The sequence below is a fragment of the Catellatospora sp. NPDC049609 genome (assembly GCF_040675365.1).
In the GTDB taxonomy this organism is placed as follows: Bacteria; Actinomycetota; Actinomycetes; order Mycobacteriales; family Micromonosporaceae; genus Catellatospora.
Genome location: NZ_JBFAOU010000048.1, coordinates 1 through 47,631, shown reverse-complemented (window position 1 = coordinate 47,631; position 47,631 = coordinate 1). Strand labels below are relative to the sequence as shown.

The following is a 47,631-nucleotide window of genomic DNA, read 5'->3' as shown; positions in this document are numbered from 1 at the left end:
GCCGATGGTACTGCAACGGGGACGTTGTGGGAGAGTAGGACGCCGCCGGACAAACGTTCCACACGAGGGCCTCCCCGCCAGGGGTAGGCCCTCGTGTGCGTTGTGCCGCCATTTTCCGCGGCATCAGGAAGGATGTACCCGTGAACGCGAGTGATAACGACAAGTCCGGACGTGACACGTCCGGCCAGGCCGGCCAGGGAGGTGGCGGAGCACGCTCAGAGCGGGGCGGAGCCGACCGTTCCCACGGCAAGCGTGAGGGTTTCCGCCGAGACGGCGACCGGGCAAGGGGCTACGACGGCGGATACGACCGTTCGCGTGGCACGGGTGAGCGCGGCGGATTCCGCCGTGATGAGGGCGACCGCGGCGGTTTCCGCGGTGGCGAGCGCCGCGAGGGCGGGTTCCGCGGCGGCGAGCGTTCCGGCGGCTCCGGTGGCTATGGCGAGCGCCGTGAAGGCGGCTACTCGCGTGGCGGCGACCGTCCCGGCTACGGCGACCGCGGGGGTGCCGGCCGCGAGGGCGGGTTCCGCGGCGGTGGCAGCCGTGAGGGTGGCTTCCGTTCCGGCGGCGACCGGCCCGCGTACGGCGACCGTCGTGAGGGCGGCTTCCGCTCCGGCGGCGACCGCGCTGGTGGCGGCGACCGCCGTGAGGGCGGCTTCCGCTCGGGTGGCGACCGGCCGGGCTACGGCGACCGCGGGGGTGCCGGCCGTGAGGGCGGGTTCCGCAGCGGTGGCAGCCGTGAGGGTGGTTTCCGCTCCGGCGGCGACCGTGAGGGCTTCCGTTCGGGCGGCGACCGCGCAGGCGGTGGGTTCCGCTCCGGCGGCGACCGGCCTGCGTACGGCGACCGTCGTGAGGGCGGCTTCCGCTCCGGCGGTGACCGTGAGCGTTTCGGCGGCGGTGACCGTCGCGAAGGCGGCTTCCGTTCCGGCGGCGACCGTACCGGTGGCGACCGTACCGGTGGCGACCGTACCGGTGGCGGCGACCGCCGTGAGGGTGGCTTCCGCCGCCCGTCCGGCGACCGTACCGACTTCCGCGGCGGCAGCCGTGAGGGCGGGTTCCGTTCCGGCGGCGACCGGCCTGCGTACGGCGGCAGCCGTGAGGGCGGGTTCCGCTCCGGCGGCGACCGCTCCGGCGGCGGCGAGCGTCGTGAGGGCGGTTTCCGTTCGGGTGGCGACCGTCCGGGCTATGGCGACCGTCGTGAGGGTGGTTTCCGTGGCGGTGACCGGGATCGTGCCGGTGGCGGAGAGCGTCGTGAGGGCGGGTTCCGTTCGGGTGGGGACCGGCCTGCGTACGGCGACCGTCGTGAGGGTGGGTTCCGTTCGGGTGGGGACCGTCCGGGCTATGGCGACCGTCGTGAGGGTGGTTTCCGTGGCGGTGACCGGGATCGTGCCGGCGGCGGTGACCGTCGTGAGGGCGGGTTCCGTTCGGGTGGGGACCGGCCTGCGTACGGCGACCGTCGTGAGGGTGGCTTCCGCTCCGGTGGCGACCGTCCCGGCTACGGCGACCGTCGTGAGGGCGGCTTCCGCGGCGGTGACCGTGAAGGCGGCTTCCGTTCCGGCGGTGACCGTGCGGGTGGCTTCCGTTCGGGTGGCGACCGTCCCGGCTCCGGTGACCGTCGTGAGGGTGGCTTCCGCTCCGGTGGCGACCGTCCCGGCTACGGCGAGCGCCGTGAGGGTGGCTTCCGCCGCGACGACGAGCGCGGTGACCGTGCGGGTTTCCGCGGCGGTGACCGGGAGCGTACCGGCGGCGATCGTGCCGAGGGTGCCGAGACGCGCGAGGTCGAGAGCGCGGGCCGTCCCGGACCGCACCTGCCCGACGACATCACCGCGGCGGACCTCGACAGCGAGGTGCGCGCGGAGCTGCTGTCGCTGGCCAAGCCGGTGGCCGACACGGTCGCCCGGCACCTGGTCGCGACCGGTCAGCTGATCGACGACGAGCCGGAGCAGGCACTCGAGCACGCCCTGGCGGCGCGCCGGCTGGCCTCCCGCATCGCGGTGGTCCGCGAGGCGGTCGGCCTGGCCGCGTACCAGGCGGGCGACTGGGCCAGCGCGATTGCTGAGATCCGTACGTACCACCGGATGACCGGTCGGCAGACGCACCTGGCGGTGCTGGCCGACTGCGAGCGTGCGCTGGGACGTCCGGAGAAGGCGATCGACCTGTTCCGCGGGGCCGAGCGCGAGAAGCTGAGCCAGCCGGAGGCGCTGGAGCTGCTCATCGTCGCGGCCGGGGCCCGTGGTGACATGGGCCAGCACGACGCCGCTGCGGCGATGCTGCAGGTGCGTGAGCTGACGGTGGAGTCCGAGGAGGACTGGGCGCCGCGCCTGCGGTACGCGTACGCCGATGCGCTGCTGAAGTCGGGGCGCACCGAGGAGGCGCGCGAGTGGTTCGCCAAGGCCGCCGCCGCCGACACGGACGCGGTGACCGACGCGGCCGAGCGCCTGCTGGAGATGGACGGGGTCGAGATCGAGGACGAGTCCGAGATGGACGAGGCCGATGGTGCCCCGGCCGCCCGCCGCACCGGCGAGGACGAGTCCGGCGACGCCCGTGACGACGACCAGGACCGGGACGAGGACGGCGACGACGAGGACGACCTCGACGACGACGAGGACTACGACGACGAGGACGACGACCTCGACGAGGACGAGGACGACGAAGACGACCTCGACGACGACCGCGACGAGGACGAGGACGACGACCGCGACGAGGAAGACGACGACGCGGACGACGAGGACGACGACGACCTCGAGGATCTCGACGAGAAGCCGTCGACCGACACCGGGAAGCCGTCGGCCGATGCCGACGCGGAGAAGCCGTCGGCGGACGCCGACGCGCAGAAGGCGGACGCGGACAAGTGACCGAGCTCGTCGAGAACTATGACCTGGTCATTTTCGATCTCGACGGCGTGCTTTACCTCATCGACCGCCCCATTCCCGGGGCGGTCGATGCGTTGGCCCGCCTGAGGGATCAGGGCAAGCCGGTGCGTTTCGCCACCAACAACGCGTCGCGTCGCGCGGCCGAGGTCGCGGCTTTGCTGCGCGGTATGGGCATCGCGGCCCAGCCGCACGAGGTGCTCACCTCGGCGGGCGCCGCCGCGGCGCTGCTGGCGCAGCGGCTGGAGCCGGGCGCGCCGGTGCTGGTGCTGGGCGCCCCGGCGCTGCGCGGTGAGGTCGCCGACGTGGGGCTGCGGCCCGTCGACAGCGCCGACGACAACCCGCGCGCGGTGGTGCAGGGCTTCGGGCCGGACCTGGGCTGGAAGCAGCTGGCCGAGGCGTGCGTGGCGATCCGCGCGGGGGCGTGGTGGGTGGCCACGAACACCGACCGGACCCTGCCGACCCTGCGCGGGCCGTTGCCGGGCAACGGTTCGCTGGTCGCACTGCTGGCCACCGCGCTGGAGCGGGAGCCCGACGTGGTGGTGGGCAAGCCCGAGCCGGGGCTGTTCGCGACCGCGGCCGGTCAGGCGTCGGCGCGCCGCGTGCTGGTCGTCGGTGACCGCCTGGACACCGACATCGCCGGTGCGCATCGGGCCGGAATGGACAGCCTGCTCGTGCTGACCGGTGTCTCCACGGCGGTCGAGGCCGCCGCGGCGGGCGGGCAGCTGCGCCCGACGTACGTGTCGGCGGATCTCGGGGGCCTCTTCGCAGCTCCCACGGTCCCGGCCCTGTAGCGTTGGTCGGCGGAAAGGTACGCGCCGCGAGGACGTGGCCGGAACCGGGCATCAGTCGGCAGGAGAGGTGGTGACCGCCGTGGCGCAGAAGTCGGGCGAGCCGATGCAGGACGTGGTCAAGGCGTACCTCGAGCTGGCCTTCGGGCTGACCGAGGCGTCGAAGAAGAAGGCGGAGAAGACCGTCAAGAAGGCGGCCAGGGAACTGCTGGGCAAGAGCGGCGCGACCGCGTCGCAGCTGCAGGCGATGGCCGAGGAACTGGTCACCACCGGCATGCAGAACCGGGAGGCCGTGGCGCGGATCGTGCGGCTGGAGCTCGACCGTGCCCTGGGCCGGGTCGGCCTGGCCACCGCCGAGGAGGTCGCCACGCTGACCGCCCGGATCGAGGATCTGGAGGGCCAGCTCCGCGAGGCGAAGGCCACCGCACCGTCGGGCGCCGACGGCACCGCGACCGCGTCGGGGGTGAGCTCCGCCAACGGCTCCGCCGCGAGCACCGTCCCGGCGGCACAGCCCGTCGCGAAGAAGGCTGTGGCTAAGAAGGCCGTGGCCGGCAAGGTCGCGCCGCCCGCCGTGCGGGTGCCGCCGGCGGCCGGGATCGCCGAGCGTCCCGTGGTGATCGAGCGCGAGCGCGAGCTGCCGAAGCCGTCGGCCAAGGTGGCCGAGCCCGCCAAGGCCGCGCCGAAGCCGGCACCGCCCAAGAAGGCGCCGGCTCCGGTGGCGCAGAAGGTGTCGAAGGCCGTCGCGGCCAAGGCGGTGGGCGGCAAGGCCGCCGGCCAGAAGACGGCGGCGGGCCGCAAGGCCGCGGTCGACGCCGCGGTGGAGCAGCCGGCCGCGAAGGTGGCGCCGGTCGCGTTCAGCGCGGCCGAGGACGTGCCGGTGGCCGCGAAGAAGGCGACGGCGAAGAAGACCGCGAAGAAGACCGCAGGCCGGGCGTCCGCGTGAGCAAGCGTCGCGCCGCCGCACAGCGTTACGAGGAGAGGGCATGAGCTCGCCGCAGCTGCCGCTGTCGTTCTCACCGGCGGTCCCCGCACCGCGTCCGATACCGACCCCGGCGACCCTGATGCCCGGCCCGACCGGCCACCACGCCGTCGACGCGGCGGTGCGGTCCGTGGCCAACGCCGCCGACCTGCCGCTGGCCGAGCAGCTCGCGGCGTACGAGGCCGCGCACCGGACGCTGCGGGAAGTCCTCTCCGCGATCGAGGCGTAGCGCACATGGCACGTCGTACCCGCCTGGACGCGGAACTGGTCCGCCGCGGGCTGGCCCGCTCGCGCGAGCAGGCCGGTGAGCTGATCGCCGCCGGCCGGGTCGAGGTCAAGGGCACCGTGGCGCACAAGGCCGCGGCCATGGTCGACCCGGCCGACGCGGTACGCGTGACCGGCGAGGCCACCGGCGACGACTACGTGTCGCGGGGCGGGCACAAGCTGGCCGGGGCGCTGGCCGCGTTCACGCCGCGCGGGCTGACCGTGGCCGGCCGCCGCTGCCTGGACGCGGGCGCGTCCACCGGCGGCTTCACCGACGTGCTGCTGCGCAACGGTGCGGCCGAGGTGGTCGCCGTCGACGTCGGCTACGGCCAGCTCGCGTGGTCGCTGCGCACCGACGAGCGGGTGAAGGTGCACGAGCGCACCAACGTGCGCACCCTCACCCCGGAGCTCATCGGCGGGGTGGTCGGGCTCACCGTGGCCGACCTGTCGTTCATCTCGCTGCGCCTGGTGCTGCCCGCGCTGGCCGCCTGCACCGACGGCGACCTGGTGCTGATGGTCAAGCCGCAGTTCGAGGTCGGCAAGGAGCGGGTCGGCACGGGCGGCGTGGTGCGCGACCCCGCGCTGCGGGCCGAGGCGGTGCTGGACGTGGCCGCCGCGGCGACCGGGCTCGGCCTGGGTGTGGCCGGGGTGACGGCCAGCCCGCTGCCCGGCCCTTCCGGCAACGTCGAGTTCTTCGTATGGTTCCGGCGTGACGCACCCGCCCCCGAGGTGGCGGACATTCGCGCTGTGGTGGAGGCTGGGGTGCCGAACGCACCTGACGCGGAGGACTGAATTGACGGAGCGCGTGGCGCTGCTGGTCACCCATACCGGCCGGAAGGACTCCACCGACCATGCCCGCACGGTCGCGCAGGACCTGATCGCCGCGGGCTTCACCGTGCGCGTGGTGGCCGAGGAGGCCGAGGACCTGGACCTGTCCGGGGTGACGCCCATCTCGGGCGCCTGCGCGGCGCAGGGGGCCGAGATCGTGTTCGCGCTCGGGGGCGACGGCACCCTGCTGCGCGCCGCCGAGCTGGCCCGCCCCGAGGGCGCGCCGCTGCTCGGCATCAACCTGGGCCGGGTGGGTTTCCTCGCCGAGGCCGAGATCGCCGACCTGGACCTGGCCGTACGTGACGTGGTCGCGCGCGCCTACAGCGTCGAGGAGCGGATCACCATCGACGTCACGGCCGAGCTGGCCGGTGAGGTGATCGCGGAGTCGTGGGCGCTCAACGAGGTCACCGTCGAGAAGGGCAACCGCGAGCGCATGCTCGAGCTGCTGGTCGATGTGGACGGCCGCCCGCTGTCGCGCTACGGCTGCGACGGCGTGGTGTGCGCCACCCCGACCGGCTCGACGGCGTACGCCTTCTCGGCGGGCGGACCCGTGGTGTGGCCGCAGGTGGAGGCGATGCTGCTGGTGCCGATCAGCGCGCACGCGCTGTTCAGCCGGCCGCTGGTGACCGCGCCCGACTCGGTGATCCAGGTGACCATCGACCCGTACACCGAGCACGCCGTGATGAGCTGCGACGGCCGGCGGGTGTTCGGGCTGCCGCCCGGCGCGCAGGTCACCATGCGTCGCGGTGCGCTGCCGGTGCGCGTGGCACGGCTGCGGCCGCGGCCGTTCACGGACCGGCTGGTGGCGAAGTTCGGGCTGCCGGTGGAGGGCTGGCGCGGCCACGGTCCGCGACACCCCGGCCACTGACAGGCGCGGGAGAGTGGCCCGGCGTGACACTGTCGGAGGGGCGGGCTACTGTCATCTGCTGTGCTGGAAGAGTTGCGCATCACCGGTCTCGGCGTGATCGAGGACACCACCCTCCCGCTGACCCGTGGCATGAATGTCATCACCGGTGAGACCGGTGCCGGCAAGACCATGGTCGTCACCGGACTGGGGCTGCTCTTCGGCGGCCGCGCCGATGCCGGCCGCGTCCGGGCCGAGCCCGGACGGGCGACCGTGGAGGGCAGGCTGCGCCTGGCGGGCAACGCCGCCAGCGCGGTGGCCACCCGGGTCGCCGACGCGGGCGCCGAGCCCGACGTCGACGGCAGCCTGCTGATGAGCCGGACCGTCACCATCGAGGGCCGGTCCAAGGCGCACGTGGGCGGGCGGACCGTGCCGGTGTCGCTGCTGGGCGAGGTCGGCGAGCTGGTGCTGGCCGTGCACGGCCAGTCCGACCAGCTGCGGCTGCTGCGCCCGGCCGAGCAGCGCGGTTCGCTGGACCGCTTCGCCGGCCCCGAGCACGAGAAGCTGCTCGTCGAGTTCCGGGAGCTGTTCACCCGTTGGCGCGGCGTCGCCGACGACCTGGCCGACCGGCGCCGCAACGCGCGCACCCGGGCCCAGGAGGCCGACCTGCTGCGGCTCGGCCTCGACGAGATCACCCGGGTCGACCCGCAGCCCGGCGAGGACGACGAGCTGCGCGACGAGGCCCAGCGGCTGGAGCACGCCGAGGGCCTGCGCACCGCCGCGCACATCGCGCACCAGGCGGTCGCCGGCGGCGGTGAGACCGACAGCGAGGACGCGACCAGCCTGGTCGGCACCGCGCGGCGCACCCTGGAGTCGCAGTCCGGAGTGGACCCGAAGCTGGGCGAGTTCGCCGCCCGGCTCGAGGAGGCCGCGTCGCTGCTCGGCGACGTCTCCGTCGAGCTGTCGACATACCTGGCCAGCCTCGACGCCGACCCGGCCCGGCTGCAGTTCATCTACGAGCGGCGCGCCGCGCTGCGCTCGCTGACCCGCAAGTACGCCGACGACATCGACGGCGTCATCGCCTGGGCCGACAATGCCCGCAGCCGCCTCGGCGCGCTGGACAGCTCCGACGAGCTGCTCGAGGAGCTGGAGCGCGAGATGAACCGGCTCGCCGGCGAGGTCGCCGAGCTGGCCGCCAAGCTGCGCGAGGCGCGCACGGAGGCCGCGGGCCGCTTCGCCGACAAGGTCACCGTGGAGCTGGCGGGGCTGGCCATGCCGCACTCCCGCATCCAGGTGCTGGTGGTGCCGCGCGCGGCCGGTGACGTCAGCCTCACCGTCGGCGGGGTCGACTCCGGCGTGACCGCCGACGGCGCCGACGACATCGAGCTGCGCCTGCTCGCCCACCCCGGCGCGCCCGCCCTGCCGCTGCAGAAGGGCGCCTCCGGCGGTGAGCTGTCCCGGGTGATGCTCGCCATCGAGGTGGTCTTCGCCGGGGCCGGCGGCCCGCCCACGCTCGTCTTCGACGAGGTCGACTCCGGCGTCGGCGGCCGCGCGGCGGTCGAGATCGGGCGTCGCCTGGCCCGGCTCGCCCGCAACCACCAGGTGCTGGTGGTCACGCACCTGCCGCAGGTCGCCGCGTTCGCCGACCGCCACCTGGTGGTGGCCAAGGACACCGGCGGCGCGATCACGACCAGCGGCGTGCGCGTCGTCGAGGAGACCGAGCGGGCACGTGAGCTGGCCCGCATGCTGGCCGGCCTGCCGGACTCCGACCTGGGCATCGCGCACGCGGAGGAGCTGCTGGCGGTCGCCGCCCGCGAGCGCACCGCCACCGCCTGACCCGCCGAACCGGACGGAGGGCACCCGTCGCGACCTGCGGCCGGGTGCCCTTCGCGCTTCGGGTTCGGACCGCCCACCCCGTTCCGTCATAGACGTTGGCCTATCTGGATGAAGTCGATCACGATTTTGTCATCCAGATAGGCCAACGTCTATAAAAAAAGGGGGGCGGGGCGGGGCGGGGCAGCGTGGGGCACGTGGGTCAGTGTTGTTGGCCCAGTTCGAGGGCGGCTACGCCGGCGGCGACGAGGACGAGGCCGGCGACCTGGAGCCAGGTGAAGCGGTCGTTGAAGAACACGACGCCGGCCAGGGCGACCAGTGCCACGCCGATGCCGGCCCACACGCCGTACGCCAGGCCCAATGCCATGCCGCGCTTGAGGACCTGGCTGAGCAGGACGAACGCGGTGATGTAGCCGACCACGACCACGACGGACGGCACGAGCCTGGTGAACCCGGCGGAGGCGCGCAGGCAGACGGTGGCGACGACTTCGGCGAGAATGGCTCCGGCGAGCATGAGGTAGATCACGGGCACACTGTAAAGCGCGCCGAATCCTTCGGTTTTGCCCGATATCAGCAGCTAGCGCGGGCGTGCCGGTCGGCGGGTGAGGCGTACAGATGTCACGATGGGGTAGGCGAGGTTTCAGACATCACAATTCGGCCCGGATAGGTCGATCATGGGGTGTCGTACGCGCCAATACCGGACTGACATGCCAGGATGGCTGCGATGCGTCTTCCCACCTTGCGCCGGACCCGGCCCGCCGAACCCGGGATCCTCACCGGCACCGCACGGCTCGACCGCCGGACCAAGCGTCTGGTCGGCCGACTGCGCCCCGGCGAGATCGCCGTGATCGACCACGTCGACATCGACCGGGTCGCCGCCGACTCCCTGGTGGCCGTGGGGGTGGCGGCGGTGCTGAACGCCAAGCCCTCCATCTCCGGCCGCTACCCCAACCTCGGGCCGCAGGTGCTCGTCGAGGCGGGGATCACCCTGCTCGACGATCTGGGCGAGGGGGTGTTCCAGCAGATCCGCGAGGGTGACACGGTGCGGGTCGAGGGCAACACCGTGTTCGTGCGTGGCGAGCCGGTGGCGCACGGGGTGCGCCAGGACGGCGACTCCATCGCCAAGGCCATGCTCGACGCCCGCGAGGGCCTGTCGGTGCAGCTGGAGGCGTTCGCCGCGAACACCATGGAGTACCTGAAGCAGGAGCGCGAGCTGCTGCTCGACGGCGTCGGCGTGCCCGAGATCAAGACGCAGATCGCCGGACGGCACTGCCTGATCGTGGTGCGCGGCTACGACTACAAGGCCGATCTGGACGTGCTGCGCCCGTACATCCGCGAGTTCAAGCCGGTCCTGATCGGTGTGGACGGCGGTGCGGACGCGCTGGTCGAGGCCGGATACACCCCCGACATGATCATCGGCGACATGGACTCGGTCACCGACGACGTGCTGCGCTGCGGCGCCGAGGTGGTCGTGCACGCCTACCCGGACGGCCGCGCGCCCGGCCTGGACCGGGTGCACCAGCTCGGTGTCTCCGGGATCACCTTCCCCGCCGCGGCGACCAGCGAGGACATCGCGATGCTGCTGGCCGACGAGAAGGGCGCCACGCTGATCGTGGCGGTCGGCACACACGCCACGCTCGTGGAGTTCCTCGACAAGGGCCGCGGGGGCATGGCCTCGACGTTCCTCACCCGGCTGCGGGTGGGGGGCAAGCTGGTCGACGCCAAGGGCGTGAGCCGGCTGTACCGGCAGAGCATTTCAGGTTCTTCGCTGCTTTTGCTGGTATTGTCCGCCATCGCGGCGATGGCGGCGGCCGTCGCCGTGTCCACCGTGGGCAAGGCATACCTGTCACTGGCCGCGGAGTGGTGGGACGACGTGATGTTCCACCTGACGCGGCTGTTCTAGGGACCCGGACGATCAAGAGGCTCTGACGTGATCAACTTTAGGTACCACGTGGTGTCCATGACGGCGGTGTTCCTGGCCCTGGCGATCGGGCTGGTCGTCGGCACGGCGGCGCTCAACGGCCCGGCGGCGGACGCCCTCGAGGACAACGTCAACAACCTGCGCAAGAACAACTCGCAGCTGCGCGACCAGGTGACCGGCCTGCGTGACCAGGCCAACCGTGAGGAGCAGTTCGTCACCGAGGCCGCTCCGATCATGCTGTCCGGCAAGCTCACCAACCGGCGCCTGCTGCTGCTGGTCATGCCGTCGGGCCGTGACCAGGTCGAGGGCCTGGACGCCATGCTGAAGACCGCCGGCGCGAAGGTCACCGGCACCGTCGAGCTGACCGACAAGTTCTTCAACCCCGACAACAGCGTCGAGCTGCTCGACCTGGAGAACAAGGCCGAGCCGGCCAGCGTCCCGACCACCGCGATCCCGGCCAACAGCGACGGCGTCGAGTCGTCCAGCGCGCTGCTGGCCGCCGTGCTGCTCGACCGGGAGCCGGCCGTGCCGGCCGCGGACCGCGCGGCGGTGCTCGCGGCGTACAGCAAGCTCGGTTACCTGACGGTCTCCGGCACCGTCTCCGGCCCGGCCGAGGCCGTGGTCGTCGTCTCCGGCTCGCCGTACACCGACAGCCAGGCGGCGGGCAAGAACGCCGCGGTCAAGACCACCGCCGTGCAGTTCGACCGGGCGGGCGTCGCCGTGGTCGGCGGTGTGCTGGGCGGCGAGGGCAACCTGATGATCGAGGTACGCGACGACGCCACACTCGCCAAGACCATCTCGACCGTGGACAACGCCGAGACGGTGCAGGGCCAGGTCGCCGCGGCGCTCGCGCTGCACGAGCAGTTCTCGGACAACAAGGCCGGTCACTACGGCGTCGGCACCAACGCCAGCGCGTTGCTGCCGCAGCAGCAGAAGTGAGCTGACGTGGGATTACTCCTCCGAGCGGCACTCGTCGGCCTGGGCGCTTACGCCGCCCGGGCCGCACTGCGTACGGTGCGCACCCGTCCCGAGGCGGCGCAGCTGGAGCGCACGAACTTCCGCGGGCGCACGGTCACCCTGGCCGGCGGTCCGTCGCTGGCCGTGTCCGCGAGCGTCACCAGCGCGCTCGGGGCCGGTGACGCGCGCACCGCCACGGCCGCGCTGGCCGCCGGGCTCACCGGCGGCGCGGTCGGCCTCTACGACGACATCGTCGGCGCGCGACCCGACCAGAAGGGCGACAAGGGCTTCCGCGGGCACCTGCGGGCGCTGCGCGAGGGCCGGGTCACCAGCGGCCTCGTGAAGATCGCCGGGGTCGGCGCGGGCGCCCTGGTCGCCGCGGCGCTGCTGCCCGACCGGCGCGGCCGGGGCCGGCTGGGCCGGGCCGCCGAGGTGGCGCTGGGCGCCGGCGTCATCGCCGGCAGCGCAAACCTGTTCAACCTGCTCGACCTGCGTCCCGGCCGGGCGCTCAAGGCGGGCGTGCTGGTCGGCGTGCCGCTGACCGCCACCCGTGCGGGCGGCCTGGCCGCCGGTCCGGTCGGTGCGAGCGCCGGGCTGCTGCCCGACGACCTCGGCGAGGAGATCATGCTCGGCGACTCGGGCGCCAACGCGCTCGGCGCGCTGCTGGGCGTGGCCGCCACCGCCCGCACCGGCCTGTTCGGCCGGGCCGCGCTGCTGACCGGTATCGGCGCGCTCACCCTGGCCAGCGAGAAGGTCAGCTTCACCAAGGTCATCGAACGCACCCCGGTGCTGCGCGAGATCGACGCCTGGGGCCGCATCCCGGCGGCGCAGCCCGCGCGGCTGCCGGCGCAGAACCTGCCGGTCGCGCAGGATGCCGCGCCGTCACGGACCGGCGCGCGACCGCCGGTGACCGACGCGTCGGCCGAGACCCCCGGCGGTCCTGCCGCGCCGCAGCTGGTCGCCGAGGGCGGTTCCGCGCCGCAGCGCACTGCCGGGAGTGCTGACGTGCCCTCCAGCGGTGCCGTTGCAGCGCAGCCGGTCGCCGAGGCTGGTTCCGCGCCGCAGGGTGCTGCCGAGAGTGTCGACGTGCCTTCCAGCGGTGCTGCCGCGCCGCAGTCGACCGCCGGGCGAGGTGCCGCCGGGCGCCGGGCGCGCAAGGCGACGCCGCAGCAGCAGGCCGAGCAGGGTGCCGCCGCCGCGGAGACGGACCACCCGACGGACGCCGCGCCCAACGCCACGGCCGGGGAGGCCGCGCAGGGCAAGCCGCGACCGCGAGCACGGGCGCCGCGCAGTACGCAGAAATGACCGTGACCGCTGACGACAGGGTCGCGCCGGCGGGCCGCGGCCCGGCTGCGGCGCGGATAGCCGGTGCCGCGACGATGATCGCGGCGCTGACGGTGCTGAGCCGGCTGGCCGGGTTCGGCCGCACCCTGGTGTTCTCCCAGACGGTCGGCGTCGACGACCTCGGCGGCGTGTACCTGGCCGCCAACACCATTCCGAACATCATCTTCGAGATCGTCGCGGGCGGCGCGCTGGCCGGCCTGGTGGTGCCGCTGCTGGCCGGGCCGCTGGCGGCCGGTGACCGCGACCAGGTACGCCGTACCGTGTCGGCGCTGCTGACCTGGACCCTGGCCGTGCTGGTGCCGCTGGCGGTGCTGCTGTGGTTCGGCGCCGGGGCGGTGATGGGCCTGCTGCAGCCGGACGCGGCCCCGGCCCTGCACGACGCGGGCGCGTCCATGCTGCGGGTGTTCGCGCCGCAGCTGCCGCTCTACGGCATCGGCATCGTGCTCACCGGTGTGCTGCACGCCCACCGGCGCTTCGCGTGGCCGGTGCTGGCGCCGCTGCTGTCGAGCCTCACCGTGATGGGCGCGTACGTGCTGTTCGCGGTGCAGGCGGGGCGGGTGCCGGCGGTGGCGACGGTGTCCGGCGGGGAGCTGGCGATCCTGTCGGTGGGCACCACGCTGGGTGTGGTGGTGCTCTCGCTGTGCCTGGTGATCCCGGTGAGCCGGCTGCGGCTGGGCCTGCGCCCGACGTTCGTGATCGACCCCGGACAGCGCCGCCGCGTCGGCGGGCTCGCCGCGGCGGGCGTGGCCACGGTCGCGGCGCAGCAGATCGCGCTGCTGGTGACGATCCGGCTGGCGCTGGAGCCGGGGGCGGCCACCAACGCGGTCTACAACCTCGCGCAGACGCTCTACCTGCTGCCGTGGGCGGTGCTGGCGGTGCCCGCGGCGACCGCGGCGTACCCGGCCATCGCCACGGCGCACGCCACCGCCGACACGGCCACGCTGCGGCTGACCACGGCGCGTACGGGCCGGGCGGTGCTGCTGCTCAGCGGGCTCGGCGCGGCCGGGCTGGCCGCCGTGGCGCACCCCGCCGCGGCGTTCCTGGCCGACGGCGACCCCGACCGGAGCCGGGCGCTGGCCACGGCTGTGATCGCTTTCACGCCGGGCCTGCTCGGCTACGGCCTGGCCGCGCTGCACCAGCGCACGCTGTACGCCGTCGGTGCGAACCGGCTGGCCGCGCTGGGCGTGTCGGGCGGCTGGGCGGTCGCGCTGGGCGCGGCGCTGGTGCTGGCGCGGACGCTGCCGGACGGGCAGCGGGCCGCGGCGCTGGGCGCGGCCAACTCGATCGGGATGCTCGTGATGGCGGTGCTGCTCGCCCTGGCGGTCCGTGCCCGGACGGGCGGTGCCGCCCTGTCCGGCCTGCTCCGGGCGGCTCTGGCCGGTTCCGTGGCGGCGCTGGCGGGCGGTGTGGCGGGGGCGGAGGCGGGACACGCCGTGGCGTCCGACACCCCAGGCATCATTGCTCTGGCCGGACAGGGCATGCTGTCCGGTGGCGTGTCGCTTGTAGTCTTTTTGATCGTCTGCGCCCTGCTCGACCTGCCGGACCTGCGTCCACTGCTCGACAGGGTGAGCCGCCGGCGCGGCTGACCGGACGCGGCATGCGCGGGCGAGATGCGGGAGGACCGTTGACCACGGGGACCGAATGGAACGGCAGTGTCGTGCTGCTGCTCGCCTCCAGCACGGGCGGGATCGGCCAGCACGTGGCCGGCCTGGCCGAGGGCCTGTCGCGGGCCGGCTGCGAGGTGACCGTGTGCGGCCCGGCCGACACCGAGGAGCACTTCCGGTTCACCGACCGCGGCGCCCGCTTCCACCCGGTGGAGATCCCCGCCGAGCTGCACCCCAGTGACATGCGGGCGGTACGCGCGCTGCGCCAGCACCTGCTCGCGGCCCGCCCCGGCGTGCTGCACGCGCACGGGCTGCGCGCCGGGCTCGCCGCGGCGCTGGCCCGGCCCACCTGCCCGCTGGTGACCACCTGGCACAACGCCCCGCTGCGGGCCGGCCTGCGCGGCCGGGTGCACACGCTGGTGGAGCGGATCGTGGCGCGCGCCTCCGCGGTCACCCTGGGCGCCTCCAGCGACCTGGTGGCCCGCGCGAAGGCGGTGGGCGCGGTCGACGCGCGGCTGGCCCCGGTCGCCGCGCCGAAGCTGCGGCGCACCCGGCGCAGCCGGGCCGCGATCCGCTCGGGCCTCGGCGTCGCCGACGGGGTGCCGGTGGTGCTGTCGGTGGGCCGGCTGCACCCGCAGAAGGCGTACGACATGCTGGTCTCGGTCGCGGCGCGGTGGCGGGACATGTCCCCGATGCCGCGGGTGCTGATCGCGGGCGAAGGCCCCGCCTACCTCGACCTCGCCGCGCAGATCTCGCAGCTGCGCGCCCCGGTGACCCTGCTCGGCCACCGCAACGACATCGGCGACCTGATCGCCGCGTCCGACCTCGCCGTGGTCACCAGCGTCTGGGAGGCCCGGCAGCTGTTCGCGCAGGAGGCGCTGAGCGGCGGGCTGCCGCTGATCGCCACCGCCGTCGGCGGCATTCCGGAGCTGGTCGGCGACGGCGCGCACCTGATCGAGCCGAGCGACCCGGACGGCCTGGACGCCGCCGTGCGCAAGCTGCTCGGCGACGAGCAGGCCCGCGCCCGGCTGGGCGAGCGCGGCCTCGCGCAGGCCGCGACCTGGCCCGACGAGCAGGCGACCGTGGACGGCGTCCGTGCCGTCTACGCCGAGCTGACCGCGCTCGGCAGCACGGGGCGCGTCTGATGCTCCGCCGGCCGCCCCTCCTGGCCCTCGCCCTGATCATGCTGGCGCTGCTCGGCCTGGCCCTGCCCGCGCTGTCCCGCCCGGCCGCCGCGGTGCCCGCCGCCGCGCCCGTCGAGGACGACGAGGCCGACTACGTGGTCATCGCCGGTGCGGCGGGCCTGCGCTGGGACGACATCGACGCCGACCGTACGCCGAACCTGTGGCGGCTGGCCGAGCGCGGCTCGATCGGGTCCCTGTCGACCCGCTCCGCGCACGTGCCGACCTGCCCGGCCGACGGCTGGCTGACGCTGGGCGCGGGCAACTACGCCGAGCGCACCGGCATCGACGAGGAGCCGGGGGAGCCCGACCTGCGGCAGGACCCGGACCTGGCCGAGCAGTGCCCGAAGCTGGACGTGCCGATCGAGCAGCCCGACGCGTTCGGGGCGTTCCTGCCCGACCAGGAGGCCGTCGTGGAGCGCCAGCGCGAGCTGCCGTACGGCACGGTGCCCGGTGCGCTGGCCGAGTCGGTGCGTTGCACGGCCGCGGTCGGGGAGGGCGCGGCGGTGGCCGCGGCCCGCTCGTTCGGCCGGGTCGACCGGTACTTCCCCGCGCTGCCCGCCGGCAAGGACGGCACCAAGGCGCTCGGCGAGTGCCTGCTCAGCATCGTGGACCTGGGCGCGATCGACGGCCGCACCCCGCAGCAGCGGCTCAAGCAGGCCGCAGCCGTGGACAAGCAGCTCGGGCAGGTGCTGGCGGCCCGCCCGAAGAACTCGACGCTGCTGGTCGCCGGCGTCGCCGACACCGACCGCAGCTCGCGGCTGCACGCGGTGATCGCCGACGGGCCGGGCTGGCAGGGCGGCTACCTGACCTCGGCCACCACCAGCCGCGCCGGCTACCTGCAGCTGGTGGACCTGGCGCCGACGGCGCTGACTATGCTCGGCCGCGAGGTCCCGAAGAAGATCATGGCGGGGCACCCGGCGGTGCTGGCCGACGGTCGCCCGACCGACCTGGGGCAGGCGACCGCGGCGGGCACCGACGCCGACCGGCGCGCCGCCGCCGCGCGTACCGTCTCGGCCTGGTTCTTCTGGCTGCTGGCGCTGGTGCAGATCGGGCTGTTCGCGGCCGTGGTGCCGCTGCTGCGGCGCAGCTACCGCCATGCCGGGCCGACGGGGCCGACCCCGCCCCCGCAGCGCCTGGTGCGGCTGCTGGAGGTGCTGCTGACCGGTGCCTCCCTGGCGCTGCCCGCGGCGCTGATCGCCGGCATCGTGCCGTGGTGGCGCTTCGGCCGCCGTGGGCTGATCTTCGGCCTGGTCACCGCCGGTATCACCCTGCTGCTCACCTTCGTCACGGTCCGGCTGCCGCTGTTCCGTACGCGCACCCTCGGCCCGGTCGGGATGGTCGCCGCCATCGCCGCGACGGTGGTCGGTCTCGACCTGCTCACCGGCGCTCGGCTCCAGCTCAACGGGGTGGCGGGCTACTCAGCCCTGGAGGGCCTGCGCTACTCCGGCATCGGGCTGGTCGGCATGGGCGTGTTCTTCGCCGGGGTGCTGCTCACCGCGGGCACGCTGTGCTACCTCGTGCCGCACCGCAACCGGCCGCTGCTGGTCGCCGCGATCGGCACGGCGGGCGTGCTGCTGGTGGGCATCCCGGCGCTCGGCGCCGACGCGGGCGGCGCGGTGGCGCTCACCGCCGGGGTGTGCCTGACCGCGGCCCTGTGCCCGGGCGGCTTCCTGACCTTCAAGCGGCTGGCCGTGGCCGTCGGCGTCGGCGCGGTGGCGACCGTCGCCTTCGCGCTGGTCGACGTACGCCAGCCGGTCGAGCAGCAGGGCAGCCTCGGGCGCTTCATCAGCCAGCTCGTCGACGGCACCTCCGGGCTGACGCTGAGCCGGCTCGGCAACGCCAACCGCATCGCCCTGGTGACCAGCCCGCTGACCGTGCTGGCGCTGGTCTCCGCGGTCTTCCTGTGGGTCGTGCTGATGCGACCCTGGGGCGGCCTGAAGCGCCTCTACGGCATCTACCCGCCGATCCGGGCCGCGGTGGCCGGGATCATCCTCGCCTCGATCGTGGGCGGCCTGCTCGGCGGCTCGGCGCTCAACGTGGCCGGCGCCGCGGCCGCGACGGCGGTGCCCATCCTCACGCTGGGCGCGATGCGGGTCCTCGGGCACGCCGCCGACCGCACCCGCGTCGTCGAGGAGCCCGCCGCGGTGACCGCCGACACCCCGGGGACGGTTTCGGCGACGTAGCCCGCGGATGAACGCCGAGGCCGTGTTAGGGTGAAACCCCGTGGTAGCAGCGCGGACGACCAAACATATTTTCGTCACCGGAGGCGTGGCCTCCTCGCTGGGCAAGGGACTAACCGCCTCCAGCCTCGGCAATCTTCTCACCGCTCGTGGTCTGCGGGTGGTCATGCAGAAGCTCGATCCCTATCTGAACGTGGATCCGGGCACCATGAACCCCTTCCAGCACGGCGAAGTCTTCGTGACCGAGGACGGTGCCGAGACCGACCTCGACGTCGGGCACTACGAACGCTTCCTCAACCGGGACCTGTCGGCTAAGGCCAACGTCACCACCGGCCAGATCTACTCGGCGGTGATCGCCAAGGAGCGGCGCGGGGAGTACCTGGGCGACACCGTCCAGGTGATCCCGCACATCACCAACGAGATCAAGCACCGGATCCGGGCCATGGCCGAGCCGGACGAGCACGGCCGCACCCCGGACGTGGTGATCACCGAGGTCGGCGGCACGGTCGGCGACATCGAGTCGCTGCCGTTCCTGGAGTCGATCCGGCAGATCCGCCACGACGTGGGCCGGGACAACTGCTTCTACCTGCACGTCTCGCTGGTGCCGTACCTGGCGCCGTCGGGCGAGCTGAAGACGAAGCCGACCCAGCACTCGGTGGCGGCCCTGCGCAACATCGGCATCCAGCCCGACGCGCTGGTCTGCCGGTCCGACCGGGAGATCCCGGCCAGCATGAAGAGCAAGCTCGCCCTCTACTGCGACGTGGACACCGAGGCGGTCGTGTCGGCGCCGGACGCGCCGAGCATCTACGACATCCCGAAGGTGCTGCACCGCGAGGGCCTGGACGCGTACGTGGTGCGCCGGCTGGGCCTGTCGTTCCGGGACGTGGACTGGACCGCCTGGGACGACCTGCTGGAGCGGGTGCACCACCCGGTGCACGAGGTGACGATCGCGCTGGTCGGCAAGTACATCGACCTGCCCGACGCGTACCTGTCGGTGTCCGAGGCGATCCGCGCGGCCGGGTTCGGCCACCGCGCCAAGGTGAAGCTCAAGTGGGTGCCCAGCGACGACTGCCAGACCGCCGAGGGCGCGGCCAAGGCGCTCGCGCACGTCGACGGCGTGGTGATCCCGGGCGGCTTCGGCGTGCGCGGCATCGAGGGCAAGATCGGCGCGGTCCGGTACGCCCGCGAGAACCGCATCCCGACCCTGGGCCTGTGCCTGGGCCTGCAGTGCATGGCCATCGAGGTGGCCCGGCACGTGGGCGGGGTCGCCAAGGCCAGCTCGCTGGAGTTCGACGAGCAGACCTCTGACCCGATCATCTCGACCATGGCCGACCAGGAGGACATCGTCGCGGGCAAGGGCGACCTGGGCGGCACCATGCGGCTGGGGGCCTACCCGGCGAAGCTCGCGCCCGGCTCGATCGTGGCCGAGGTGTACGGCGCCACCGAGGTCAGCGAGCGGCACCGGCACCGGTACGAGGTCAACAACGCCTACCGGCCGGCGCTGGCCAAGGCGGGCCTGCAGATCTCCGGCACCTCGCCGGACGGCCGGCTGGTCGAGTTCGTCGAGCTGGACCGGGAGCTGCACCCGTACTTCGTGGCCACGCAGGCGCACCCGGAGCTGAAGAGCCGGCCGACGCACCCGCACCCGCTGTTCTCGGGTCTGGTGGGAGCGGCGATCGCCTATGCTCAGGCCGACCAGCTGCCCGGTGTCACCGAGGCGGCCGAACCGGTGGCGGCCAAGCGCTGAGACCGGACGACACGCTGGTCGTGGGACGCGTTCCCACGGCCGGCGTCGTCTTTTGTGGACCAGGAGGCAGGGTGTACGAGGTCGTCGGCAGCACCGAGCGGTACGCCGGACGGATCTTCCGGGTCGCCACCGACCAGGTGGTGATGCCCGGCGGCGAGGTCGCGGCGCGGGACGTGGTGCGCCACGTCGGCGCGGTGGGCGTGGTGGCGCTCGACGACCACGACCGGGTGGTGCTGGTCCGGCAGTACCGGCATCCGGTCGGCCGCTACCTGTGGGAGCTGCCCGCGGGCCTGATCGACGTGCAGGGCGAGGGGCTGGCCGCCGCGGCGCTGCGCGAGCTGGCCGAGGAGGCCGACCTCGTCGCGGGCCGGATCGACCTGCTGGTGGACATGTTCACCACGCCGGGCTGCTCCGACGAGCTGATCCGGGTGTTCCTCGCCCGCGACCTGACGCCGGTCCCCGACGGCGAGCGCCACGACCGCGCCGACGAGGAGGCCGACCTCACAGTCGAGCTCGTCCCGCTGGACGACGCGCTGGCCATGGTCTTCGACGGCCGTATCGCCAACGGTCCCGCCGTGGGGGGCCTGCTCGCCGCGGCCCGCGCCCGCGACACCGGCTTCAAGGACCTGCGCCCGGCCGACGCCCCGCTGCCCGGGTCGGCCTAGCCCAGGGCGGTTGGCGGTAAATATCCGATTCGCGACTATCCTTGGTAACGCCGCGAGGCGGTGGTGTCGCGCGTGAACACAGTGTCAGGCCGGTGAGCCATCAGCTTGCACTGTGTCAGGCGCTCGGGTCCGCGGTGCGGGCCTAGACTGCCGCCGCGGGGGGTAGACCAGCGGCAACGGCGCCGCGGGCGCTCCCGCAGCGCAGGATCGAGGAAGGTGCAGTCGTGAAGGTCGGTATCCCACGCGAGGTCAAGAACCACGAGTACCGGGTGGCGATCACCCCGGCGGGCGTGCACGAGTTCGTCCGCAACGGCCACGACGTCGTCATCGAGACCGGCGCCGGGCTCGGCTCGTCCATCACGGACGAGGAGTACACGGCGGCGGGTGCGCAGATCCTCTCCACCGCCGACGAGGTGTGGGCGCAGGCCGAGCTGGTGCTGAAGGTCAAGGAGCCCATCGCCGAGGAGTACCACCGCATGCGCGAGGGTCAGGTGCTCTTCACGTACCTGCACCTGGCCGCCTCCAAGGAGTGCACCGACGCCCTGATGACCCAGAAGGTCACCGGCATCGCGTACGAGACCGTGGAGACCGCGGACCACCAGCTGCCGCTGCTCGCCCCGATGAGCGAGGTCGCGGGCCGGCTCGCCCCGCAGGTCGGCGCGTACCACCTGATGCGCTTCGCGGGCGGCCGGGGCGTGCTGCCCGGCGGCGTGCCCGGCGTGCGCCCGGCCAAGGCCGTCGTGATCGGCGCGGGCGTGTCCGGCCTCAACGCCGCCACCATCGCCCACGGCCTGGCCTTCGAGGTCACCGTGCTGGACAAGAACATCAAGAAGCTGCGCGAGGTCGACCAGCAGTTCGGCGGCCAGGTCCGCACGGTCATGTCGAACGCGTTCGAGCTGGAGCGCGCGGTCCTGGAGGCCGACCTCGTCATCGGCGCCGTGCTGGTGCCCGGCGCGAAGGCCCCGACCCTGGTCAGCAACGAGCTGGTGTCCCGGATGAAGCCGGGCAGCGTGCTCGTCGACATCTCGATCGACCAGGGCGGCTGCTTCGAGGACTCGCACCCGACCACCCACGCCAACCCGGTCTACAAGGTGCACGAGTCGGTCTTCTACTGCGTCGCCAACATGCCCGGCGCGGTCCCGCACACCAGCACCTACGCGCTGACCAACGTCACCCTGCCGTACGCGGTCGAGCTGGCCAACCACGGCTGGCAGGAGGCGCTGCGCCGCGACCCGGCGCTGAAGCTGGGCCTGAACACCCACGCCGGCGAGATCACCTACGGCCCGGTGGCCGAGGCGCACGGCCTCACCGCCGTGGACGTCGACTCGCTGCTCTGACCAGCGTTTTCCCGATGCCGGTGGCGCCCGCGCGCCACCGGCATCGTCGTATCACGACCCGGGCTTCCGCTTGCGGTGACCGGGCTGGTGCCGGATCGTGAAGACACGCCGAGGCGTGGCGGTACGCCGACCGCGTCGGTGACGTACAGTCGGACGACGACGACACGCATGCGGCCGGTCGGGGAGCTGATGGCCCACTCACGACGGCGCCTCATCCGGCCGGACGGATGTCGTCGGGAAGGGCGTAGCGGAGATGGCAGGCAACGGGCGCGCGGAGGCATGGACCTCGACGCTGCGGGCGGAACAGTCCCGCTTGGACCTCGGCGCTGACCTGGGTCCGGCGGATCCTTCCGCCTACACCGCCCGCAGGGAGATCCCGGAGCCGATGCCGACCGACCGGCACGGGCCCGCCCGGATCATCGCCATGGCCAACCAGAAGGGCGGCGTGGGCAAGACCACGACCACCATCAACCTCGGCGCCGCCCTGGCCGAGTACGGCCGCAAGGTCCTGCTCGTCGACTTCGACCCGCAGGGCGCGCTGTCCGTCGGCCTGGGCGTCAACCCGCACAACCTCGACCTGTCCGTCTACAACCTGCTCATGCAGGACGACGTGACCGCCGAGGACGTCATCATCAAGACCGACGTCGCGGGCCTGCACCTGCTCCCGGCCAACATCGACCTGTCGGCCGCCGAGATCCAGCTCGTCAACGAGGTCGCCCGCGAGATGGCGCTGGCCCGCGTGCTGAAGACGGTGCGCAAGGAGTACGACTACATCCTCATCGACTGCCAGCCGTCGCTGGGCCTGCTCGCCATCAACGCGCTGACCGTCGCGCACGGCGTGCTCATCCCGCTGGAGTGCGAGTTCTTCAGCCTGCGCGGCGTGGCCCTGCTGCTGGACACCATCGACAAGGTTCGCGAGCGGCTCAACTTCGACCTGGAGCTCGAAGGCATCCTGGCGACGATGTACGACAGCCGCACCACGCACTGCCGCCAGGTGCTGCAGCGCGTCGTCGAGGCGTTCGGCGACAAGGTGTACCAGACCGTGATCACCAAGACGGTGAAGTTCCCGGAGTCGACCGTGGCCGGCGCGCCGATCACGTCGCTGGATCCCGCCTCGTCGGGCGCCCGCAACTACCGGCAGCTCGCGCGCGAAGTGATCGCGGCCGAGGCCGCCCGTCGCTGATCAGTGGCCGACCGGCCTGCGGTCGGGAACTGAGCTGCTGGGATACTGTGCGACGTGAGCGATCCCGTGGTGACGGCCGAGCAGGCCGGCGAGCAGTCGGCTGAACCGTCCGGTTCCGGCCGCTTCACCGTGCGGCTCACCAACTTCGAGGGTCCGTTCGACCTGCTGCTGCAGCTCATCGGCAAGCACAAGCTCGACGTCACCGAGGTGGCGCTGCATCGGGTCACCGACGACTTCATCGCCCACATCCGCGCCATGGGCAAGGACTGGGACCTCGACGAGGCCAGCGAGTTCCTGGTCATCGCCGCCACCCTGCTCGACCTGAAGGCGGCCCGGCTGCTGCCCGCCGCCCAGGTGGAGAGCGAGGAGGACCTGGCCCTGCTGGAGGCCCGCGACCTGCTCTTCGCCCGCCTCCTGCAGTACCGCGCGTTCAAGCAGGCCGCCGCGTTCATCGCCGACCTGGAGGTCAACGGCGCCAAGCGCTGGCCCCGGTCGGTCTCCCTGGAGGCGCAGTACGCCGAGGCGCTGCCCGACCTGGTGCTCGGCATCGGGCCGGACCGGCTGGCCAAGCTCGCGCTCAAGGCGTTCCTGCCCAAGGCGGCACCGCCGACGGTCTCCGTCGCGCACATCCACCAGGTCCGCGTCAGCGTGCGCGAGCATGCCGAGCTGCTGCGCGCCCGGCTGTTCGAGCTGGGCACCGCCACGTTCCGCGAGCTCACCGAGGACTGCGAGAACACCCTGGAAGTGGTGGCCCGGTTCCTGGCTCTGCTGGAGCTGTACCGGGAGGGCCTGGTCGCCTTCGACCAGCAGCAGGCGCTCGGCGAGCTGACCGTGTCCTGGACCGGCGGCGACGCGGCCGGGGGCGACCTGGCGGTCGACGACTACGACGGCGACGACGAGGCGAAGCAGGCGCTGGCCGCCGAACAGGCGCGCGCCGCCCGGACGCCCGACGACGGCGACGCGGACGAGGACGACGAGCCGGACGATGATCCGGACGATCCGGGGGCGTCGAGCACGGACGGGCCGGCGGCACCGGCAGGGGAGCCGGTCGAGGTGGGGGAGAACGAAGATGACTGACAACGAGTCACTGGAACAGCAGGCCGCGGCCTGGGTTCCCCCATGGGCCCGCACCCCCGCCCCCGAGGAGAGCAAGAGCACCGCCTCAACTGATCCAGTCGAGGAAGAGCACCTTCTCGACGCTGAGCAGACCGGCCCGGGAGACGGAACGGTGCTCGCCGACGACGCACGCATCGAGGTCACGGCGGAGCCCTTGATCGCGCCCGTCGAGCCGGAGGGCGCCGTCGAGCCGGACGCCGTGGCTGCGGTCGTGCCGTCGCAGGAGCCGGTCGAGGATGTGGACGTCCGCGCCGAGGCACCCGAGCCGGCCGACCCGGACCTGGACACTGTCGAGTGCGGGCCGGACGACCTGGCCGGGCCGATGGACGACGTGACCGACGAGAGCCGCGCGGCTTTCGGGGAGGGCGCTCCGGCGTTCGGGGAGGCTGCGTTCGAAGACGGCGGCGAGCCGGCCGATCCGGACACGGAAGCCGCTGCCGCCGAGCCGACCGGCGTGGAGTCTCTCAAGACCGAGTCTGTCGCCTCGCACGACGACGTCGTGGCTGAGCCTGCAGCGGCGGATGAGGCCGCTGTTACCGACGAGCGTGTCGTCGTGGAGGGGACTGCTGTTACCGACGAGGCTGCGGTGCACGACGACGTGGCGGCGCCGGTAGACCCCGCGGCCGACGCGGTCGAGTCGGGCGACGCCGCGGCCGATGCGGTGGAGGAGCTGGCCGAGGCGTTGGGTACGCCGGTCGGCGGAGACTTCGACGTGGACGCGCCGGACGACAGCGGTGAGGCGGCCATGGCGGTCGCGTCGTCGAAACTCGCCGCGCCGCCGCCCGGACTGGCCGCCGACGAGCTGATCCCGGCGCTGGAGGCGATCCTGCTGGTGGTCGACGAGCCCGTCAGCGAGATCACCCTGGCCGAGGTGCTGGAGGTGCCCGCCGAGCTGGTCGCGGGCACGCTGATCGACCTGTCGGCCGCGTACACCCGCCAGAACCGGGGCTTCGACCTGCGCCGGGCGGCTGGCGGCTGGCGGCTGTACACCCGTGCCGCGTTCGCGCCGTACGTCGAGCGCTTCGTGCTGGACGGGCAGCAGCTGCGGCTCACTCAGGCGTCGCTGGAGACGCTGGCCGTGGTGGCGTACAAGCAGCCGGTCACCCGCTCGCGCATCTCGGCGATCCGCGGCGTCAACTGTGACGGCGTGATCCGTACCCTGGTCACCCGGGGCATGATCGAGGAGTGCGGCACGGAGCCCGAGTCGGGCGCACACCTTTACCGCACGACCAGCCTGTTCCTGGAGAAACTGGGCCTTGACTCGGTCTCCCAGCTGCCGCCGCTGGCCCCGTTCCTGCCGGACAACGTCGAGGAGATCGCAGATGAACAGCGCTGATGCCATGACCGAGGGCGCTGAGCGTCTCCAGAAGATCCTGGCCCAGTCCGGGGTGGCCTCGCGCCGGGCCAGCGAGGAGCTGATCGCGGCGCGGCGGGTCACCGTCAACGGCAAGGTCGCCAAGCTCGGCGACAAGGCCGACCCGATCAGCGACGTGATCCACGTCGACGGCCAGCGCATCGTCACCGACACGAACCTGGTCTACCTGGCCATGAACAAGCCGCGCGGCGTCGTGTCGACGATGGCCGACGACAAGGGCCGCGAGGCGGTCGCCGACTACCTCGGCAACCTGAACACCCGCGTCTACCACGTGGGCCGGCTCGACGCCGACTCCGAGGGCCTGCTGCTGCTGACCAACGACGGCGGCCTCGCACACAAGCTGATGCACCCGTCGTACGAGGTGCCGAAGACGTACCTGGTCGAGCTGATCGGGCCGCTGCCGCGCGTGGTCGGCCGCGAGCTGATGGCCGGGGTGCAGCTGGAGGACGGCTTCGCCAAGCTCGACGACTACCGCCTCAAGCAGGCCATCGACAAGCAGGCGCTGGTCGAGGTGGTGCTGCACGAGGGGCGCAACCGGATCGTGCGGCGCATGTTCGACCACGTCGGCTTCCCGGTGCAGCGGCTGGTGCGTACCGCCATCGGCCCGATCAAGCTGGGCGACCTGAAGGCGGGCCGCCACCGTCGGCTGAACCCCGGCGAGGTGGCGGCCCTGTTCAAGATCACCGACCGGAAGGGCCGGGGACAGGCCGAGGTGATCCAGGAGGCCGAGGAGCCCGAGGCGTACGAGGACTAGGCCGGTCGCCGCCCCGGACCCGGGTCAGCCCTTCAGCGCCGCGGTCACGGCGTCGGCCAGCGGCGTGGTCGGGCGGCCGATCAGCCGGGACAGGTCGTCGCCGGTGCCGGCCAGCTCGCCCTTGGCCACCGACACGTCGACACCGGCGAGGATCGTCGCGAACATCTCCGGCAGGCCCGCGCCGATCAGGATGTCCCGGTACGCGTCGGGCGTGACGTTCCGGTAGACGATCTCCCGGCCGGTCTGGTGGCTCAGCTCGGCGGCGTACTCGGCGTAGCTCCACGCGGTGTCGCCGTTGAGCTCGTACGTCCGGTTCTCGTGGCCGTCGCCGGTCAGCACCGCGACGGCCGCCGCCGCGTAGTCGGCCCGTGACGCGGACGCGATCCGCCCGTCACCGGCCGCCTGGACCACCGCGCCGTGCGCCAGCACCGGGGCCAGGTTCCCGGTGATCACCTCGTGGTACCAGTTGTTGCGCAGCAGCGTGTAGGGCACCCCGGCGCCGAGCAGCACGTGCTCGGTGGCCCGGTGGTCGTCGGCCAGCGCCGCGGTCAGGCTCCCCGGCGCGCTGGTGTACGCCAGCAGCGCGACGCCGGCCGCCGCGGCCGCCTCGATCACCGCCCGGTGCTGGGCCACCCGGTCCTTGCCGACCTCGCTGCCCGAGACGAGCAGCACCCGGTCGCCGGGCGCGAACGCCCCCGCGAACGTGGCCGGGGTGTCGTAGTCGCCGACGTGCAGCCGCACCCCTTGCGCGGCCAGCGCGGCGGCCTTCTCCCGGTCCCGGACGACGGCGGTGACCTGGCCGGCCGGCACCCGCGCCAGCAGACCTTCGATGACGTGCCCGCCCAGCTGGCCGGTGGCCCCGGTGACGACAACGCTCATAACGGATATCTCCTTGTCAAACGGTTCTGCGATCCACCCTAGGCGCTCGCTAACCGTTTGATCAGTACCCACTTCGAAGTAAGGTACTGGTATGGCGGTAAGTGTCTCCACCAGCTCGGCCGAAGCGCTGTGCCCGTACCGGCTCGTCCTGGAGCACGTCACCAGCCGGTGGGGTGTCCTGGTGCTGATCGAGCTGCTGGACGGCCCGCGCCGGTTCGGCGAGCTGCGCCGTGCCGTCGGCCGGGTCAGCGAGAAGATGCTCACCCAGACGCTGCAGACCCTCGAACGCGACGGCATGGTGCACCGCGACGCGAAGCCGGTCATCCCGCCGCGCGTCGACTATTCCCTCACCGACATGGGGCGCGAGGCCGCCACGCAGGTCCGAGCGCTGGGCGTGTGGACGCAGGAACGCATGGACGACGTGCGGCAGGCCCGCGCCCGCTACGACGCGGCGCGGGCCGCCGACTGACCCCCCGCTAGATCGGTTCCACGTAGGCGGCGCGCCACTGCGGTGACGGGTCGGCGCCGGGCTGCGTCCAGTACTCGCGGCCGTCGATGATCCGGCCGTCCAGCACGGTCCAGAACGACACCGCGCGGTGCACGCCCATGCTCTCGTGCGGGACCTCCACCTCGGACACCACCGTCGCGCCGTCGGCCACGATCCGCAGGACGCGGATCGTCCAGCCCTCCGGGTACTCCGCGTTGACGGCCACGTAGTTCGCCCGTCCCACGATCCGCTCCCCGCTGACCGGCCACTCGACCACCAGGTCCTCGGCGAGCAGCTCGGTCAGGCCGGTCCAGTCGCGTGCCTGCATGCGGTCCCAGAGCGCCTGCACGATCTTCATCGGTTCCATGCGGCGCATCCTGACACCCGGGGCCGACAGGCGCGGTGCCGAGCGCCGTGACGGCGTCGGAGCGGATCAGGCCGGTAGGGCGTACAGCTTGCCGCCCGCTGCGGCGACGACGATGCCGTCGGTCAGGGCGAGCGGGCCCAGCGTGATGATGCCCGGGGCGTACCAGGTCCAGCGGGTGGTGCCATCCGGCTCCAGGCAGCGCACGAACGTCTCGTGCCATAGCGTTTTGAGCCAGTGGTACGTGTCCCAGCGCCGCTGCGTGGGAGTGCTCGACACGAGCAGGCTGCCGCCCGCGCCCGGCCGCAACCGGGTCGGCGCGACGCCCAGCTCGTGCGTCCAGACGACCCCGTCGCCTTCGATCATCCAGACCGTGTACGTGAACACGCGCTGCTCCTGCCGATGCGGCCCCTGCATGGCGAGCCTCGTCGGAACACCCTCGCCGGCCAGCACGGCGAGCGGGGGCCGCACCTGCCTGGTCGTGATGTGAGAGGTGGACCGGCCGAACTCGTCGATCAGGTAGTAGCCGCCGCCGTCCGACCAGTCCCAGCGGGTCAGCAGCCGGTCGCCGTCGTAGTCGAGCAGGTCGGTGACGTCGTCGTGTTTCCTCGCGGGGGGCACCGCGGCCGGATCGGGGTCGGTGAGCCACAGGTGCGGCCAGGTGACCCAGCGCAGCCGGCCGTCCCGGTCGTAGGCGTGCAAGCGGGAGTCCACGTCGGTGACGACCAGGTCGCCGAGGAGCTTGAGACGGCGGGCGTCGCTGAGGTGGGGCATGGCCACGGTCCATCGCGCGTCCCCGTCTGCGGTGGCGCTCCGCAGTCTGCCCTCGCCCACGCGGGGGACCTCGCGGAAGACGAAGCCGCCCCACGGGTCGAAGTCGAGCGAGTACACGTCCGGGCCTATCGGGAAGGAGCTGACGGGTAGCCCGGTCGCGAGGCTACGCGTGACGATGTGCCCGTCCTCGATGCGGTGGATGTGCCCGTCGCGAACCAGGGGTTCCCGGCTGTAGTAGTAGGGCACCTCATGCGACCAGCGCAGCCGTCCGTCGACGGTGATCGCGGCGATCGCTGTCTCGGTCGCGATGAGGCACCCGCCGGCTCCGTCCTGGTAGAGCGACCCGTTCTCGAACGGCAGCTCCACCGACCAGACCGGCGTCGTGTCAGAGGCGACGATCACCTGTTCCATTTCAGCACCTCCAGCAACGGGCCGAGCTTCGACTCCAGCATCGCCTGCAACAACTCATTGCGCCGAGGCGCGTCGTGGGGCACCCGGTAGGGCACCTCCTTGAGGACGTGTACCGCGCCGCGCACGCCGAACAGTCGCATCAGAGCCGGGTCCGGCTCGGGACCGCCGGTGTCGCGGTACGCGTTCCAGAAGGTCCTGCGCAGATGGGCCAGCTCCTCTGGCTTGAGCCCGAGGTCCACGCCGAAGTCCTGCAGTTTGACGTCGAAGTAGGCCAGGTCACGCTCGGCGGCGCCGATCGGACCACCGGTCTCGTCCATGGAGTGGTGGAGCATGGGGAGGTCGATGATCGTCACGCCCTGCTGCGGATGCCAGAAGAAGTTGCCCGGGTGCGCGTCCCCATGGGCCAGGGCGGCTCGTCCACGCACACCATCGGCAGCCGTTATCACCTCATCGATTCGGCTGGTCAGCACATCCAGGTCCACTGTCATACCGGGCAGTGCGCGCAGAGTGTCGACGACCTGGCCGGTCCATTTCCGGATGACGGCCACGTGCCGTTCTACGAATGCGCGCGCGACCGCGCCGCCCGAGCCTTCGGCGGTGGTATGCAGGTCGGCGAGCGCGGCGCCCACACCGGCGACGGAGCGTTCGAGGTCGACGAACGAGTCCGTCCAGGACGCGCCGGAGGATGTGCCTACCTCACCGAGCAGGTCGTCAAGCGGCCTGCCGGCGGCGAGCGCCGAGACGACGACACCCTGCCGCTGCTGCGTGACGGCGATGCCGAGCGGTTCCGCGGTGTGGAAGCGGCGGAACTCGCCGGAACGCAGGCGGTGCAGTGCCGAAAGCTCGCGAGCGAACTCCTCGGCATCCGGGAAGATCTTGACCACGCCGACCGGGTTGCCGTCCGCATCGTTCGCGAGCATCACCGGCGCGCCGGACAGGCCCTTCGCACCGGTGGAGCCGGTGATCTCGGCGACGGTGACGGGACCGCCGAGCCTCGCTGAGGTGTAGGCGGCGATCGGGGCCGGCTGATCGGCTCCGGCCGAAAGCGTCGGTGCCGTGACGAGCAGCGAGTCGACGGCCCCGTCGGCGATGTTGCCTCCGTCCGCGCGTCCCGAGGCAGCGCTTTCCAACGTCATGCGGACCTCCTCGGCGTATCCGCTGGGCGTCTCGCGGGCACGGACGTCGTCGGGGGGATTTGGCAGTCCGTCGGCGGGTGCGGTGCGCCCCGCTTCCATCCGGCGGATGGTGTCGCGGGCGGTGACGGCCCGCTCGATCGCCGTGCGCAGCGAGCCCACCTCCTGCGCGTCCAGCCCCAGCAGGCGCAGCTCCTGCCCGGCCTGCCGCCGCGGCTCGGTCTCGGTCAGCAACTGCTTGACGTGCGCCGCCACCGCCTGCGGCCGGTCGGCAGCGGCGGTCTCGTACGCCGCCGCCAGCCGCGCCGCCGTCCCGGTGCTCGCGGGCGCGTCGGTGTGGTGCCCGCCCTCGCGGTAGGCGGCGGCCGCCTCCGGCCGCAGCACTCCGGCGAGCGCGTGCTGGATGGCGTCCCACTTGCGCGCGGCCGCCTCGATGTCGCCGGGGACGGTCCGCAGCCACCGCTCGGCCTGGTCGGCGCAGTACCGGCTGTCCGCCCACTGCGCCGGGGTCCACGGCGTCCACGCGCTGTCGAGCAGCGACCAGTCCCGGCCCAGCCGGTGCGGCCAGAGGTCCACCTCGCCGGCGGCGAGCCGCACGACCCGGTCGGACACCGCCGACACGGTCGCCGGGTGGTACACCGCGACGGGCGGGGTGAGCCGGTCGGCCGGATCGGGCAGGTCCGGCCCGAACTCGACCCGGTGGATGGTGGCCAGCGGGGCCCGCAGCGGCCCGGTGTGCGGCGTGAACTCCGTGCGCGGCCGTCCCGAGTCGAAGGCCTGCGGCTGCCCGTCCTCGCCGAGCACGGCTTGGCGCTGCCCGTACTCCCAGGTGTCCCAGTAGAGCTGCCAGCGCACGCCCTTGTCGCCGACGTGCTCGCGACCCTGGAAGTACACCGTCGGCACGCCGAGCGCGATCGCGGTCTCCAGCGCGCCGCTCTCCATGCCGATCTGGACCACGTCGCGCCTGCTGTCCAGGTGGTGCAGGAACAGCGCCTGCTCACCCTGGCCGAGGGCGTGCCCGCCGTGGCGGTCGGCGGCCCAGAAGCGGCGCAGCGTCTCGGTGTCGACGCCGTCGAGCGCGCCCTCGGCCTCGTACGCCGCCCGCAGCTCCGGTCGCCCGTCGAACAGGTCGTCACCGATGAGCAGGATGCGCCGCCCCGGGTCGGCCTCGCGCAGCAGCGCCACGGTCTGGCGCAGCAGCTCCGGCTTGGTGTCCATGAACGCGCCCATCGGCACCCGGGTGCGGCGCACCCACAGCAGCGCGTAGCTCGCCGGCTGCCCGTCGGGCTCGTGCCGGGCGATGACCTGCTCGGCCAGGGCCCGCGCGCGGGCGTCGCGGCGCTCGCCCCGCTCGCCCTCGCCGCGCATGGCGGCGACCATGGCAGCCCGCGCGGCCGTGCCGCTCTCCCGGACGTGCGGCAGCGCGACCAGGTGGGCGCGGCGGAACTTGCTGGTCGTGTAGTGCACGTCGCGCGGCTGGTCGTCGTGGCACAACCGGATCCGGTCCGGCGCGACGCCGAACTCGCCGATCAGCCGCTCGCGCATGTCCAGCGCCCCCTGCAGCGGGCGCACCTGCATGTCGATCGCGTCCGAGGCCAGCTCGGCCGGGTCCACGTCGACCGTCGAGCGGCCGGACAGCGACCGCCACAGCACGGCCTTGTCGGCGAGGTCGCGGGTCATGCCCTCGGGCATCGGCCCGGCGTGGGCCAGGTACGGGTCGGACGGGTCGTCGCGGTACTGCGTGAAGAACTGGTCGGGCTCGTACGCGATCTCGATGGTGGCCGCGGAGTCCAGCATCAGCGCGGTGGCGTGCACGAACAGCTCGCCGCTCTGCCACTCGTAGCAGCGCAGGTTCTTGGTGTCCAGGTCGCCGCCGACGTGGGACGGGGCGGGTGCCACCTCGCGGAACAGCTCCTCACGCAGGTGGTGCAGCTTCTGGTCGACGGTCAGGTCGTCGCGCGCCTTCAGCTCGGCGACCAGCTCGTCGAGGCGGCCGCCGGCCAGCTCGTCCCAGGCCGCGACCTGCTCCGGGGTCGCGTACACGTCGGACGGGCGCTGGCGGCCGGTGGCCTCGACCTCGCTGACGCCCGGTTCGGCCGGCGCGTCGTCCGGCGCCGACCAGTTGCCCCAGGGCAGGCCGAGGTCGACCGGGTAGCCGTCAGACCCCAGCAACAGCGCGTCCATGCGCAGCGGCGCCGGGCTGAACCTCCGCTTGACCGGGTCCTCGGTGTCCTGCGCGTCGACGTACAGGACCTCGCCGTGCTGGTTGTGCACGGTGATGGCGTGGGAGGCGCCGCTCGGGTGCTCGTAGACGAGCACCGCGACGGCGCCGTGGCCCTGCTGCCGCAGCGCGTTCTCCAGCGTGCGGATCGCCTCCCGGCGGGCGATCCAGGACTCGGTGTCGGTGCTGCCGCGCTGGTCGGCCAGGAGGCTGCCGAACCGCCCGCCGACCGCCTGCTCGATCCGCAGCGCGCCGCCCGGCTCGCCGCCGAGCGGGTTCAGGTGCGGCGTGAAGGCGTCGGTGACGCGTGGCGCGGCGACGCGCGGCCGGCCGTGCAGCCAGGTGTCGATGACGGAGAGGACCACGTCGGTGCAGTTGATGGCACGTCCCGGGTCGGCCTTCGCGCCGCCGTCGTTGGCCAGGCGCGGCCACCGTCCGAACAGGTCGCTGAACCGGCGCGGCCGACCGTCCTCGTCACGTTCCACGGCCAGCTCGACGTCCTGCTGATGCAGGGACAGGGGCATGCGGTATCCGCCTGGCTTGCCGTAGACGCGACTGGCCTCGACGGGGTGCGGCCAGCGCTGGCCGGTGGCCAGCGACCGGTAGTCGAGGTCGTTGACCGCGCCGTCGGTCAGGTCGAACATGGCGTGCTCACGCGTGCCGTAGCGCAGTTCCTGGAACTCCTGGTAGTCGGCGGCGCTGAGCTCGCTGCGCAACGGGTCCTCGATCGGACCGCAGCGAAGGTCGGTCAGCCGGGCCTGCGCCAGGGAGAGACCGTGCTGGTAGTGCTGCTGCTCGGCGGCGGTGATGTAGCCGCGCTGCAGCTGCGCCGAGCAGTCGTCCGCCCGGCTGCGATATCTGCCCTGCAACTTTGCGGAGAGCGGATCGAACAGGTCGCGCATGTGGTTGATCCGGTCGAACTCGGTATACCGCTGGTAGCGGTCGCGCTCGTCCGGATCGTCGGTGACCCGGGGGCGGAAGAGTGCGGAAGCCGGGGTTGCGGGAGACCAGTCCGGCGGGATGCGGTCGGACACCTGCGCACCCCGCCCGGGACCGACGGCGACGAAGGCCGCTACGCCGTCTTCGCGGTCGGGGTCGTCGTGCGGCGGGTGCGCGGTCGGGGCCGCCGGGTGCGCAGCCGAGTTTGCCGGGGAGTACGGCAGCCACGTCGCGCGGTCGTCGCCGAAGTCCGGTGTCGGCGTGGTGGCCGGGCGGGTCGGCGTCGGAGGGAGCGCGTGCGGCACAGCCCCGCCGGACGCCTGCGCGCCGTGCGGGAACCCGGCCGACGCACCCGTCGACGGCGGCTGGACACCGCCCGAGGCAGGTGCCGGGTGGGCGGTCCCGTCGTCGATCGCCGGTGCGGTCAGGTGTGGCGCGACCGTGGTGTCCGGCCGGTCGAGCACGGCACCGGCCGTCGCCGAGCCGAGAGCCGCCGACGGCTCCGCGGCCGGGTCGAACGGCGTGAAGTCGCTCGGCGGGGCGGCGTGGGGGTCGAACGGCGTGAAGTCGGCGGGCCACTGCTGCGCGGACGGCGAACCGTGGTGCCGGTCGTCGAACGGCAGTCCGCCCGGGTCGGTGGGAGCATCCGTCACCGCCGTCCCGGCGCTGACGGCGGTGGCATCCGGCGCGGCGATGGACGCGTCGGCGCTCACCGTCGCCGGCCCGCCGTCCGGGCCGCCGAACGCGGCGAGGCCGAGCGGGCCGGCCGTGTCCACCGAGGCGGCCGCGGTGGCAAGCGGTGCGCCGTCGCCGAGCGGCCCCGCCGAAGTGGACACCAGTGCGTCAGGGGTGGTGCCGAGTGGTCCCGCTGAGGTGGACGCCGGCGCGTCGGCTCCGGCACCGAGCGGGCCCGCCGACCCGGATGCCGCGGGGTCCGTGCCGTCGCCGAGTGCGCTGAGCGGCCCGGGCAAGGCGGTGCCGTCGCCGACAGCGGTCACGGACGGCGGACCGTCGCCGGGGGGGAACGCGCCCGGGTCGCCGCCCCCCTCCATCGCGCCGGACAGCTTCAGCTCAGCGCCGTGCAGGCGGCCGTCGACGAGGGCGCGGGTGTCGCCGGTGACCGACCCGGTGGTGGCGGAGGTGGCGGCCATGCCCAGCGCCTGCGCGCTGATGTCCTGGCCGGTGACCAGGTTGACGCTCACCTCGGCGAGGATCTCGCCGCTCGCGCCGCGCAGCGCGTGCTCGCCGAAGCGGCCCAGCGTGCCCTGCGCGTGGGTCTTGCCGAGTGAGGTGACGCCGCTGATGCCCCCGCCCAGCGCGCCGAGGCCGGTGTCCAGCGCCAGGTCGGCCCCGTCGAGCCCGCTGCGGTTACCCTCGGACACCTGGTAGAGCTGGGTGCCCAGCGAGGTGGCGCCCTCCTGCAGGCCCTCCTCGATGGCCTCACCGCCGAGCTGCCGTACCACCTTGGATTTGATCTTGTCTTTGACCGCGTCCTCGATGCGGTCCTTGAGCTTGTCCTTGAGGCCCTTCTTGGCCGCCCGTTCCAGCAGCTCCTTGGCGGCGCGGCGGAGCGCCTGCTGGATGGCGAAGCGGGTGGCGTACATGGCGGGCGCCGCACCGGCCATCGAGGCGCCCAGCGTGACGGCGGCCGCCGCGGCCAGCGCGATCAGCTCGATGAGCAGCAGTCCGAGCTCCACGTAGAACTCGATCTTCACGCCCTCGATCTGGTTGGCCCCGGCGTCGACCTGCGTGCCGAAGTCGTCGAGCAGGTCGACGACCATGGCCAGCACGGCCTCCTGGCCGGCCGCGTCGTGCCCGCTGCCCACCTGCGACCACAGCGCCAGGATGGCGGCGGCGACCCGGCCGTCCGGCCCGCCCATGGCGGCGACCGCGGCGAGCACCGCGTCGTCGGCCTCGTCGAGCAGCGGCCCCATCTGCCGGGACGCGGCATACCAGTCGTCGGCGAGCTCGCGCAGCGCGGCCTCGTCGCCGTCGGGCCAGTCGATGCCGACCACCCACTCCAGGGCGGTGCGCATCCAGTCGGGCGCGTCGAAGTAGCTCAGCGGATGCGGGATCGGTGACGGCAGAAGCGGCATGGTGGCAGTCCCTCCCCAGGTGACCGACGAAACCATAACCGTCACCGTCCACACGCACCAGACACGAGCCATTACTGTGGATAACCGACCCTGGGGAGGGAAGAATGGCGACGATCGAAGACGCGTTCGCGCTGGCCGAGCAGTATGCGGTGGACGCCACGCTGCAGGCCCGACGGCCGTACCGGGCGATGGTGCGGGAGTTCGCGCACGGCTGGTGCGTGTGGACGGAGCCGGAACGCTTCGACGGCCCGCCGGCGCCGATCGGCTCCGGCGCGGCGACGGTGCTGGACCGCGAGACCGGGCTGCTGGCGTTCTATCCGGCCTGGTCCACCGAGCAGATCATGGAGAGCTACCGGCCGCGTTCGGCCACCCACCGCAACTGGCCGCCGATGCCCCGGCGTGCCGACGTGACGCACCTGCTGCCGGGGCCGGCCCGCATCGCGATGGCGCTGACCAAGGACAACGTGACGATCCAGGTGGCCTCGGCCCGCGGGGACGCCGAGCCGGTGCACCATCCGCTGGTGAGCCGGTGGCTCGCCGCCCAGCCCGCCGGGGAGCTGGTCCGCGGCGCGCACCGGCACGCGGACATGGTGCTGCTGTCGGAGGTGTTCCGGCGGGCCGAACGGGCCGGGCTGACCGAGACCGCGCAGGTGTGGGACTGGCTGTTCGATCCGCGGCCGGTCAGCTATTTCCTGACCACGCACGTGCCGCGCGGCCACAGCCTGCACCAGTTGTGCTGCATGACCTGCCAGGACGCCTGGCGGTTCTTCGGCAGCAAGGTGCACCCCTGGAAACCGGTGAGCCCGAAGGAGGGTCCGCTGGTGCGGGCCCCGGAGCCCGGGCGGTTCCCGCCGCAGGTGGAGGACATCCTCGTGCGCGCGGGCTGGGACGGCCATCCCGCCGACCCGGCCGCTCGCGCCCCCGGCTGGGTCCAGCGCATCGAGGAGTACATCGGCGGTCCGCTGGACGCCGCGGCGACCGAGGCGGCGGTCGGGGTGCTGTCCCGCTACATCCATCTGCGCGTGGACACGGTCGGGCCGGGTCTGCAGTGCCGCCGCCACTGGTTCGCGATCGGCTGCGCCGACGTCAGTCTCGTGCCGAGGATGCAGGCGTGCGGAGGGCGGCTCGGCGAGCCGGTCTTCCCCATCGGCGAGGTGCGCGACTGCCTCGGCGACATCGTGGTCACGGCGAGCGGCCGGATCTTCCTGATCGACCAGGCCGGCGACTGGTACCTGGGCGCCGACATCGACGAGGCGCTGGTGACGCTGATCGAGGGCCGGATGCCGCGACGGCTGCGGGAGGACGGCTCGCTCGGCGACCCGGCCTGAGACGGACGCCGCCGGGTGGGGCGCGGTGCGCGCCCCACCCGGCGGTGCTCAGCTCAGCAGCGCCTCGACGATCTCGGTCGCATCGTCCTCGTGCTTGGCGTAGGCGTCGGGGTAGGCCGAGATCTGCACGGACTGGGCGGCCCGCGTCAGCGGCATGTCCTCCCACCCGTCGATCTCGACCAGCCTGCGGTAGAACGCGCCCGCGGCGTACGACGGCTGCATGATCTCCTTGACGGAGCCCCAGCTGCCGCTGGCGCGCTGCTGGAACAGGCCGATGGAGTCGTGGTCCGAGCCGGTGCCCTGGTGGGGGTAGTCGAGCGAGTCGGGGACGACGTGGCTGGCCAGGTTGTAGAGCCGGCTCTCCTGCATCGCCGTGGCGACGCCGACGATCATCGCCCACTTGCCCAGGCCCATGGACTGGGCCTTCTTGGCGATGGCCGCCGCGTTGTTCATCTGGCGCTGGTCCAGGCCGGCCACCGGCTTGACGATCTTCACCGTCGGCTTGGGCTTCGGCTTGGGCTTCGGCTTGACGGGCTTGGGCTTCGGCTTGGCCGGGGCGAACTTCTCGGCCCGCAGCGTCGGCACCCGGTGCAGCAGCGAGCTGCTGATGGTGTCGGTGACCGAGGCCAGGGCGGGGGAGGCGGCGACCGGCGGCAGCAGCCCGGCCGCGGTCGGCGGCTCGACGACGTCCGTCCGACCGGCGCCGGACAGCACGGCGAAGGCGCCGACGCCGGCCAGCGCGGCCGTGGTGAGCAGCGGTCCGAGGAGCCGCTGCGCCCGGGAGGAGGCGCGGCGGTGGCGGTGCTGCCGCGGTCCTTCCAGACGGTGCCGGCCGGTGGTGGGGGTGCCGGCGGCGCGTGCGGTGCGGAGTTGGTGCTGGTGCTGGGGGTCTTGCGGGGGCATTCGCCGATATTAGGAAGGCATAAGCCCAGGTAAAAGGGGGTGCTACCAGATTTCTCCCAGGCTTGGAGCGATTTGGTCCGAATTATTGGAGCTTGTTCCCAAGATTGTTTCTGACCTGGGCTTTCGTGAGCCACTTTCGGGTACGGATGCGGCGGTGGGACCGGCTCGGTACAGTGCCGCGAGTGACCGACACCCCCGCTTCACCGCTGCCTCCGCCGGTCGATCCGTGGGAGGGCCGGGACGGGCACACCTTCACTCTCGGCATGGCCGCCATTCCGGCGCGGGCGTCGGCCGAGCAGCACGCCGAGCCGCCGCGCGAGCCGCAGGTCGTCTATGTCGAGCGGCCCCGCCGCCGGCGCTGGCCGTGGGTGCTGGGCGTGCTGACCGCGCTGAGCCTGGGCTGCTGCGGGGTGCTGGCCGCGGTCACCGCGCCGATGCGCGCGCAGTACCCGGTGCGGGCCGAGCTCGGCGCGACCGTCGCCGGGCTGGTGCGCGACGACAGCCCCGAGGTGCGCAGGGCCGCCGACGAGCTCCTCGCGAAGATCCACAAGGAGCAGGACGTACGCGACGCCGCGGTGGCCAAGCTCGACGACCCGAAGGCCCCGGGCAGGCGGCCGCTCGTGCTGATCGTGGCCACCCGGTTCATCCTCGACCCGGGCGGCGAGCTGGACCGGGCGCTCGACGGGGTGGGCCGGACCCGGCTCACCGACCGGCGCGGCTACGCGGCGGGGCCGCGCGGTGGGCACCTGCGCTGCGGGAAGACCAAGGACACCGGCAGCGGCGAGGCGGTGGTGGCATGCGCGTGGATCGACCACGGCAGCCTCGGCGTCGGCCTGTTCTACGGCGGCCGGTCCATGGACGACAGCGCCGCGCTGCTGCGGCGTGTCCGGGACGCCGTGCTGGTCAAGGGCTAGCGCGACGGAGTTGTCCACAGGGCGTCGCCCGGTGGGAGCCTTCGCGCACTAGCATCGGCCGGGTGAGCGAGACCCTGCGGACCGACCTGGTGCCCCCGCCCATCGACGACACCGCGGCGCTGCACGCCGACGCGGTGCGCCTGCTGGCCGGGTGGCGGCCGCCCGCCGGCGCCCACGACGACTGGACGCGGACGACGGCGCTGCTGGCGCAGGGTCCGCAGGTGATGGGCAAGCCGCACCCGGGCGCCCACGTCACCGCGAGCGCCGTCATCGTGTCGCACGACCGGTCGCGGGTGCTGCTCTGCCTGCACGGCAAGCACAACATATGGTGCCAGGTCGGCGGGCACTGCGAGCCGGAGGACGCCACGCTCGCCGCCGCCGCGCTGCGCGAGGCGACCGAGGAGAGCGGCATCGCGGGGCTGGTCGTGGACCCGGTGCCGGTCGACGTGGACGTGCACCACGTGACCTGCGCCGGGCGGCCGAGCCTGCACCACGACGTGATCTTCGTGGTGTACGCCCCCGAGGGCGCCGTCGAGCAGGTCAGCGAGGAGTCGCACGAGCTGGGCTGGTTCGTGCCGGCGGCGCTGCCCAGCCCGCTGGGCACCGACACCGACCGCGTGGTGCGCAGCGCGATGGCCCGGCTGGGCTGACCGATGCTGGTGCCGCACGATCCGTGGCCGGCCGACGAGGCCGAGGCGCTGGCGCAGCAGCAGGCGCTGCGGGCCCGGGTCGACCTGCCCGGACCGCCGGTCACCGCGCGGACCGCGGTCGGGCTCGACGTCTCCTACGGGGAGACCGGCCGGGCCGTCGCCGCCGCGGTCGTGCTCGACCTGGCCACGCTCGAAGTCGTCGACACGGCCACCGCAACGGGCACGGTGACCTTCCCGTACGTGCCGGGCCTGCTGGCGTTCCGGGAGCTGCCGCTGCTGGCCGAGGCGCTGGAGCGGCTGACCGCGACGCCCGACGTGCTGGTCTGCGACGGGTACGGCGTCGCGCACCCGCGCCGGTTCGGGCTGGCCTGTCACGTCGGCGTGCTCACCGGCCTGCCCAGCTTCGGGGTCGCCAAGACGCCGTTCCTCATCGCCGCCGAGCAGCCCGGGGCGGACCACGCGGCGCGGCGACAGCCGGAGATCGTGCCGGGCCCGCGCCGGGGCGACTGGGCGCCGCTGGCCGACGGCGCCGAGACGCTGGGCCGGGTGCTGCGGACCCAGGCCGGGGTGAAACCGGTGTTCGTCTCCGTCGGGCACCGCATCGACCTCGACACCGCGACCGCGCTGACGCTGACGCTGGCGGCGCGCTACCGGCTGCCGGAGACCACGCGCCACGCCGACCACCTCTCGCGCCGCCTGCTTGGAGGACTGGATGCCGCCCACCGTTGACCGCGACGCCAACGCCGCGCTGCGGGCCCGCTTCGACGAGGTCCACGCGCGCTACACCCACCTGCGCGAGAACGTGGGCGAGCTGCAGCGCCAGATCGAGGGCCTGGAGGTCTCGCTGGCCTCGGCCGACGGCATGGTCACCGTCGTCGTCGGCGCGCGGGGGCAGCTGCTGCGGCTGCGCCTGCACGAGCGGGCGTACGCCGCGCACCGGCCGGAGCGGCTCGCCGAGCTGATCACCCAGACCACCCGCCGGGCGGAGCAGGCCGCGGCCGAGGCAACGGCGGAGCTGGTGGCGCGGGTCGTGCCCGCCGAGACCGGGGTGCCCGACATGCTGCGCCGGCGAGACCTGGGCGCGCTGCTGCGCCGCCACGACGACACCATCGGTTACCAGGAGGAGCGATGACGGCACCCGGACCGGGGATCGACCTGGACGCCGTCGCGGCGATCGACGCGGCGCGGCGGCTGCACGTGGCCGGCGACGGCATGATCCGCGAGCGGGGGCTCAGCGGCGCCCGCATCGAGCAGGCCAACGCGCGGCGGCCGTGGGGCGACGACGAGCTCGGCCGGGCCTTCGCCAAGGAGTACGAGGGCGTCTCCGCGCAGGTGCTGAAGCTGTGGGGTGACGCGGCTCACCGTAGCGCGGCGCTCGCGGTCGACGTCGTCAAGGCCGTGGACCGGGTGCGGGGCGTGGACCAGCAGGCCGAGGCCGAGTTGCGCGCGGTCACGCGGATGGTCGAGGTGTGACGCCAGGGCCTCGTGTGGCCTGCGGGACGTGTCCTGCGCCGCCTTGCGACCCTCTGGGTGATCGGTGTCCGGACCGACCGGGCAGAATAGGAGCATCAACCTAGGGGCGGAGGATGGGTCGTGGCTGAGCTGCGGTGTGTGGTGGCGGTGGACGGGCCTTCGGGTTCGGGCAAGTCGACGGTCTCCCGTCGGCTGGCGCAGCGGCTGGACGCCCGCTACCTCGACACCGGCGCGATGTACCGGGCCGCGACCTGGGCCGTGCTGCAGGCGGGCGTCGACCTGGCGGACGCCGACGGCATCGCCAAGGTGATCGTGGACTGCGAGCTGATCATCACGACCGATCCCGGGCACCCCTCGATCAGCGTGAACGGCGACAACGTCGACGGCCCGATCCGCGGCGCCGAGGTGACCTCGGCCGTGTCCGCGGTGGCCGCCGTGCCGTTTGTACGGCAGGTGCTGGTCGCCCGCCAGCGCGCGATCATCGAGGAGTCCGCCCGCATCGTGGTCGAGGGGCGCGACATCGGCGCGGTGGTCGCACCCGACGCCGACCTCAAGGTCTACCTGACCGCCTCCTCCGCCGAGCGGGCCCGGCGCCGCAGCGCCGAGAACGCCGCCGACCACGCCGCGACCGAGGCCGACCTGGCCCGTCGCGACCACCTGGACTCCACCCGCAAGGTCAACCCGTTGCAGCAGGCCGCCGACGCGGTCGTGCTCGACTCGACCGAGCTGGGCATCGATGAGGTCGTCAGCGAGCTGTATCGCCTGGTGACGACGAGGAAGGCAGTATGAGCGAGCGCAGCGAGCGAATCATGGGCACAGTGCTCGTGGTGCCTCATGGCGGTTCCGAGCGGAGCGAGGAAGCGGCATGAGCACGGATAAATGGACGGAGCTGGAGGTCGTCGAGCAGCCCGTGCCGGAGGCACCCGGCGCCGGCAACGTGACCCCGCAGCCGGTCCTGGCGGTGGTGGGCCGCCCCAACGTGGGCAAGTCCACCCTCGTCAACCGCATCCTCGGGCGCCGCCAGGCGGTGGTCGAGGACATCCCCGGCGTGACCCGCGACCGGGTCGCGTACGACGCGATCTGGTCGGGCCGCAAGTTCACCGTGGTGGACACCGGCGGCTGGGAGCCCGACGCCAAGGACCGGGCCGCCGCCATCGCGGCGCAGGCCGAGGCGGCCATCGCCGCGGCCGACGTGGTGCTGTTCGTGGTCGACGCGACCGTGGGCGCCACCGACGACGACGCCGCCGCGGTCAAGATGCTGCGCCGCAGCTCCAAGCCGGTGCTGCTGGTGGCGAACAAGGCCGACAACCAGCGCGTCGAGTTCGAGGTGCACGACCTGTGGTCGCTCGGGCTGGGCCAGCCGATGCCCGTCTCGGCGCTGCACGGCCGCGGCTCCGGTGACCTGCTCGACGCCGTCCTGGCGGCGTTCCCGCAGCAGGCCCCGCTGGAGGACCACGTGCCGGGCCCGCGCGGCCCGCGCCGCGTGGCGCTGGTGGGCCGGCCCAACGTCGGCAAGTCCAGCCTGCTGAACCGGCTGGCCAAGGAGGAGCGCTCGGTCGTCGACTCGGTCGCCGGCACCACCGTCGATCCGGTCGACTCGCTCGTCCAGATCGGCGGCGAGACCTGGCAGTTCGTCGACACCGCCGGCCTGCGCAAGCGCGTCGGCAAGGCCAGCGGCACCGAGTACTTCGCCTCGCTGCGCACCGCCGCGGCGATCGAGGCGTCCGAGGTCACCGTGGTGCTGCTGGACGCCAGCGAGGTCATCAGCGAGCAGGACCAGCGGCTGCTGTCGATGGTCACCGAGGCGGGGCGCGGCGTCGTGCTCGCCTTCAACAAGTGGGACCTGGTCGACGGCGACCGGCGGCACTACCTGGACAAGGAGATCGAGCGCGAGCTCAAGCGCATCCCGTGGGCGCTGCGCGTCAACATCTCCGCGCTGACCGGGCGTGCCGTCGAGAAGCTCGCGCCGGCGCTGCGTACCGCGCTGGCCAGCTGGGAGAAGCGGATCCCGACCGGGCAGCTCAACCAGTGGCTGACCGCGCTGGTGCAGGCGACCCCGCACCCGGTGCGCGGCGGCCGCGCCCCGCGCATCATGTTCGCGACCCAGCCCAGCGTGTCGCCCCCGAAGTTCGTGCTGTTCACGACGCAGCCGCTGGACCCGGGCTACATCCGGTTCGTCGAGCGCAAGCTGCGCGAGGAGTTCGGCTTCGAGGGCAGCCCGATCGACATCTCGGTCAAGCCGCGCAAGGAGAAGGGCCCCGGCGGCCGGGGCAAGACGCACGGCTGACCCCCTTTTATGAGGGAAGCTCCGTTCCCGCTGCTCGCGCAGCGCGGACGGAGCTTCCCTCGTATGGGGGCTTACAGCAGCACGGTGCGGTAGCCGTGGGCCTCGATGGCGCGGGCCACGTCGCCGGTGGACAGGCGCGCCGGGTCGAACTCGACCTCGGTCCGTCCGCCGTGGACCGTGGTCCAGCTGCGGGTGACGCCCGGCAGCCGCGCCACCGTCTCGTCGATGAGCTGCGCACAGGACCCGCAGTGCATCCCGGACACGGCGAACGCGTGCTTGCTCATGCTTCACTCCCCGGTTTCGCGACAGGCTACGCGATGCCTAACGCCGGTTCGTGTGTAAGGGCACGCGCGGGCGGTACTGTCGGTACATGATTCACATCGATGTGTCGTCGGCGCCGCAGGTGTCGGCGGTGCGGCTGGCGTTTCCGGCGCACCGCTACCGCCAGGATGAGATCGTCGCCGAGTTCACCGCGATGTGCCTGCCCGGCGGGCATCCGGGGCGGGACGTGTTCGCCCGGTTCGGACGCACGACCGGCGTGCAGACCCGGCACCTGGCGCTGCCGCTGGACCAGTACGCCGGGCTGACCGGATTCACCCAGGCCAACGACGCGTTCATCGACGTGGCGCTGGAGCTGGGGGAGAGGGCGCTGCGCGACGCGCTGGACGCGGCCGGCGTACGCCCTGACGAGGTCGATCTCATCGCGACCACCAGCGTGACCGGGCTGGCGGTGCCCTCCCTCGACGCGCGGCTGGCGCCGCGGGCCGGGCTGCGCCCCGACGTGAAGCGGCTGCCGCTGTTCGGCCTGGGCTGCGTGGCCGGCGCGGCCGGGGTCGCCCGGCTGCACGACTACCTGCGCGCCCACCCCGGCCAGGTGGCGGTGCTGCTGGCGGTCGAGCTGTGCTCGCTGACCGTGCAGCAGGAGGACACCACCCACGCCAACCTGGTCGCGTCCAGCCTGTTCGGCGACGGCGCGGCCGCGGTCGTGATGGTCGGCGCCGACCGGGCCGGGACCGCACCGAGCCGGCCCCGGGTGCTGGCCACCCGCAGCCGGCTGTATCCCGACACGGAGCAGGTGATGGGCTGGCGCATCGGCTCCAGCGGGTTCCGGATCGTGCTGTCCAACGAGGTGGCCCCGATCGCCGAGAAGTTCCTCGGTGGCGACGTGCGCGACTTCCTCGACGACCACGGGCTGGCCCCGGCCGACGTCGCCACCTGGGTCTGCCACCCCGGCGGGCCGAAGGTCATCGACACCATCGAGCGGGTGCTCGACCTGCCCGACCACGCGCTGCTGCCGACCCGTCAGTCGCTGGCGGCCAGGGGCAACCTGTCCTCGGTGTCCGTGCTCGACGTGCTCCACGCGGCGATGGGCGACCCGCCGCCGCCTGACCGGCCCGGCCTCATGATCGCCATGGGGCCGGGGTTCTGCTCCGAACTCGTCCTGCTGAGGTGGTGAGGCGTTGCTCGCGTACACCCTGCTGATCCTGGCCGTGGCCGGTGAGCGCCTGGTGGAACTCGTGGTGTCCAAGCGCCACGCCCGCTGGGCGCTGGCCAACGGCGGCCGCGAGTACGGCCGGGGCCACTACCCGTACATGGTGGCCCTGCACACCGCGCTGCTGGCCGGGTGCCTGGCCGAGGTGTGGCTGCTGGACCGGCCGTTCGTCCCCGCGCTGGGCTGGAGCATGCTGGCGCTGGTGCTGGCGAGCCAGGCGCTGCGCTGGTGGTGCGTGGCCACCCTGGGCCGCCGCTGGAACACCCTGGTCATCGTGGTGCCGGGCCTGCCGCTGGTGGACCGCGGGCCGTACCGCTTCCTGCGCCACCCGAACTACCTGGCGGTGGTCGTGGAGGGGTTCGCGCTGCCGCTGGTGCACTCCGCCTGGCTGACCGCGCTGGCGTTCACCCTGCTCAACTTCGTCATGCTGGCGGTGCGGATCCGGGTGGAGGACGCCGCGCTGGCCGAGGCCGTGGCGTGACCGCCCGCCCCGGACGCGCGCGTGCATCACGCGGCCTGCCGCGGGTGGCGGCGTGAGCGCCAGGCCGTGGGCGGCGGCGTGAGCTACGACGCCGATCTGCTGGTCGCCGGTGGGGGACCGGCCGGGCTGGCGACCGCGCTGCTCGCGCGGCGGGCCGGGTTCAGCGTCGTGGTCGCCGAGCCCCGGCCGGGGCCGATCGACAAGGCGTGCGGCGAGGGGCTGCTGCCGGGCGGGCTGGCGCGGCTGCTGGAGCTGGGCGTCGACCCGGCGGGGGTGCCGTTGCACGGCATCGCCTACCGCGCGGGGCACCGGTCGGCCCGCGCCCGCTTCGCGGCCGGGCCGGGTCGCGGGGTCCGCCGCACCACCCTGCACGCGGCGCTGCGCGAGCGCGCCGCGCAGGCCGGCGTCGGCTGGGTGGCCGGGCGGGTCGCCGGGGTGCGGCAGGACGCGCACGGCGTCACCGCGGCGGGGGTACGCGCGCGCTGGCTGGTCGGCGCAGACGGCCTGCACTCGCGGGTACGCCGCGAGTCCGGCATCGCCTCGGCGGCGGGCCGCCCGGCGCGCTTCGGGCAGCGCCGGCACTACGCCGTCGCGCCCTGGTCGGACCTGGTCGAGGTGTGGTGGTCGCCGCTCGCGGAGGCGTACGTGACCCCGGTCGCGCCGGACCTGGTCGGCGTCGCGATCCTGCACCGGCGCGCCGGGCACGGGTACGACCGGCTGCTCGACGGCTTCCCCGAGCTGCGGGAGCGGCTGGCCGGGGCGGCGGCCGGGCCGGTGCGCGGCGCGGGCCCGCTGCGGCGCACGGTAGGGGCGCGGGTGCGGGGGCGGGTGCTGCTCGTCGGCGACGCGGCCGGCTACGAGGACGCGCTGACCGGGGAGGGGATCAGCCTCGCGCTCGACCAGGCGGAGGCCGCCGTGGCCGCCCTCGCCACCGGCGACCTCGCCGGGTACGAGTCTCAGTGGCGGCGGCGCACCCGCACCTACCGGCTGCTCACCCGAGGGCTGGTGCTGCTCACCGCGGCCCGCCCGGTGCGCGCCGCGGTGGTGCCGCTCTGCGTGGCGGTGCCGCCGCTGTTCCGCGGCGCGGTGAACACCCTTGCGGGCGGATAGGGGTTCACGTCACGGTGTCGCGCGGGTGGCGAGTCCGGTGGCCTCGGATACGGTGTGGGACATGCTGAACGGTTTCAAGAACTTCATCATGCGCGGAAACGTCGTCGACCTGGCGGTCGGTGTGGTCATCGGAGCGGCTTTCACGTCGCTCGTCGGTGCGTTCACCAAGTCGTTCCTGGAGCCCCTGATCCGGCTCATCGGCGCCGCGAAGAGCGAGACGCCGCTGGCCATCGACCTGGGCAACGCGGGCAGGATCGACTTCGGTGCGTTCCTGAGCGCGTGTCTGACGTTCGTGATGACCGCGGCAGTGGTCTACTTCCTGGTCGTGCTGCCGATGAACAAGCTGGCCGAGCGGCGCAACAAGGGCACCGAGCCGGAGCCGGCCCCGGTGACCGAGGACATCCGGCTGCTCACCGAGATCCGCGACGCGCTGGTCGCCGGGCGGGTGCCCGCGCAGGCCCTCCGCAAGGAAGCCGACCAGCCGGCCGAGCGCTGATCAGGGTCGGGGCTCCAGCGCGAAGGCGATGACGTCGCGTCGGTCGGGGAAGGGCTGCGGCACGAGGACGGCATACCCGACCGGGTGGCGCACCACCACCCGCTGCACGTCGCCCTCGCGCAACCCCCGCAGCTCCGCGTTCCACGGCGCCCGCCCGGCCTGGTCGATGGCGGCGACGGTGTCCGCGGCGATCGCGTAGACCAGCTTCCCGTCGGGTGCGGCGGCGAGCCGGGCGCCGCGCAGGTCCATGTTCCACGCCTGCTCGCCGTTGCCGAGGTGGAACCCGTAGATGCGGTCCGCGGCCAGCACCACCACGTCCCCGAGCAGCTCCACCCCGACGACGGGCCGCTCCCAGACCTTGCTCCACCGCACCGCGCCGTCGGCCAGGCCGAAGACCCGCAGGTCGTTGATGTCGCGGACGACGACCTCGGCCTTGCCGAGGCTGGCCTCGGCCCGCGCCCAGGCCGCGTCGGGCGGTCCGCCGCCCGGCGGGCCGTCGCCTCCAGGAGGGGGCGGCGGCGGGGGCTGGCCGCCGGGACCGTTCCCGCCGCCCTGCTTCGGGTCGGGCGGCAGCGGATACTGCACGCTCCACCGCTGCTGACCGGTCGCCGCCTCGCGCAGCGTGATCCAGACCGTGCCGTTCAGCTCCCGGCGGGTGACCAGCCAATCGGTGTTCGCGGCCAGGGGCGTCTCGCGCACCGGCTGCTGCCACACCTCGGCCCCCGCCCGGTTGAGCGCGCGCAGCTGCGGGCCGATAGGCGCGCTGACGTCGAGGAAGGCGCGGTCGGTCGCCAGCGCGACGTGCCGGACGGTGCCCCCGGCGTCGACGGCGAAACTCTTGCGGCCCGCGGCCGTCTCGATCCGCCAGACCTGCCGCCCGGCCGTGACGAGCACCGCCGGGCCCCAGTCGTGCAGCTCCGGCTGGTCGGCGACGAGCGGGATGCTCCACGCCTGCCCGCCGGTGGGCGGGTCGACGGCGAAGACCCGCGCGCCGTCCGTGCCGACCAGCCGGCCCGACTCCCCGACGACCAGGCGGTGCGGAGCGGCCACGGTGCCCGAGGGCACCTCCCACAGCACCCCGCCGGCCGCCGTGCCCGACGGTGACGGCGTGGGTGCCGCGCCGTTCGGGACGGGCTCGGTGGCGGCGGGCTCGCCGTCGCGCGACAGCGCCCAGGCGCCCCCGGCGGCCAGGCCCAGCAGGCCGAGCGCGGCACCGGCCAGGACCGGCCGGCGCTGCCACAGCTTCGGCGTGCCCCAGGTGGGCGCGGGTGCCACGGGCGGCAGCGGCTCGCCGGCCGGCCGGGCGATGCGGGGCTGGAACCAGCCGGGCACCGGCGTGGCCCGCTTGCCCACCCGCAGCGCCTGCTGCAGCAGCTCGTGCAGCACCCGCCCGGCCGCGTCGGCCTCGGTGGAGTGCTGG

The 47,631-nt window shown here is 73.5% G+C and carries 39 protein-coding genes and 3 pseudogenes; 33 read left to right on the top strand and 9 right to left on the bottom strand.

The genetic code is table 11. From position 1 onward, the window contains the following. Positions 1–215 precede the first annotated feature (215 nt). Positions 216–1,805, bottom strand: a complete 1,590-nt coding sequence (locus AB0J67_RS16195; RefSeq protein ID WP_363482481.1) for a hypothetical protein — start codon at positions 1,803–1,805, stop codon at positions 216–218. A 39-nt stretch (positions 1,806–1,844) separates the two neighbouring features. Here AB0J67_RS16195 and AB0J67_RS16190 point away from each other — a divergent pair, with 39 nt between their 5' ends. The 7 genes and pseudogenes from AB0J67_RS16190 (at position 1,845) to recN (ending at position 8,409) form a co-directional block, all read left to right on the top strand. Further along, positions 1,845–2,852 (top strand): tetratricopeptide repeat protein, encoded by a 1,008-nt coding sequence (locus AB0J67_RS16190; protein ID WP_363482478.1) that lies wholly within the window; start codon positions 1,845–1,847, stop codon positions 2,850–2,852. Then, positions 2,849–3,634, top strand: a pseudogene (locus tag AB0J67_RS16185) (HAD-IIA family hydrolase); the annotation flags it as partial. The gene AB0J67_RS16190 and the pseudogene AB0J67_RS16185, both read left to right, overlap by 4 nt. Before the next feature lie 97 nt (positions 3,635–3,731). Then, a complete protein-coding gene (locus AB0J67_RS16180) occupies positions 3,732–4,601 on the top strand; it encodes a hypothetical protein (RefSeq protein ID WP_363482475.1) in 870 nt (289 codons plus the stop codon). Between the two features lie 40 nt (positions 4,602–4,641). Further along, entirely contained in the window at positions 4,642–4,866 is a 225-nt protein-coding gene (locus AB0J67_RS16175; protein ID WP_363482472.1) for a hypothetical protein, read from the top strand. A gap of 5 nt (positions 4,867–4,871) precedes the next feature. Next, entirely contained in the window at positions 4,872–5,693 is an 822-nt protein-coding gene (locus AB0J67_RS16170; protein WP_363482469.1) for a TlyA family RNA methyltransferase, read from the top strand. A 1-nt stretch (position 5,694) separates the two neighbouring features. After that, positions 5,695–6,597 carry an NAD kinase gene (locus AB0J67_RS16165; RefSeq protein WP_363482466.1) on the top strand — a complete coding sequence of 301 codons (903 nt, stop codon included), beginning with the start codon at positions 5,695–5,697 and terminating at the stop codon, positions 6,595–6,597. A gap of 60 nt (positions 6,598–6,657) precedes the next feature. Continuing rightward, positions 6,658–8,409: a DNA repair protein RecN gene (gene recN / locus AB0J67_RS16160; protein WP_363482464.1), complete on the top strand. Its 1,752-nt coding sequence runs from the start codon at positions 6,658–6,660 to the stop codon at positions 8,407–8,409. A gap of 199 nt (positions 8,410–8,608) precedes the next feature. Here the strand turns inward: recN and AB0J67_RS16155 are convergent, their stop codons facing one another. After that, on the bottom strand, positions 8,609–8,932 hold the full coding sequence (locus AB0J67_RS16155; RefSeq protein WP_363482462.1) for a multidrug efflux SMR transporter: 324 nt from the start codon (positions 8,930–8,932) through the stop codon (positions 8,609–8,611). 198 nt (positions 8,933–9,130) lie between these two features. On the opposite strand from AB0J67_RS16155, the gene steA reads away from it, so the two are divergent. From steA to AB0J67_RS16090, 13 genes and pseudogenes are all read left to right on the top strand, one after another. Then, positions 9,131–10,309 (top strand): putative cytokinetic ring protein SteA, encoded by a 1,179-nt coding sequence (steA, locus tag AB0J67_RS16150; protein ID WP_363482459.1) that lies wholly within the window; start codon positions 9,131–9,133, stop codon positions 10,307–10,309. A gap of 27 nt (positions 10,310–10,336) precedes the next feature. Then, positions 10,337–11,266, top strand: a complete 930-nt coding sequence (locus AB0J67_RS16145) for a copper transporter (protein WP_363482457.1) — start codon at positions 10,337–10,339, stop codon at positions 11,264–11,266. Positions 11,267–11,272: 6 nt separating this feature from the next. Then, positions 11,273–12,100: pseudogene (locus AB0J67_RS16140) on the top strand (hypothetical protein); the annotation flags it as partial. Between the two features lie 491 nt (positions 12,101–12,591). Next, a complete protein-coding gene (locus AB0J67_RS16135; protein WP_363482454.1) occupies positions 12,592–14,214 on the top strand; it encodes a lipid II flippase MurJ in 1,623 nt (540 codons plus the stop codon). Positions 14,215–14,252: 38 nt separating this feature from the next. Beyond that, entirely contained in the window at positions 14,253–15,377 is a 1,125-nt protein-coding gene (locus tag AB0J67_RS16130; RefSeq protein ID WP_363482451.1) for a glycosyltransferase family 4 protein, read from the top strand. Then, positions 15,377–17,599 (top strand): hypothetical protein, encoded by a 2,223-nt coding sequence (locus AB0J67_RS16125; RefSeq protein WP_363482449.1) that lies wholly within the window; start codon positions 15,377–15,379, stop codon positions 17,597–17,599. Before AB0J67_RS16130 ends, AB0J67_RS16125 begins: the two co-directional genes overlap by 1 nt. Before the next feature lie 40 nt (positions 17,600–17,639). Next, positions 17,640–19,343 carry a CTP synthase gene (locus tag AB0J67_RS16120; protein ID WP_363482447.1) on the top strand — a complete coding sequence of 568 codons (1,704 nt, stop codon included), beginning with the start codon at positions 17,640–17,642 and terminating at the stop codon, positions 19,341–19,343. 71 nt (positions 19,344–19,414) lie between these two features. After that, positions 19,415–20,008 carry an NUDIX hydrolase gene (locus AB0J67_RS16115; protein WP_363482444.1) on the top strand — a complete coding sequence of 198 codons (594 nt, stop codon included), beginning with the start codon at positions 19,415–19,417 and terminating at the stop codon, positions 20,006–20,008. Positions 20,009–20,232: 224 nt separating this feature from the next. Beyond that, on the top strand, positions 20,233–21,345 hold the full coding sequence (gene ald, locus AB0J67_RS16110) for an alanine dehydrogenase (protein WP_363482441.1): 1,113 nt from the start codon (positions 20,233–20,235) through the stop codon (positions 21,343–21,345). Between the two features lie 253 nt (positions 21,346–21,598). Beyond that, a complete protein-coding gene (locus AB0J67_RS16105) occupies positions 21,599–22,528 on the top strand; it encodes an AAA family ATPase (protein ID WP_363482439.1) in 930 nt (309 codons plus the stop codon). Between the two features lie 66 nt (positions 22,529–22,594). Beyond that, positions 22,595–23,605 carry a segregation/condensation protein A gene (locus AB0J67_RS16100; protein ID WP_363482484.1) on the top strand — a complete coding sequence of 337 codons (1,011 nt, stop codon included), beginning with the start codon at positions 22,595–22,597 and terminating at the stop codon, positions 23,603–23,605. A gap of 811 nt (positions 23,606–24,416) precedes the next feature. Beyond that, positions 24,417–24,980: pseudogene (scpB, locus tag AB0J67_RS16095) on the top strand (SMC-Scp complex subunit ScpB); the annotation flags it as partial. Further along, the gene (locus tag AB0J67_RS16090) at positions 24,967–25,773 is read left to right on the top strand and encodes a pseudouridine synthase (RefSeq protein ID WP_363482436.1); all 807 of its coding nucleotides are present in this window, start codon (positions 24,967–24,969) and stop codon (positions 25,771–25,773) included. The pseudogene scpB and the gene AB0J67_RS16090, both read left to right, overlap by 14 nt. 24 nt (positions 25,774–25,797) lie before the next feature. Here AB0J67_RS16090 and AB0J67_RS16085 read toward each other — a convergent pair whose 3' ends face one another. After that, entirely contained in the window at positions 25,798–26,652 is an 855-nt protein-coding gene (locus AB0J67_RS16085; RefSeq protein WP_363482433.1) for an NAD(P)H-binding protein, read from the bottom strand. A gap of 91 nt (positions 26,653–26,743) precedes the next feature. Between AB0J67_RS16085 and AB0J67_RS16080 the strand changes: the two genes are divergently transcribed. Then, positions 26,744–27,121: a helix-turn-helix domain-containing protein gene (locus AB0J67_RS16080; RefSeq protein WP_363482430.1), complete on the top strand. Its 378-nt coding sequence runs from the start codon at positions 26,744–26,746 to the stop codon at positions 27,119–27,121. A 7-nt stretch (positions 27,122–27,128) separates the two neighbouring features. Here the strand turns inward: AB0J67_RS16080 and AB0J67_RS16075 are convergent, their stop codons facing one another. The 3 genes from AB0J67_RS16075 to AB0J67_RS16065 form a co-directional block, all read right to left on the bottom strand. Further along, positions 27,129–27,506, bottom strand: a complete 378-nt coding sequence (locus AB0J67_RS16075) for a nuclear transport factor 2 family protein (protein WP_363482428.1) — start codon at positions 27,504–27,506, stop codon at positions 27,129–27,131. A gap of 66 nt (positions 27,507–27,572) precedes the next feature. After that, positions 27,573–28,688, bottom strand: coding sequence for a hypothetical protein (locus AB0J67_RS16070; protein WP_363482425.1), 1,116 nt, complete (start codon positions 28,686–28,688; stop codon positions 27,573–27,575). Next, entirely contained in the window at positions 28,676–35,077 is a 6,402-nt protein-coding gene (locus tag AB0J67_RS16065) for a toxin glutamine deamidase domain-containing protein (protein ID WP_363482422.1), read from the bottom strand. Before AB0J67_RS16065 ends, AB0J67_RS16070 begins: the two co-directional genes overlap by 13 nt. A gap of 104 nt (positions 35,078–35,181) precedes the next feature. On the opposite strand from AB0J67_RS16065, the gene AB0J67_RS16060 reads away from it, so the two are divergent. Continuing rightward, positions 35,182–36,405, top strand: coding sequence for an SUKH-3 domain-containing protein (locus AB0J67_RS16060; RefSeq protein ID WP_363482419.1), 1,224 nt, complete (start codon positions 35,182–35,184; stop codon positions 36,403–36,405). Between the two features lie 48 nt (positions 36,406–36,453). Here AB0J67_RS16060 and AB0J67_RS16055 read toward each other — a convergent pair whose 3' ends face one another. Continuing rightward, complete coding sequence (locus tag AB0J67_RS16055) at positions 36,454–37,308, bottom strand: hypothetical protein (protein WP_363482416.1); 855 nt, start codon at positions 37,306–37,308, stop codon at positions 36,454–36,456. 182 nt (positions 37,309–37,490) lie between these two features. On the opposite strand from AB0J67_RS16055, the gene AB0J67_RS16050 reads away from it, so the two are divergent. The 7 genes from AB0J67_RS16050 to der all read left to right on the top strand — a co-directional run bounded on the left by AB0J67_RS16050 (position 37,491) and on the right by der (position 42,632). Beyond that, positions 37,491–38,222 (top strand): hypothetical protein, encoded by a 732-nt coding sequence (locus tag AB0J67_RS16050; protein WP_363482413.1) that lies wholly within the window; start codon positions 37,491–37,493, stop codon positions 38,220–38,222. A 62-nt stretch (positions 38,223–38,284) separates the two neighbouring features. After that, positions 38,285–38,872 carry an NUDIX domain-containing protein gene (locus tag AB0J67_RS16045; protein ID WP_363482410.1) on the top strand — a complete coding sequence of 196 codons (588 nt, stop codon included), beginning with the start codon at positions 38,285–38,287 and terminating at the stop codon, positions 38,870–38,872. Positions 38,873–38,875: 3 nt separating this feature from the next. After that, entirely contained in the window at positions 38,876–39,601 is a 726-nt protein-coding gene (locus AB0J67_RS16040; RefSeq protein ID WP_363482407.1) for an endonuclease V, read from the top strand. Then, positions 39,585–40,004, top strand: coding sequence for a YbaB/EbfC family nucleoid-associated protein (locus AB0J67_RS16035; protein ID WP_363482404.1), 420 nt, complete (start codon positions 39,585–39,587; stop codon positions 40,002–40,004). Before AB0J67_RS16040 ends, AB0J67_RS16035 begins: the two co-directional genes overlap by 17 nt. Beyond that, a complete protein-coding gene (locus AB0J67_RS16030; RefSeq protein WP_363482401.1) occupies positions 40,001–40,345 on the top strand; it encodes a hypothetical protein in 345 nt (114 codons plus the stop codon). Before AB0J67_RS16035 ends, AB0J67_RS16030 begins: the two co-directional genes overlap by 4 nt. Positions 40,346–40,465: 120 nt before the next feature. After that, on the top strand, positions 40,466–41,134 hold the full coding sequence (cmk, locus tag AB0J67_RS16025) for a (d)CMP kinase (protein WP_363482398.1): 669 nt from the start codon (positions 40,466–40,468) through the stop codon (positions 41,132–41,134). A 76-nt stretch (positions 41,135–41,210) separates the two neighbouring features. After that, complete coding sequence (gene der / locus AB0J67_RS16020) at positions 41,211–42,632, top strand: ribosome biogenesis GTPase Der (RefSeq protein ID WP_363482395.1); 1,422 nt, start codon at positions 41,211–41,213, stop codon at positions 42,630–42,632. Positions 42,633–42,703: 71 nt separating this feature from the next. Here the strand turns inward: der and AB0J67_RS16015 are convergent, their stop codons facing one another. Further along, positions 42,704–42,916: a heavy-metal-associated domain-containing protein gene (locus AB0J67_RS16015; RefSeq protein ID WP_363482392.1), complete on the bottom strand. Its 213-nt coding sequence runs from the start codon at positions 42,914–42,916 to the stop codon at positions 42,704–42,706. A gap of 86 nt (positions 42,917–43,002) precedes the next feature. Between AB0J67_RS16015 and AB0J67_RS16010 the strand changes: the two genes are divergently transcribed. The 4 genes from AB0J67_RS16010 to mscL all read left to right on the top strand — a co-directional run bounded on the left by AB0J67_RS16010 (position 43,003) and on the right by mscL (position 46,211). Beyond that, a complete protein-coding gene (locus AB0J67_RS16010; RefSeq protein ID WP_363482389.1) occupies positions 43,003–44,088 on the top strand; it encodes a type III polyketide synthase in 1,086 nt (361 codons plus the stop codon). Between the two features lie 4 nt (positions 44,089–44,092). Then, positions 44,093–44,605, top strand: a complete 513-nt coding sequence (locus AB0J67_RS16005; RefSeq protein WP_363482386.1) for an isoprenylcysteine carboxyl methyltransferase family protein — start codon at positions 44,093–44,095, stop codon at positions 44,603–44,605. A 78-nt stretch (positions 44,606–44,683) separates the two neighbouring features. Further along, positions 44,684–45,715 (top strand): NAD(P)/FAD-dependent oxidoreductase, encoded by a 1,032-nt coding sequence (locus AB0J67_RS16000; RefSeq protein WP_363482383.1) that lies wholly within the window; start codon positions 44,684–44,686, stop codon positions 45,713–45,715. Between the two features lie 61 nt (positions 45,716–45,776). Next, a complete protein-coding gene (gene mscL, locus AB0J67_RS15995; RefSeq protein WP_363482380.1) occupies positions 45,777–46,211 on the top strand; it encodes a large conductance mechanosensitive channel protein MscL in 435 nt (144 codons plus the stop codon). Here mscL and AB0J67_RS15990 read toward each other — a convergent pair. Then, positions 46,212–47,631 (bottom strand): PQQ-binding-like beta-propeller repeat protein (locus AB0J67_RS15990; RefSeq protein ID WP_363482377.1); only part of this gene is annotated, 1,420 nt, incomplete at its 5' end.

What these genes read in the sequence shown, in the direction of transcription:
- AB0J67_RS16175 (WP_363482472.1), top strand. Translation starts at nt 4,642, where the DNA reads ATGAGCTCGCCGCAGCTGCCGCTGTCGTTCTCACCGGCGGTCCCCGCA.
- AB0J67_RS16170 (WP_363482469.1), top strand. Translation starts at nt 4,872, where the DNA reads ATGGCACGTCGTACCCGCCTGGACGCGGAACTGGTCCGCCGCGGGCTG.
- steA (WP_363482459.1), top strand. Translation starts at nt 9,131, where the DNA reads ATGCGTCTTCCCACCTTGCGCCGGACCCGGCCCGCCGAACCCGGGATC.
- AB0J67_RS16125 (WP_363482449.1), top strand. Translation starts at nt 15,377, where the DNA reads ATGCTCCGCCGGCCGCCCCTCCTGGCCCTCGCCCTGATCATGCTGGCG.
- AB0J67_RS16105 (WP_363482439.1), top strand. Translation starts at nt 21,599, where the DNA reads ATGGCAGGCAACGGGCGCGCGGAGGCATGGACCTCGACGCTGCGGGCG.
- AB0J67_RS16090 (WP_363482436.1), top strand. Translation starts at nt 24,967, where the DNA reads ATGAACAGCGCTGATGCCATGACCGAGGGCGCTGAGCGTCTCCAGAAG.
- AB0J67_RS16085 (WP_363482433.1), bottom strand. Translation starts at nt 26,652, where the DNA reads ATGAGCGTTGTCGTCACCGGGGCCACCGGCCAGCTGGGCGGGCACGTC.
- AB0J67_RS16080 (WP_363482430.1), top strand. Translation starts at nt 26,744, where the DNA reads ATGGCGGTAAGTGTCTCCACCAGCTCGGCCGAAGCGCTGTGCCCGTAC.
- AB0J67_RS16075 (WP_363482428.1), bottom strand. Translation starts at nt 27,506, where the DNA reads ATGGAACCGATGAAGATCGTGCAGGCGCTCTGGGACCGCATGCAGGCA.
- AB0J67_RS16070 (WP_363482425.1), bottom strand. Translation starts at nt 28,688, where the DNA reads ATGGAACAGGTGATCGTCGCCTCTGACACGACGCCGGTCTGGTCGGTG.
- AB0J67_RS16065 (WP_363482422.1), bottom strand. Translation starts at nt 35,077, where the DNA reads ATGCCGCTTCTGCCGTCACCGATCCCGCATCCGCTGAGCTACTTCGAC.
- AB0J67_RS16060 (WP_363482419.1), top strand. Translation starts at nt 35,182, where the DNA reads ATGGCGACGATCGAAGACGCGTTCGCGCTGGCCGAGCAGTATGCGGTG.
- AB0J67_RS16055 (WP_363482416.1), bottom strand. Translation starts at nt 37,308, where the DNA reads ATGCCCCCGCAAGACCCCCAGCACCAGCACCAACTCCGCACCGCACGC.
- AB0J67_RS16040 (WP_363482407.1), top strand. Translation starts at nt 38,876, where the DNA reads ATGCTGGTGCCGCACGATCCGTGGCCGGCCGACGAGGCCGAGGCGCTG.
- AB0J67_RS16035 (WP_363482404.1), top strand. Translation starts at nt 39,585, where the DNA reads ATGCCGCCCACCGTTGACCGCGACGCCAACGCCGCGCTGCGGGCCCGC.
- AB0J67_RS16030 (WP_363482401.1), top strand. Translation starts at nt 40,001, where the DNA reads ATGACGGCACCCGGACCGGGGATCGACCTGGACGCCGTCGCGGCGATC.
- der (WP_363482395.1), top strand. Translation starts at nt 41,211, where the DNA reads ATGAGCACGGATAAATGGACGGAGCTGGAGGTCGTCGAGCAGCCCGTG.
- AB0J67_RS16015 (WP_363482392.1), bottom strand. Translation starts at nt 42,916, where the DNA reads ATGAGCAAGCACGCGTTCGCCGTGTCCGGGATGCACTGCGGGTCCTGT.
- AB0J67_RS16010 (WP_363482389.1), top strand. Translation starts at nt 43,003, where the DNA reads ATGATTCACATCGATGTGTCGTCGGCGCCGCAGGTGTCGGCGGTGCGG.
- mscL (WP_363482380.1), top strand. Translation starts at nt 45,777, where the DNA reads ATGCTGAACGGTTTCAAGAACTTCATCATGCGCGGAAACGTCGTCGAC.